Source organism: Streptomyces sp. NPDC040589 (assembly GCF_055594445.1).
In genome coordinates this window covers 1,237,356-1,292,414 of sequence record NZ_JBVIWP010000001.1, presented here as the reverse complement: position 1 = coordinate 1,292,414, position 55,059 = coordinate 1,237,356, and the positions used below count along the sequence as shown (strand labels likewise).

Annotated in this window: 52 protein-coding genes, 3 tRNA genes, 2 pseudogenes and 1 riboswitch (2 of these 58 running past the window's edge); of the genes and pseudogenes, 33 read left to right on the top strand and 24 right to left on the bottom strand. The window is 71.4% G+C overall.

Going from position 1 to position 55,059, the window contains the following annotated elements; translation table 11 throughout:
• The 3 genes from ACZ58V_RS05965 to ACZ58V_RS05955 form a co-directional block, all read right to left on the bottom strand.
• Positions 1-285, bottom strand: partial view of a polysaccharide deacetylase family protein gene (locus tag ACZ58V_RS05965; RefSeq protein ID WP_471288538.1) — the start only. It extends 471 nt beyond the left edge of the window; only the first 285 of its 756 coding nucleotides appear in the window; its start codon is at positions 283-285; the stop codon falls past the left edge of the window.
• Between the two features lie 83 nt (positions 286-368).
• Positions 369-1,694 (bottom strand): glycosyltransferase family 2 protein, encoded by a 1,326-nt coding sequence (locus ACZ58V_RS05960; RefSeq protein WP_468186736.1) that lies wholly within the window; start codon positions 1,692-1,694, stop codon positions 369-371.
• Positions 1,695-1,735: 41 nt separating this feature from the next.
• On the bottom strand, positions 1,736-2,821 hold the full coding sequence (locus ACZ58V_RS05955; RefSeq protein WP_471288536.1) for a GNAT family N-acetyltransferase: 1,086 nt from the start codon (positions 2,819-2,821) through the stop codon (positions 1,736-1,738).
• A 171-nt stretch (positions 2,822-2,992) separates the two neighbouring features.
• Here ACZ58V_RS05955 and ACZ58V_RS05950 point away from each other — a divergent pair, with 171 nt between their 5' ends.
• Positions 2,993-3,841, top strand: coding sequence for an HAD family hydrolase (locus ACZ58V_RS05950; protein WP_471288534.1), 849 nt, complete (start codon positions 2,993-2,995; stop codon positions 3,839-3,841).
• Here ACZ58V_RS05950 and ACZ58V_RS05945 read toward each other — a convergent pair.
• A complete protein-coding gene (locus tag ACZ58V_RS05945) occupies positions 3,805-4,569 on the bottom strand; it encodes a transglycosylase SLT domain-containing protein (RefSeq protein ID WP_468186745.1) in 765 nt (254 codons plus the stop codon). The genes ACZ58V_RS05950 and ACZ58V_RS05945 overlap by 37 nt on opposite strands.
• Positions 4,570-4,572: 3 nt before the next feature.
• A riboswitch (cyclic di-AMP (ydaO/yuaA leader) is annotated at positions 4,573-4,747 on the bottom strand.
• A 504-nt stretch (positions 4,748-5,251) separates the two neighbouring features.
• Here ACZ58V_RS05945 and ACZ58V_RS05940 point away from each other — a divergent pair.
• The 4 genes from ACZ58V_RS05940 to ACZ58V_RS05925 all read left to right on the top strand — a co-directional run bounded on the left by ACZ58V_RS05940 (position 5,252) and on the right by ACZ58V_RS05925 (position 9,650).
• Positions 5,252-6,262, top strand: a complete 1,011-nt coding sequence (locus tag ACZ58V_RS05940) for a polyprenyl synthetase family protein (RefSeq protein WP_468186748.1) — start codon at positions 5,252-5,254, stop codon at positions 6,260-6,262.
• Between the two features lie 220 nt (positions 6,263-6,482).
• Positions 6,483-7,706, top strand: coding sequence for a LolA family protein (locus ACZ58V_RS05935; RefSeq protein ID WP_471288533.1), 1,224 nt, complete (start codon positions 6,483-6,485; stop codon positions 7,704-7,706).
• Positions 7,707-7,786: 80 nt separating this feature from the next.
• Positions 7,787-8,785 (top strand): ABC transporter ATP-binding protein, encoded by a 999-nt coding sequence (locus tag ACZ58V_RS05930; protein WP_471288531.1) that lies wholly within the window; start codon positions 7,787-7,789, stop codon positions 8,783-8,785.
• A complete protein-coding gene (locus tag ACZ58V_RS05925; RefSeq protein WP_468186757.1) occupies positions 8,772-9,650 on the top strand; it encodes an ABC transporter permease in 879 nt (292 codons plus the stop codon). The genes ACZ58V_RS05930 and ACZ58V_RS05925 overlap by 14 nt, the downstream gene beginning before the upstream one ends.
• Before the next feature lie 27 nt (positions 9,651-9,677).
• Here the strand turns inward: ACZ58V_RS05925 and ACZ58V_RS05920 are convergent, their stop codons facing one another.
• The 3 genes from ACZ58V_RS05920 to ACZ58V_RS05910 form a co-directional block, all read right to left on the bottom strand.
• Entirely contained in the window at positions 9,678-10,259 is a 582-nt protein-coding gene (locus ACZ58V_RS05920; RefSeq protein WP_471288528.1) for a flavodoxin family protein, read from the bottom strand.
• A gap of 99 nt (positions 10,260-10,358) precedes the next feature.
• Complete coding sequence (locus ACZ58V_RS05915) at positions 10,359-11,648, bottom strand: amidase family protein (RefSeq protein ID WP_471288527.1); 1,290 nt, start codon at positions 11,646-11,648, stop codon at positions 10,359-10,361.
• A 62-nt stretch (positions 11,649-11,710) separates the two neighbouring features.
• Positions 11,711-12,214, bottom strand: coding sequence for a DUF6668 family protein (locus tag ACZ58V_RS05910; protein ID WP_471288525.1), 504 nt, complete (start codon positions 12,212-12,214; stop codon positions 11,711-11,713).
• Between the two features lie 161 nt (positions 12,215-12,375).
• On the opposite strand from ACZ58V_RS05910, the gene ACZ58V_RS05905 reads away from it, so the two are divergent.
• Positions 12,376-14,010 carry a tetratricopeptide repeat protein gene (locus tag ACZ58V_RS05905; RefSeq protein WP_468186769.1) on the top strand — a complete coding sequence of 545 codons (1,635 nt, stop codon included), beginning with the start codon at positions 12,376-12,378 and terminating at the stop codon, positions 14,008-14,010.
• 6 nt (positions 14,011-14,016) lie between these two features.
• Here the strand turns inward: ACZ58V_RS05905 and ACZ58V_RS05900 are convergent, their stop codons facing one another.
• The 3 genes from ACZ58V_RS05900 to ACZ58V_RS05890 all read right to left on the bottom strand — a co-directional run bounded on the left by ACZ58V_RS05900 (position 14,017) and on the right by ACZ58V_RS05890 (position 16,022).
• Complete coding sequence (locus tag ACZ58V_RS05900) at positions 14,017-14,964, bottom strand: M28 family metallopeptidase (protein ID WP_468186772.1); 948 nt, start codon at positions 14,962-14,964, stop codon at positions 14,017-14,019.
• A gap of 151 nt (positions 14,965-15,115) precedes the next feature.
• Entirely contained in the window at positions 15,116-15,589 is a 474-nt protein-coding gene (locus ACZ58V_RS05895; RefSeq protein ID WP_403881919.1) for a VOC family protein, read from the bottom strand.
• A gap of 7 nt (positions 15,590-15,596) precedes the next feature.
• Positions 15,597-16,022 carry a winged helix-turn-helix transcriptional regulator gene (locus tag ACZ58V_RS05890; RefSeq protein ID WP_403881916.1) on the bottom strand — a complete coding sequence of 142 codons (426 nt, stop codon included), beginning with the start codon at positions 16,020-16,022 and terminating at the stop codon, positions 15,597-15,599.
• 91 nt (positions 16,023-16,113) lie between these two features.
• On the opposite strand from ACZ58V_RS05890, the gene ACZ58V_RS05885 reads away from it, so the two are divergent.
• Positions 16,114-17,577, top strand: coding sequence for an MFS transporter (locus ACZ58V_RS05885; protein WP_471288520.1), 1,464 nt, complete (start codon positions 16,114-16,116; stop codon positions 17,575-17,577).
• Here the strand turns inward: ACZ58V_RS05885 and rarD are convergent.
• Positions 17,562-18,299 (bottom strand): annotated as a pseudogene (rarD, locus tag ACZ58V_RS05880) (EamA family transporter RarD); the annotation flags it as partial. The gene ACZ58V_RS05885 and the pseudogene rarD overlap by 16 nt on opposite strands.
• A gap of 196 nt (positions 18,300-18,495) precedes the next feature.
• Positions 18,496-19,350 carry an SDR family oxidoreductase gene (locus tag ACZ58V_RS05875; RefSeq protein WP_471288519.1) on the bottom strand — a complete coding sequence of 285 codons (855 nt, stop codon included), beginning with the start codon at positions 19,348-19,350 and terminating at the stop codon, positions 18,496-18,498.
• A 91-nt stretch (positions 19,351-19,441) separates the two neighbouring features.
• Here ACZ58V_RS05875 and ACZ58V_RS05870 point away from each other — a divergent pair, with 91 nt between their 5' ends.
• Positions 19,442-19,822, top strand: coding sequence for a winged helix-turn-helix transcriptional regulator (locus tag ACZ58V_RS05870; RefSeq protein ID WP_468186779.1), 381 nt, complete (start codon positions 19,442-19,444; stop codon positions 19,820-19,822).
• 31 nt (positions 19,823-19,853) lie between these two features.
• On the opposite strand, the gene ACZ58V_RS05865 is transcribed toward ACZ58V_RS05870, so the two are convergent.
• The 5 genes from ACZ58V_RS05865 to ACZ58V_RS05845 all read right to left on the bottom strand — a co-directional run bounded on the left by ACZ58V_RS05865 (position 19,854) and on the right by ACZ58V_RS05845 (position 26,709).
• Positions 19,854-20,933 carry a 2-oxoacid:ferredoxin oxidoreductase subunit beta gene (locus ACZ58V_RS05865; RefSeq protein ID WP_468186782.1) on the bottom strand — a complete coding sequence of 360 codons (1,080 nt, stop codon included), beginning with the start codon at positions 20,931-20,933 and terminating at the stop codon, positions 19,854-19,856.
• Positions 20,926-22,854, bottom strand: a complete 1,929-nt coding sequence (locus tag ACZ58V_RS05860) for a 2-oxoacid:acceptor oxidoreductase subunit alpha (RefSeq protein ID WP_471288518.1) — start codon at positions 22,852-22,854, stop codon at positions 20,926-20,928. The genes ACZ58V_RS05865 and ACZ58V_RS05860 overlap by 8 nt, the downstream gene beginning before the upstream one ends.
• 148 nt (positions 22,855-23,002) lie before the next feature.
• The gene (locus ACZ58V_RS05855; protein WP_468188249.1) at positions 23,003-23,662 is read right to left on the bottom strand and encodes a response regulator transcription factor; all 660 of its coding nucleotides are present in this window, start codon (positions 23,660-23,662) and stop codon (positions 23,003-23,005) included.
• Positions 23,663-23,974: 312 nt separating this feature from the next.
• Complete coding sequence (locus ACZ58V_RS05850; RefSeq protein WP_468186788.1) at positions 23,975-25,339, bottom strand: sensor histidine kinase; 1,365 nt, start codon at positions 25,337-25,339, stop codon at positions 23,975-23,977.
• A gap of 143 nt (positions 25,340-25,482) precedes the next feature.
• A complete protein-coding gene (locus tag ACZ58V_RS05845; protein WP_468186791.1) occupies positions 25,483-26,709 on the bottom strand; it encodes a sensor histidine kinase in 1,227 nt (408 codons plus the stop codon).
• Between the two features lie 223 nt (positions 26,710-26,932).
• Here ACZ58V_RS05845 and ACZ58V_RS05840 point away from each other — a divergent pair, with 223 nt between their 5' ends.
• From ACZ58V_RS05840 to ACZ58V_RS05785, 12 genes are all read left to right on the top strand, one after another.
• Positions 26,933-27,325: an NADH-quinone oxidoreductase subunit A gene (locus ACZ58V_RS05840; protein ID WP_471288516.1), complete on the top strand. Its 393-nt coding sequence runs from the start codon at positions 26,933-26,935 to the stop codon at positions 27,323-27,325.
• Positions 27,316-27,930, top strand: a complete 615-nt coding sequence (locus ACZ58V_RS05835; RefSeq protein ID WP_468186797.1) for an NADH-quinone oxidoreductase subunit B — start codon at positions 27,316-27,318, stop codon at positions 27,928-27,930. Before ACZ58V_RS05840 ends, ACZ58V_RS05835 begins: the two co-directional genes overlap by 10 nt.
• Positions 27,927-29,630: an NADH-quinone oxidoreductase subunit C gene (locus ACZ58V_RS05830; protein ID WP_471288515.1), complete on the top strand. Its 1,704-nt coding sequence runs from the start codon at positions 27,927-27,929 to the stop codon at positions 29,628-29,630. Before ACZ58V_RS05835 ends, ACZ58V_RS05830 begins: the two co-directional genes overlap by 4 nt.
• Positions 29,627-30,595 (top strand): complex I subunit 1/NuoH family protein, encoded by a 969-nt coding sequence (locus ACZ58V_RS05825; protein ID WP_471288514.1) that lies wholly within the window; start codon positions 29,627-29,629, stop codon positions 30,593-30,595. The genes ACZ58V_RS05830 and ACZ58V_RS05825 overlap by 4 nt, the downstream gene beginning before the upstream one ends.
• A 2-nt stretch (positions 30,596-30,597) precedes the next feature.
• Positions 30,598-31,260 (top strand): NuoI/complex I 23 kDa subunit family protein, encoded by a 663-nt coding sequence (locus tag ACZ58V_RS05820; RefSeq protein WP_399018715.1) that lies wholly within the window; start codon positions 30,598-30,600, stop codon positions 31,258-31,260.
• Positions 31,257-31,979 (top strand): NADH-quinone oxidoreductase subunit J family protein, encoded by a 723-nt coding sequence (locus ACZ58V_RS05815; RefSeq protein ID WP_471288511.1) that lies wholly within the window; start codon positions 31,257-31,259, stop codon positions 31,977-31,979. The genes ACZ58V_RS05820 and ACZ58V_RS05815 overlap by 4 nt, the downstream gene beginning before the upstream one ends.
• A complete protein-coding gene (gene nuoK / locus ACZ58V_RS05810) occupies positions 31,979-32,383 on the top strand; it encodes an NADH-quinone oxidoreductase subunit NuoK (RefSeq protein ID WP_468186810.1) in 405 nt (134 codons plus the stop codon). The genes ACZ58V_RS05815 and nuoK overlap by 1 nt, the downstream gene beginning before the upstream one ends.
• Entirely contained in the window at positions 32,380-34,374 is a 1,995-nt protein-coding gene (locus ACZ58V_RS05805) for an NADH-quinone oxidoreductase subunit 5 family protein (RefSeq protein WP_471288510.1), read from the top strand. The genes nuoK and ACZ58V_RS05805 overlap by 4 nt, the downstream gene beginning before the upstream one ends.
• A gap of 6 nt (positions 34,375-34,380) precedes the next feature.
• Entirely contained in the window at positions 34,381-35,955 is a 1,575-nt protein-coding gene (locus ACZ58V_RS05800) for a complex I subunit 4 family protein (protein WP_471288508.1), read from the top strand.
• Complete coding sequence (locus ACZ58V_RS05795) at positions 35,952-37,475, top strand: NADH-quinone oxidoreductase subunit N (protein ID WP_471288506.1); 1,524 nt, start codon at positions 35,952-35,954, stop codon at positions 37,473-37,475. The genes ACZ58V_RS05800 and ACZ58V_RS05795 overlap by 4 nt, the downstream gene beginning before the upstream one ends.
• A gap of 238 nt (positions 37,476-37,713) precedes the next feature.
• Positions 37,714-38,577 carry a zinc metalloprotease HtpX gene (gene htpX, locus ACZ58V_RS05790; RefSeq protein ID WP_468186822.1) on the top strand — a complete coding sequence of 288 codons (864 nt, stop codon included), beginning with the start codon at positions 37,714-37,716 and terminating at the stop codon, positions 38,575-38,577.
• On the top strand, positions 38,574-38,966 hold the full coding sequence (locus tag ACZ58V_RS05785; protein ID WP_471288505.1) for a YccF domain-containing protein: 393 nt from the start codon (positions 38,574-38,576) through the stop codon (positions 38,964-38,966). The genes htpX and ACZ58V_RS05785 overlap by 4 nt, the downstream gene beginning before the upstream one ends.
• A gap of 265 nt (positions 38,967-39,231) precedes the next feature.
• Here the strand turns inward: ACZ58V_RS05785 and ACZ58V_RS05780 are convergent, their stop codons facing one another.
• Positions 39,232-40,503: an APC family permease gene (locus tag ACZ58V_RS05780; protein WP_471288501.1), complete on the bottom strand. Its 1,272-nt coding sequence runs from the start codon at positions 40,501-40,503 to the stop codon at positions 39,232-39,234.
• A 193-nt stretch (positions 40,504-40,696) separates the two neighbouring features.
• Between ACZ58V_RS05780 and ACZ58V_RS05775 the strand changes: the two genes are divergently transcribed.
• Entirely contained in the window at positions 40,697-40,963 is a 267-nt protein-coding gene (locus tag ACZ58V_RS05775; RefSeq protein ID WP_471288499.1) for a GlsB/YeaQ/YmgE family stress response membrane protein, read from the top strand.
• Positions 40,964-41,068: 105 nt separating this feature from the next.
• Here the strand turns inward: ACZ58V_RS05775 and ACZ58V_RS05770 are convergent, their stop codons facing one another.
• Positions 41,069-41,557 (bottom strand): YajQ family cyclic di-GMP-binding protein, encoded by a 489-nt coding sequence (locus ACZ58V_RS05770; RefSeq protein WP_215119503.1) that lies wholly within the window; start codon positions 41,555-41,557, stop codon positions 41,069-41,071.
• A 221-nt stretch (positions 41,558-41,778) separates the two neighbouring features.
• Between ACZ58V_RS05770 and ACZ58V_RS05765 the strand changes: the two genes are divergently transcribed.
• Together ACZ58V_RS05765 and ACZ58V_RS05760 are read left to right on the top strand one after the other, a co-directional pair.
• Positions 41,779-41,860: transfer RNA gene (locus ACZ58V_RS05765), tRNA-Tyr, on the top strand.
• Between the two features lie 63 nt (positions 41,861-41,923).
• Positions 41,924-42,151: pseudogene (locus tag ACZ58V_RS05760) on the top strand (aromatic-ring hydroxylase C-terminal domain-containing protein); the annotation flags it as partial.
• A gap of 276 nt (positions 42,152-42,427) precedes the next feature.
• On the opposite strand, the gene ACZ58V_RS05755 reads toward ACZ58V_RS05760, so the two are convergent.
• Positions 42,428-44,779, bottom strand: coding sequence for an MFS transporter (locus ACZ58V_RS05755; protein ID WP_471288497.1), 2,352 nt, complete (start codon positions 44,777-44,779; stop codon positions 42,428-42,430).
• 165 nt (positions 44,780-44,944) lie between these two features.
• Between ACZ58V_RS05755 and ACZ58V_RS05750 the strand changes: the two genes are divergently transcribed.
• Positions 44,945-45,157, top strand: a complete 213-nt coding sequence (locus ACZ58V_RS05750) for a hypothetical protein (protein WP_189728683.1) — start codon at positions 44,945-44,947, stop codon at positions 45,155-45,157.
• Between the two features lie 22 nt (positions 45,158-45,179).
• On the opposite strand, the gene ACZ58V_RS05745 is transcribed toward ACZ58V_RS05750, so the two are convergent.
• Together ACZ58V_RS05745 and ACZ58V_RS05740 are read right to left on the bottom strand one after the other, a co-directional pair.
• On the bottom strand, positions 45,180-45,836 hold the full coding sequence (locus ACZ58V_RS05745) for an NAD(P)H-binding protein (RefSeq protein ID WP_471288495.1): 657 nt from the start codon (positions 45,834-45,836) through the stop codon (positions 45,180-45,182).
• A 167-nt stretch (positions 45,837-46,003) separates the two neighbouring features.
• Entirely contained in the window at positions 46,004-47,260 is a 1,257-nt protein-coding gene (locus tag ACZ58V_RS05740) for an amidohydrolase family protein (protein ID WP_468186842.1), read from the bottom strand.
• 239 nt (positions 47,261-47,499) lie between these two features.
• Between ACZ58V_RS05740 and ACZ58V_RS05735 the strand changes: the two genes are divergently transcribed.
• The 9 genes from ACZ58V_RS05735 (at position 47,500) to ACZ58V_RS05695 (ending at position 52,715) form a co-directional block, all read left to right on the top strand.
• Positions 47,500-47,572, top strand: a tRNA-Thr gene (locus ACZ58V_RS05735).
• A 46-nt stretch (positions 47,573-47,618) separates the two neighbouring features.
• Positions 47,619-47,691: transfer RNA gene (locus tag ACZ58V_RS05730), tRNA-Met, on the top strand.
• Between the two features lie 89 nt (positions 47,692-47,780).
• A complete protein-coding gene (rpmG, locus tag ACZ58V_RS05725; RefSeq protein WP_003948671.1) occupies positions 47,781-47,945 on the top strand; it encodes a 50S ribosomal protein L33 in 165 nt (54 codons plus the stop codon).
• Positions 47,946-48,046: 101 nt separating this feature from the next.
• A complete protein-coding gene (locus ACZ58V_RS05720; protein ID WP_215119497.1) occupies positions 48,047-48,499 on the top strand; it encodes a MaoC family dehydratase N-terminal domain-containing protein in 453 nt (150 codons plus the stop codon).
• 8 nt (positions 48,500-48,507) lie between these two features.
• A complete protein-coding gene (locus ACZ58V_RS05715; RefSeq protein ID WP_468188251.1) occupies positions 48,508-48,936 on the top strand; it encodes a MaoC family dehydratase in 429 nt (142 codons plus the stop codon).
• A gap of 115 nt (positions 48,937-49,051) precedes the next feature.
• A complete protein-coding gene (locus tag ACZ58V_RS05710; protein WP_468186846.1) occupies positions 49,052-49,606 on the top strand; it encodes a TetR/AcrR family transcriptional regulator in 555 nt (184 codons plus the stop codon).
• A 91-nt stretch (positions 49,607-49,697) separates the two neighbouring features.
• The gene (locus ACZ58V_RS05705) at positions 49,698-51,134 is read left to right on the top strand and encodes an MFS transporter (RefSeq protein ID WP_471288492.1); all 1,437 of its coding nucleotides are present in this window, start codon (positions 49,698-49,700) and stop codon (positions 51,132-51,134) included.
• 49 nt (positions 51,135-51,183) lie between these two features.
• On the top strand, positions 51,184-51,564 hold the full coding sequence (locus ACZ58V_RS05700; protein ID WP_468186852.1) for a DUF3291 domain-containing protein: 381 nt from the start codon (positions 51,184-51,186) through the stop codon (positions 51,562-51,564).
• 92 nt (positions 51,565-51,656) lie between these two features.
• Positions 51,657-52,715: a UDP-N-acetylmuramate dehydrogenase gene (locus tag ACZ58V_RS05695; RefSeq protein ID WP_468186854.1), complete on the top strand. Its 1,059-nt coding sequence runs from the start codon at positions 51,657-51,659 to the stop codon at positions 52,713-52,715.
• Between the two features lie 13 nt (positions 52,716-52,728).
• Here the strand turns inward: ACZ58V_RS05695 and ACZ58V_RS05690 are convergent, their stop codons facing one another.
• Together ACZ58V_RS05690 and ACZ58V_RS05685 are read right to left on the bottom strand one after the other, a co-directional pair.
• Positions 52,729-53,760 (bottom strand): adenosine deaminase, encoded by a 1,032-nt coding sequence (locus ACZ58V_RS05690; protein WP_468186857.1) that lies wholly within the window; start codon positions 53,758-53,760, stop codon positions 52,729-52,731.
• 144 nt (positions 53,761-53,904) lie between these two features.
• Positions 53,905-55,059 carry the 3' portion of a pyridoxal phosphate-dependent aminotransferase gene (locus ACZ58V_RS05685; RefSeq protein ID WP_468186860.1) on the bottom strand. It continues 72 nt past the right edge of the window, so only the last 1,155 of its 1,227 coding nucleotides appear in the window; its start codon lies beyond the right edge, outside the window; the stop codon is at positions 53,905-53,907.

The following is a 55,059-nucleotide window of genomic DNA, read 5'->3' as shown; positions in this document are numbered from 1 at the left end:
CAGACTGCGGCCGCCCGGGGCGATGGCGCCGGTGGTGAGATAGGCGGTGGCGGGCAGCCCGCGGCCGGCCAGCGTCTCGGCGGTCGGGCCGGGCAGATCGGCGAAGCCGTCGTCGAAGGTGAGCAGCACGGGCCGGGGCGGCAGCGGCGCCCGCCCGGCCAGATGGTCGGCGACCGTACTGATCGTGACCGGCGTACGGCCGCTGTCGGCCAGGGCGTCGAGGTGGGCCGCGAACTGCTTCGGCGTGACCGTGAACTCGGCGATCCAGTCGGGCGGGTCGTCCATCACGGCGTGGTACAGGAAGACGGGGATGGCCGGGGTCCCCGAGGGCGATATCGGTCCCTCACCACGCGTACGCGCCGACGTCCTCATCTCGCCCCCCGAACCGTCGCGCCGACCGTCGCGCGCAGCGCCCGCCGCGCCCGCACATAGCCGACAGGCCCGTACAGCATCCCCCTGCGCTGCAACCGCGACAGCCGCCGTGGCCAGGGATGCGTCCGCACGTCGTGGTCACCCGGCGCCCCGCCCCCGTCCGTCTCGCGTACGGCCGTCAGCGTCCGGGCGTGGGCGAGGCCGCGGGGCAGCCGCGCGAGGAACGCCGGCAGCAGCGCGGGCCGGTTCACCAGCACCGCGGTCAGATAGGCGGTGAGCCCGGCGCCGTAGCCGTACGCCTGGGTCTCCAGGTCCCGCCAGGTCTCCCGGTGGTGGTGCCACACCAGTGCGTGCGGCGTGTAGCGCAGCCGGTGGCCCTGGGCCAGGACACGGACGAAGCCGTAGAGGTCGTCACCGCCCCGGGCGGCCGTACCGGCACCGGTGGCCGGGTCGAAACCGCCGACGGAGCGCAGCACCGCCGTACGGAACGCCATGTTGGCACCGGAGCCGAACCGCCCCGCCGTGAACGGGAACAGCGGTTCGTCGCCCGGCGGACGCGCCGGGTCGTACGTCCTTGGAGTGAAGCCTTTCGCGAAGCCGCCGTGGCTCTCCAGCAGCACCTGGGCCGGGGTCGTCAGCCGCGCGGGCAGGATCAGCCCGGTGGCACAGCCGAGTCCGGCGTCGGCGGCGAAGGGCGCGGTCAGCTCGGCCAGCCAGCGCGGGTCGGCGACCACGTCGTCGTCGGTGAAGGCGACCACCTCGCCCCGGACGGCCGCGAGGCCCGCGTTGTGCGCGACCGCGAGGCCGGGCACCCGCTCGCACACGTACCGCACGCGCTCGGCGTACTTCCGCTCGACCAACTCCCGCGTCTCGTCCGTCACGGGCGCGTTGTCGACGACGACGATCTCGAACCGAGGATGGTCCTGCGCCAGCAGCGAGTCCAGCGCGCGGGCCAGCTGCCCGGCCCGCTCCCGGGTCGCGACGACGACACTGGCGTACGGAGGCTCCCCGGCCAACCCGGCAACTCCGGCGTCCCCGGGCTCACCGGCGTCCCGGACATCCCCGGCCGCACACTCCGCCCGCGCCCGCTCCGCCAGCACACCTCGCGCGTCCGCCCCCTCCGGCACCCGCCCGAGCAGCGTGCCCACGGGCCGCCCACCCCTGCGGACCAGCACGAACACCTCGCCGTGCGTCACCGGCGGGCTCCCCGGACCGGGTCTGAGCACCGCCTCGTCACCGTCGAGGTCCAGCTCGGCGACCTGCACCGCCCCGATGTCCAGGAACCGCCGTATCTCCTCCCGCGCACGCGACGAACGAGCCATGCGCCCCTCACCCCCCACTCGTGTCAGGTACGAACTCGTGCTCATGTACGGCGCAGCCGAGCCGCGCCCTTCAGGGTCCGCGCGGCCAGCGCCGCGAGCCGCGGCCTGCCCCGGACGAAACTGTGCGCGCGGCGCGCCGGCTCGCGGCTCAGCCAGTGCAGCGCAGCGCCCGCCCCCGGCCGCGTCACCGCACCCTCGTACACGGGCAGTTCGCCCGTCTTCAGCGCGTCCTTGTACTCCGCCGCGCCCCGCCCCAGGTCGAGCACGCCGATGCCCTCGGCGGCCGCCGCCTCGGCCATGCGCAGGTGCAGCACCAGACCCGGCGAGTACTTCGCGAACTCCGGGTCGTAGGCCGGGAACCAGCAGGCCAGGACGGACGCCGAGCGCAGTCCGAAGTGCGCGGCGACGGGCCGCTCCCCGGCGTACAGCACGGACAGCGTGCCGGCGCACTCCGGTGCCCGGGTCCGGGCCAGCCGTCCCACGAGCCGGGTGATCCACTCCCGTGCGAAGCGGTCCTGCCGGCCCGTCCTGCGGTACTGCGCCGACTTCCACTCCATGAGGGTGCGCAGCGCGGCCGGGTCGCGTTCGTCGAACACGAACCGCGGCTCGCCGACCTGCCGGCCCAGCTTGCGCTCCTTGGCCAGGGTGGTTTTCAGGAACTTCGGCGACTGGGCGCGCAGCACCGACTCGTACGTCTCGTAGCCCTTCTCCACGTCGACGACGTAGGTGGCGTGCTCCTCGGCCGCGTACCGGACGAACAGCCGCTGCTCGGCCTCCAGGTTGTCGAAGGCGAAGCTCGACACCGAGCAGGCCTTGAGGAGCCGGCCCGTGTCCAGGTCCAGGCCCGGCCGCAGGATCGCCCCCTGCGCGTCCGAGACGCCGAGCCCGATCGCCCGGCCCTGGCCCAACGGGCCCCGTTCATAGGGCAGGAAGCCGACCGGCTCCAGCCCCTCGTACACCACCGCGACCCGGGCCTGCGGCCTCACCAGGCCGACGGCTTCGGTGAACTCCGGTTCCATGAAAGGGTTGCGCGGTGCCTCGGAGGCAGCGCGCAGTGCGCGCCAGCGCTCCTTTTCCCCTTCGCCGAGCTCCCCGGGCCCAGCCACGCGAATGCGCCCACTGCTCAACCCGACCCCCCGATCAAGTCCCCCCTGGACACATGGAAGGTACCGCTCGAGACGGCCCCGACGGTAGGTAGCGGACCATGTTGTTGCCAACTGGTACAGAGGCCTTCAACCGGGCAATCGGTGTGCGCCGGGGGATGAAACGAACGGGCGCGCTGTCCGTATTCTCTGATCATGGCCGCACCCATCGCATATTCACTCATCGCCACCGACCTGGACGGAACGCTGCTGCGCGGCGACGACACCCTCTCCGACCGGTCGCTCGCCGCGCTCGCGCGGGTGGCGGACACCGGTGCCCAGCACCTCGTGGTGACGGGCCGGCCGGCGCCGCGTGTGCGACCGCTCCTCGACGACCTCCGCTGCACGGGGCTCGCGGTGTGCGGGCAGGGCGCGCAGGTGTACGACGCGGGCGCGGACCGGCTGCTGTGGTCCATCACCCTGGACCGGGAACTGGCGGAGACCGCGCTCGGCAAGATCGAGGCCGAGGTGGGGCAGGTGTACGCCGCGGTCGACCAGGACGGGGTCGACGGGCTCACGCTCATCGAGCCGGGCTATCTGATGCCGCACCCGACCCTGCCGGCCGTACGGGTCGAGCGGCGCGACGACCTGTGGGGCGAGCCGATCAGCAAGGTGCTGCTGCGCCACCCCTACCTGACGGACGACGAGTTGGCGGCGACGGCCCGTTCGGTGGTCGGCTCACTGGCGACGGTGACGATGTCGGGGCCCGGCACGGTCGAGCTCCAGCCGTGCGGCGTCACCAAGGCGACGGGCCTGGCGCTGGCGGCCGAGCATCTGGGGCTGCGGCCGGCGGACACCATCGCCTTCGGTGACATGCCCAACGACATCCCGATGTTCGACTGGGCCGCCCACGGCGTCGCGATGGCGAACGCCCATCCCGAACTCAAGGCCGTGGCCGACGAGATCACCCTGTCGAACGAGGACGACGGCATCGCCGTCGTCCTCGAGCGACTGCTGGGCGGGACGGCTCAGTACGGGCCGTTGACGTTGTCGATCGAGCCGTAGCGGTCGGCCGCGTAGTTGCAGGCCGCCGTGATGTTGGCGACCGGGTCGTACGGGTCCCACGACGTGCCGTCCACGTGGTAGGCCTGGAAGGTCGGGTCGATGGTCTGGAGCAGGCCCTTGGAGGGGGTGCCCTTGACGGCGTTGGAGTCCCAGTTGTTGATCGCCTGGGGGTTGCCGGACGACTCGCGCATGACGTTGCGGTAGATGCCGTCGTACGACCCCGGAATGCCCTTCTGCGCCATGACGTCCAGCGCCTCGCGGATCCACCCGTCGAGGTTGTTGGCGTAGGTCTTCGCGGAGGCCTGGGTGGCCTTGGCGGCGCCACCGGCGGGCTTGGCGGGGGCGGACGACTTGGTCGCCTTCTTCGCGGCGGGCGCCTTGGTCGTCGACACCTTCAGCTTCAGACCCGGGTGGATCAGCTTCGGGCTGTCGCCGACGGCGGAGCGGTTGTCCTTGTAGAGCTTCTTCCAGCCGCCCGCGACGTCGTACTTGTCCGCGATGCGGTAGAGCGTGTCGCCCTTGACCACGGTGTACGTGAGCGACTTGGGCTGGGCCGCCTGCGGCACGGACTGTGCGACGGCGGGTGCGCTCTGCGGCGCCTCGGCCGCGCTCGCGTAGGTGGCTCCGAGGAGCGGGAGGGTCAGTGCCGCTCCGCCGGTGCCGGCGATCGCGACACCTCGGGAGAGCGGGTTGGTTCTGGGGCGACGGTGCTTGCCTCGTCCGGCCATGGCGAAATTCCTCTCCGGCGCCTGCGAGGTGAGCTGTCGGGTTCGGGCCGGGAGGTGCCCGGCCGCGTATGGCGGTGTACTGCCGTACGCGGCTTCACCCCGAGCCGTGCCGCTGTGCGGACCGGCGACTTACCTGGGTCCCCCGCTCCTGCCCTGCGTGAGTGGTCGGTTCGTGTGGGGGTCCGGGCGGTGGCAGGATTCGGCGTCCGCCGGACAGGCCGGGAACGTATGCGAGAGCACATGTCGGGAACAAGCACCGGAGTCACATATCGCGTGGTTGACCTTGGTCGGGGGTGTTTGGTCCGCTTGATCCTTTGCGAGAGCCAAGGCTCAACTGGCGTTCGGCTGAAGGGGGTACGGGTCGATGCCGAGGTGGGGCGACAAAGGGGTTAACGTGATTCAACTCACTGATCACGAGCCTGTGGGGCAATTCCCGCCAATGGGAATTTGCTCAATCATCATGGCAAATCGTGTATATCTCACTACCTCCTGGTAAGTCGATAAATGTCTGTTCTTATGAGCTGATCGAAAACATAACGGTCGTGATCAGATACCACCCGGCCTGTAACCATGGGCGCTGGCGGTGATCGAAACGTGACCGGATACGCTGAGTCGAGTGATGGCAGCGACCTATCGACAATCCGCGTAATCACCGGCAGACACAGCAGACAGGAGACCCCTCGTGACCGACGTCGGGCCGTTCGGGCTGAGCGTGCGGGACCAGGCTCTGGAAGCCGATGTCCAGGCCGGGTTGGCGGCTGTCGAGGAAGGCTTGTTCGAGGCCACCAAGAGCGAGGTGCCCTTCATCACGGAGGCCGCCCAGCACCTGGTGCGGGCCGGCGGCAAGCGGTTCCGTCCGCTGCTCGTGATGCTCTCCGCCCAGTTCGGTGACCCGTACGCGCCCGGGATCGTGCCGTCGGCCGTCGTCGTGGAGCTGACCCACCTCGCCACGCTGTACCACGACGACGTGATGGACGAGGCGACGGTGCGCCGCGGGGTGGCGAGTGCGAACACCCGCTGGGGCAACTCCGTCGCGGTCCTCACCGGCGACTTCCTCTTCGCCCGTGCCTCGCACACCCTGGCCGACCTCGGTCCGGAGGCGGTGCGGGTGCAGGCCGAGGCGTTCGAACGGCTGGTGACCGGGCAGATCCTGGAGACGGCCGGACCGCAGGACGGCCGCGACCCCGTCGAGCACTACCTGGACGTGCTGGGCGGCAAGACGGGTTCGCTGGTGGCGGTGTCGTGCCGGTTCGGCGCCATGATGTCCGGCGCCGACGAGACGACCGTGGACGTGCTGACCCAGTACGGCGAGCGGCTCGGCGTCGCCTTCCAGCTCGCCGACGACGTCCTGGACATCGCCTCCGACTCCCACGAGTCCGGCAAGACGCCCGGCACCGATCTGCGCGAGGGCATCCCCACCATGCCGGTGCTGCGGCTGCGCGAGCGGGCGGCCCGGCTCGGGCTCACGGACGACATCGCCCTGTGCGAGCTGCTGGACTCCGACCTCACCGACGACGAACGGCACGCCGAGGCCCTGCGCCTGCTGCGCGCCCACCCGGCGCTGGAGCAGGCCCGGAAGGACACCGTGCGCTACGCCCAGGACGCCCGCTCGGCGCTGGCTCCCCTGCCCGAGTGCGCCGCGAAGACGGCACTCGTGGAGCTGTGCGACGCGGTGGTGCACCGGGCTGGCTGACCGGCAACCCCTACGGGTCGGGGGAGAAGCCGCCCTTCCGTGTCATACCCCAGCAGTACGTGGAGTTGAGTCCGGGGTCTGACGTATTTCCCTGGCCGATTTGGTCAGATGGACACCACGGAAAACACCACTCCTCACCTGTTCGGGTGAGAATGGCGGCTCAGGGACGAGTGCGTGGACGACACGGACAGCCGCCGCCGACCACGGAGGTAGGGCACACATGGCACCGTACGCATCCGACGACAGCACGACCGCCGGGGAGGTCGACGAGCAGCGTTCCGGACGGCGCAAGGCCGCGCGGTACGTCGTACCGGTCACGGTGATGGGGGTGGCGGCCGCGACGATCGGGCTGGTCCCCGCGCTCGCCGACTCCGGTGACCCCGACCTCCCGAAGATCACCGCACAGCAGCTCATCGAGAAGATCGCCAAGTCGGACGTCCAGCAGCTGTCCGGCACCGTGAAGATCAGCACGGACCTCGGGCTGCCGGACCTCGGCGGGCTGGAGAGCAGCCTGATGTCCGGTGCCGCGAGCCAGGGCGAGGGCGGCTCCTCCGCCGACCCGACCGCCAAGCTCACCGAACTGGCCTCCGGCACGCACACCCTGCGCGTCGCGGCCGACGGCCCGGACAAGCAGAAGCTGTCGCTGCTGGAGAACGCCGCCGAGTACAGCATCGTCCACAACGGCAAGGACGTCTGGGCCTACGACAGCAAGTCGAACGAGGTCCACCACGGCACGGCCTCCGAGAGCGGCAAGGACCGGCAGCCGCCGGCCACGCCGAAGGACTTCGCCGAGGAGGCCCTCAAGGCCGCCGACGACACGACCTCCGTGACCGTCGACGGCACCGCCCAGGTCGCCGGCCGGGACGCCTACAAGCTGCTCATCAAGCCGAAGCAGTCCGGCTCGACGGTCGGTGCGATCACCGTGGCCGTGGACGCGAAGACGGGCACGCCGCTGAAGTTCACGCTGACCCCGGCGAGCGGCGGCTCCGCCGTCGTCGACGCGGGCTTCACCCAGGTCGACTTCGCCAAGCCGGCCGCGTCGACCTTCGACTTCACCCCGCCGAAGGGTGCGAAGGTCACCGAGGAGAAGGCCGCGGAGCCGAAGGCGTCCGGCAAGGCCGAAGCGCGCGAGCACGCCCCGAAGTCCCTCCCGAAGTCCGAGAAGGACCTCGGCAAGGGCCTCGACGGCATGAAGACCATCGGCGAGGGCTGGAACGCCATAGCCACCTTCGACACCGGCGGCGAGGGAGTGCCCTCCGGCGAGGCCGGCGACGACCTCGGCGGCTTCGTGAACTCGCTCGGCGACAAGGTCACCGGCAAGTTCGGCTCGGGCACGGTCTTCTCGACCCGCCTGGTCAACGCCCTGATCACGGACGACGGCAAGGTCTATGTCGGCCTGGTCACCAAGGACGCGCTCGTGAAGGCGGCCGACGCCGGCAAGTAAGTCCCGTACGGCTACAGGACGTCGAGAGAACCACAGGGCGTCGAGAGAACCACAGGGGCGTCGAGAGAACGAGGAAGCCGATGGGCGAACCGTCCGCCACGGAGCCCGAGCGTGTGCCGGAGCCGAGCGGCGCGGATGCCGCTGCCGGGGAACCGGTCATCGCCACCCGCGCGCTCACCAAGCGCTACCGCGGCGGACAGCTCGCCGTCGACGGTCTCGACCTGACCGTCCCGGCGGGCAGCGTCTTCGGCTTCCTCGGCCCCAACGGCTCCGGCAAGACCACCACCATCCGCATGCTGATGGGCCTCATCGAGGCCACCTCCGGCACGGCGCGGGTCCTCGGGCAGCCCATGCCCCGGGCCACCCGCGCCGTGCTGCCGCACGTCGGCGCCCTCATCGAGGGCCCGGCCCTCTACGGCTTCCTCTCCGGCCGCGACAACCTCATCCGGTACGACTCGGCCGACCCGGCCGCCGATCCGCGCACCCGGCGGGCCCGGGTCGCCGCCGCCCTGGACCGGGTGGGCCTGACGGCCGCAGGGGGCAAGAAGGCCAAGGCGTACTCACTGGGCATGAAACAGCGCCTGGGCCTCGCGGCCGCCCTGCTCCAGCCGCGTCGGCTGCTGGTGCTCGACGAGCCGACCAACGGCCTCGACCCGCAGGGCATGCGCGAAATCCGCACCCTGATCCGGGAGCTGGCCTCGGACGGCACGACCGTCTTCCTCTCCTCCCATCTGCTCGACGAGATCGAGCAGGTCTGCACACACGCGGCCGTGATGGCCCAGGGTCGGCTGATCACGCAGGGCCCGGTGGCGGAGCTGTCCGCCGGTGCGCGCGGCCGGCTGGTCGTGACCACGCCGGACCCGGCGGAGGCGGCCCGGGTGCTGAAGGAGCAGGGCGTCGGCGACGTCGTCGTCACCGACGACCGGGTGACCGGCGAACCGCCGGACCGCGACCTCGCCGACGTGAACGCCGCGCTGGTGACGGCCGGGGTGCGCGTGCGGGGCTTCACCGTCGAGCGGGCCTCGCTGGAGGACGCGTTCGTGGCGCTGACGGGGGAGGGGTTCGATGTCGCAGGCTGAGACCGCGGCGGCCGTACGCCCGGTGAGCCCGCTGTGGACCTTCGGGCTGCTGCGCAGCGAACTCACCACGACCTTCCGGCGCTGGCGCACCCTCGCGCTGCTGGCCGTCCTGGCGGGCGTGCCCGTCCTGGTCGGCATCGCCGTCAAGATAGAGACGGGTGACGGTTCGTCGCCCGGCGGTGGCGGGGGCGGAGGGCCGGCCTTCATCTCGCAGATCACCAACAACGGCCTGTTCCTCGTCTTCACCGCCCTGGCCGCCACTCTCCCGTTCTTCCTGCCGATGGCGATCGGGGTCGTCGCGGGCGACGCGATCGCCGGCGAGTCGAACGCCGGCACACTCCGCTATCTGCTGGTCGCCCCGGCAGGCCGCAGCCGCCTGCTGCTCACCAAATACGCGACCGTCGTCGTCTTCTGCCTGGTGGCCACCCTGGTGGTCGCCGTCTCGGCGCTGACGGTCGGCGCGCTGCTGTTCCCGCTGGGCGACCTGACGACCATCTCCGGTACGCGGATCAGCTTCGCCGAGGGCCTGGGCAGAGCCCTGCTGATCGCCCTCGCCGTCGCCGCGTCACTGATCGGCGTCGCGGCGCTGGGCCTGTTCGTCTCGACGCTCACGGGCAGTGGCATCGCGGCGATGGCGACCACCGTCGGCCTGCTGATCACGGTCCAGATCCTCGACCAGATCCCGCAGCTGCACGCCCTCCAGCCGTACTTCTTCTCGCACTACTGGCTGTCCTTCGCCGACCTCATGCGCGAGCCGGTCTACTGGGACGACCTGACGAAGAACCTCGGCCTCCAGGCCCTGTACGCGGCGGTGTTCGGCTCGGCGGCCTGGGCCCGCTTCACGACGAAGGACATCACGGCCTAGAGGTCCCTCTCCGGGAGGGGCCGGGGCTCACTTCTCGTAGAGGAACCGGGCGGTCGGTGCCTCCTGGGAGAAGAACGCCTTCGCCCGGGTCAGCGCCTCGGTGTCGTTCAGCACGTCACCGGGCTTGCTGCCGTTGCCGAGCAGCACCCCGCCGAAGCGCATCCCCATGTACGCGGCCGAGTTGTGGAGCGTCCCGATCAGCGGGTCGGCGACCACCTCCTCCCGGTGCGCGAGGGCGGTGACGCCCCACAGGGTGCGTCCGGCCAGGGTCGCCTTGAAGTCGAGGCCGGGCGTGCGCAGCCAGCCCGACCAGTAGTCCAGGTAGCGCTTGGTCTGTGCGGAGACCGAGTACCAGTACAGGGGCGTGACGATCACGATGTCCGTCGCCGCGAGCGTGGCGTCGAGCAGCAGGGCCAGGTTGCCCTCGGTCGGGCGGACATGGTCGCTGTCGTGCCGCAGGTCCTCGAAGTCGGGTACCGGGTGCTCGCTGAGGTCGAGCCACTGCTGTTCGGCGTCCGGGGGCAGTTGCTCGGCGGCCCGGCGGGCCAGCAGCTCGGAGTTGCCCTCGGCGCGGGCGCTGCCCAGGACGAAAAGGAAGCGGCGGGTCATAGTGTCCCCCAGAAGAAAGGCGTACGGCGATTATGCGCGCTTGCATCATATGCGCACGCATTCAAATCCGCCAGGGGTGGCCGCCCGACCGGGGTGCCGTCAGCTCCCGATACGCGCCTCCGTCTCCCGCGCCACGGCCAGCAGCAGCGCCTCCCGTCCGTGCGGCGCCACCAGGTGCAGCCCGGCCGGGCAGCCGTCCTCGCCGAAGCCCGCCGGGAGGCTCAGCGCCGGATGCCCGCTGAGGTTGAACGCCCAGGTGAGCGAGGTGGAGTAGCGATCCCCCGGCCCTTCGTGGCCGTGCGGCGCGGTGGGTGCCGTGGGCGTCAGCAGCAGCTCCGCGTCGTCGAACAGCCCGGCCAGCCGCCGGTCGTTCTCCGCCCGGACACGGTGGGCCTCGGCCAGGTCGGCACCGGGCGTGCGCAGGGCGAGCCACGCGGGCCCGGGGTCCATGAGCCGCAGCGGCACCCGCGGTCGTACGAGCCGTACGACACCCGCCGCCACGAGCCGTTCCACCGCGGCCCGGGCGAGGGCGACGGGCTCCGGATCGGGCCCGGCGAAACCGAGGTCGGGGGACCAGACGGCGGTGACGGGCAGGGGCGGGGGGACGGGCTCCGGCTCGCCCGTCACCACCTGCCACCAGCCCGCCGCGTCCGACGCCGAGCGGGCGAGCACGCCCGGGACGGCAAGCCCCGTGCGGTCGGCGGAGGGCAGCCGCCCGGCCGTGGTCTTCAGACCGACGACCCCGCACCACGCCGCCGGGATCCGCACCGACCCGGCCCCGTCACTGCCCGTCGCCAGCGGCACCAGCCCGGCCGCCACCGCCACCGCCGACCCGGCCGAGGAACCGCCCGGCGTACGGTCGGCCCGCCACGGGTTGACGGTCCGGCCGCGCGCACCGAGCCCCCAGGTCTGCCAGGGCGTCCCCGGCCCGGGCACGGAGGTCGCCCCCACGACGACCCCTCCGGCCGCGACCAGCGGCCCCGCCGCCCGCATCCCGTGCCGCCCCTTCACCGCGACCGGCACACCGGCGAGCGGCAGCGACCCGCCCTCCACGAACCTGTCGGCGACACCCCCTGACCCTTCGGCACCACTCGTGCGAGGGGCATCCCCGGATGTCTCGGCATCACTCGTGCGAGGGACGCCCCCGAGCCTGGCGGCTGCGCTCCCGCGGGGGACGTCCCCCGACCCGTCGGGGGTTTCGCTCGTGTGCCGGAGGTGCTCGGAGTCGTCAGCTCCACTCGTACGGGGGACATTCCCGGAACGCCCGTCGAGCAGCGCGTCCACCTCGCCCGCCCGCCGCAGCGCCTTCTCGTGCCACACCTCGACGAACGCGCACAGCTCCGGATCGGCCCGATCGATCCGCTCCAGCGCCGCCGCGACCACGTCCACCGCGCGCAGCTCCCGGGCCCGTACGCCCGCCGCGATCTCCCCCGCCGACAGGGGCGCGGCCGTCAGCGTGCCGCTCCCGTCAGCCTGGCCAGGGGCGCCGTCTCGCGCGGCGGGTGGCCCAGCTCACCGAGCCGCCAGGACGGCACCCACGGCACGCGGTACACGTCGATGACCGCCTCCAGGGACTTGACCCGCTGGGCGAGCGGGCGCGGCAGCCGGCCCGGGGCGTCCGCCACGAGGACGACGCCGTCGAGGTCGAGCCCCGGCGGAGCCTGACCGCGCCGGAAGATCTCCACCGCACCGGCGACCGTGTCCAGCCCGGCCGCGTGGGTCCGGGCGACCAGCAGCACCGACGGCGGGTCGCCCGGCCCGGGCCAGGCGCGGCCGCTGTCATGACCGCCGTAGACCGCGGCGAGCGTGGAGACGCCCGCGCCGCCGTGCGTGCCGACCCAGGAGAACCGCCGGGCCCCGGCATGGGCGTGGGCCGGCTCCGGCGGTCCCGGCTCCGGGATGGTCACCGGGCCGCGGATCCAGATCTCCGGGCCTTGTCGCATGCCTGTCTGCATGCACCTCTCCTCCCTCGTACTCCCGATCTTCATGCCGACCGGAACAACGCGCGCCGGGGCCTACAGTCCTTGGGACGAGCCTGTGACACCGCGGTGACGTGAGAAACGGGAGCGAGCGGACACACTCGACAAGTAGGTGTACGACGCCGAGTGAGGGGACGATGTCGCGACTCAGCCGCGAGAAGAAGCGGGAACAGAAGCAGGCCGCACACGCGGCGACCCCGGCGGCGCCGATCGACGTCCATGTCCCCGGGGCGGGACACGGTGCCGGGCCGGGTGCCGGTGCCGGAGCAGCGGGCATGTCCGACGGCGCGTCCGTCGGTGGCGTCCCGGTCTTCGCGGCCCCCGGCGAGGAGATCCACAAGGCCGTCCTGAACCGCCTCCACCACATCGCCCTCGCCACCGGCCATGCCGTCCTCGCCACGATCCACGACGAGCGCATCGGCTATGTCGTCCCCCTCCAGGTCGACCCGGACGGCTCCAGCCGCTTCACGGCCGAGCCGGTCCGTACGACACCGCCGGACGACGCCGTCGCGGTACGCCCGCCGGGACCGCCCACGGCCGCCCCGGCCACGGAACGGCCCATGACCGGCGCGGCGACGGAGCCGCCGATGACTGGCGCGGCGACGCAGTGGCCCCCGGCCGGCGCGGCTGCGGAACCGCCTGTGGCCGGCACGGCCACGGCTCCGCCCGCGGCCGGTGCGACGGCGGAGTGGCCCGAGGCGGGCGCCACCGCTGAGCCGCCCGCGGTCGGCACGGCGAGGGAGTTCCCCGCGTCGGGCCCGACGGCGGAGTGGCCCGAGGCGGGCGCCACCGCTGAGCCGCCCGCGGTCGGCACGGCGGCGGAGTTCCCCGTGTCGGGCCCGGCGACGGAGTGGCCCGAGGCGGGCGCGGCCGCTGAGCCGCCCCTTCCGGAGCCCGGACCGATGCCATCCGCGGCGGAGCAGGAGCCCCCGCACAGCGACAGCGCCACACACGTCCTGCGCCCCGTACCGGAGCCCGGCGATCTCGGCGCGGCCCCGACGTTCCGGCTGCGCGCCGTACAGGAGCCGCCCGCACCCGAAGACGCGCCCCCGGGCCCGGCCACAGCGCCCGGCACCGTCGCGCCCCCGACGGGTGAGTTCGGGCCGCCTCCGCCCATGGACGTGAGGCCGCTCCCCATCCCCGAAGCGGGTCCCGCCGCCGAGCCCCGGCGCACCAGGAAGCCCGACCCGGTGCTCGAAGCGGAGCTGCTCGCCGACCTCGACGCCAAGCCCACCCCCGCCCGCGGCTTCGACGCCGTCGCGGAGGCCATGTTCGGGGACGAGACTCCCGGTACGCCGGGCGACTCCGGAGCCCCCGCCCTCGTCGCGGAGCCGATCACGCGGATCAACGAGGCCGTGAAGGAGGGCAGGATCGAGGCGGCGGCCGGGCTGGCGGAGCAGACCGTCGCGCAGGTGTCGGCGACGCTGGGGCCGGAGCACCCCGAGGTGCTCCGGCTGGGTGAACTCAGCGCGTACATCGCCTACTTGGCGGGCGACCCGCTCCGTGCCTTCCGGCTGTCGCTCGACCTGGCCGGTGCCCGCCGCCGTACGGGCGACGCGGAGGCCGCCTACGGCAACGTGCAGAGCGCGGCCACTGCCTGGCGGGCGGTGCGCGACCCGGCGCTGGGGCTGGAGCTGGGGCGCGACCTGATCGGCCTGTGGACCGAGCTCGCCGCCGAGGACGGCCCGGCCGCCGAGGAGGTCGAGCAACTGGAGTCGGCCCGGGCCCGCATGGGCCGCCTCACGGAACGCGCCCGCGACCAGGAGGGGTGACCCGGACTACTCCGACAGCTCCCACACCGCGTACGCGACCGCGTCGCTGTTGCGGTCGAGGGCCGTGTCGTTGATGTTGGCGGTGGTGTCGCAGGAGGAGTGGTAGCAGCGGTCGAAGGCCTGCCCGGCCGTACCGCCCCACTTGGCCGCCTGCGCCGCCGTCTTCGCGCGGCTGGCCCCGGTGAACAGGCCGCCCACCGGCACGCCCGCGCTCTTGAACGGCGCGTGGTCGGAGCGGCCGTCGCCCTCGGTCTCGATCTCGGTCGGTACGCCGAGGCCGCTGAAGTGGTCCTTGAAGGTCTTCTCGATCGCCGGGTCGTCGTCGTAGACGAAGTAGCCGGGGTTCGGGGAGCCGATCATGTCGAAGTTGAGGTAGGCGCTGATCCTCGAACGGTCGCCGGTCGCCAGCCGGTTGACGTAGTAGCGGGAGCCGACCAGACCGAGTTCCTCCGCGCCCCACCAGGCGAACCGCAGATGTTTGGTGGGCTTGTACTGCGCCCGGGACACGGCGAGGGCGGTCTCCAGGACGGCTGCCGAGCCGGACCCGTTGTCGTTGATGCCGGGCCCGGAGGAGACGCTGTCGAGGTGCGAGCCGGCCATCACGACCTGGCTCGTGTCACCGCCGGGCCAGTCGGCGATCAGGTTGTAGCCGGTGCGTCCCGAGGCGGTGAACTGCTGGAGCGTGGTGGTGAATCCGGCGGCGTCCAGCTTGGCCTTCACGTAGTCGATCGAGGCCTTGTAGCCGGTCCGGCCGTGCGCGCGGTTGCCGCCGTTGGCGGTGGCTATGGACTGCAGCTGGGTCAGATGGGCCTTGACGCCCGCCAGGGGCAGGTCGGGCGCCGCCGCCGGTCTCGGGGGAGCGGACGCGGCATCGGCCACGGCGCCACCGGTCAGGAGCATGACAGTCGCTATGCCGCCTGCTGCCACGGCACGCGCGGAAACGGAGAGCTTCATGTGGGGACTCCGAGTTCCTTCGGGCAGCCCGTGGGGTGTCCGAAGGCCGCCCAGGGTGAATGGGGTGCCTGGATGGTGAAGCTGGTACTGACTCTCCGTCAAGACCTCTAACAGGCCAGGGCGTTGTGAGGACGGCCGGTGTTCGCCGGTGTCACTGCACGCAGAACTCGTTCCCCTCCGGGTCCGCCATCAGAGCCCACTCGCCGCCCTGCTCGGCCACCCGCCGCAGCACCCTCGCCCCGAGCCCTTCCAGCCGCGCGACCTCTTCCTCGCGCCGCCCCTCGCCCGGGTGCAGATCGAGATGGAGCCGGTTCTTGACCGTCTTGGTCTCCGGCACCCGCTGGAACAGCAGCCGCCGCCCCAGCCCGGTCCCGCTCTCCTCCTCGAACGGGTCCTCGGGGTGCCGTACGGCGACCAGGTCCCGGAAGGCGTGACGGCCGTGGAACTCGACGACGAGTTCCTCCGGCACGACACCGGCGCCGAGCAGCTTCCCGATGAGGACGCTGTTGTCCTCGACCTCGTAGTGGAGTGCGGCGGCCCAGAAGTCGGCCTGCGCGTGCGGGTCGTTCGCGTCGATGACGACCTTCCAGTGCACGGGGGCGGGACGTGCCGGTGTCTGTGTCATGTACCAGTTATACGGCGCGGGTGTCGTACGCGGTCCGGGCCGCGGCGATCTCGTCCTGGTGTTCCTCCGTCCAGGTCACCAGGGACTGGATCGTGGCGTGCAGCGTCCTGCCGAGGGAGGTCAGTTCGTACTCGACCCGCGGCGGCACCACCGGGTGCACGGTCCGCTTCACCAGCCCGTCCCGCTCCAGCGACCGCAGGGTCACCGTCAGCATCCGCTGGCTGACCCCGTCGATCTCCCGGCGCAGCTCGGTGAAGCGCAGCCGCCGGTTCTCCAGCAGCGCGATGACCAGCAGCGACCACTTGTCGGCGATCCGGTCGAGGATCTGCCGGACCTGGCAGTCCTCCCGGGTGTCCCACTGGAAGGGGTCGGCGTCGCCGTAGTCCACGGTGCTCTCGCAGTTACTCGGTGACTTCGAAGTGCCTTCTTCCATGTCTGTCGATGCTGCCGCAGGCTGGTCGTGGTTACAAGAGGGAACCGACCCTCAGTTGCGTAACCGACTGATGGCGGAGGAGTGTGGACTGATGGGCACCCGTGCCTGGGCGCTGCTGCTCGTTCTGTGCGGAACGATCTTCCTCGAAGGCATCGACGTCGCGATGATGGCGGTGGCGATCCCGGCCATCCGCTCCGACCTGGGGCTGGGCACCGACACCGCGGCGTGGGTGATGAGTGCCTACGTGCTCGGATACGCCGGCTTCACCCTCCTGGGCGGCCGGGCCGCCGACCTGCTCGGCAGGCGCCGGATGTTCCTGCTCTGGCTGGCCGTCTTCCTCGCCTTCTCGGGGCTCGGCGGGTTCGCGACCGACGGCTGGATGCTGGTCGTCGCCCGGTTCGTCACCGGCGTCGCCGCCGCCTTCATGACCCCCGCCGCCCTCTCCCTGATCACCACGTCGTACGCGCAGGGCCCGGAGCGCAACAAGGCGCTGCTGATCTTCGCCGGGACGGGTGCGGCCGGCTTCTCCCTGGGCCTGGTGATCGGGGGGCTGCTCACCGAGTTCGGCTGGCGCTGGGTGTTCTTCGCGCCCGTGCTGCTGGCCGCGGCCCTGCTCGTCGCCGCCGTACGGCTGATCCCCCGGAGCGATGTTCCGCCGGCCCGCCGGGGCACCTTCGACCTGCCCGGCGCGATCACCGCCGCCGGCGCGATGCTGCTGGCTGCCTACACCGTCGTACGCCTGGAACACGGCCTGCGCGACTGGCCGCTCACCGCGGCCTCGGGGCTCGCGGCGCTGCTCCTGGCCGGTGCCTTCGTCGCGGCCGAACGCCGCTGCCCGGACCCGCTCGTCCGCCTCGGCATCCTGCGTCAGGGCACGGTGGTGCGCGCCGACCTGGGGGCGTTGCTCTTCCTCGGCGCCTTCTTCGGCTTCCAGTTCATCGTCACGCTCTATCTGCAGGAACTGCGCGGCTGGTCGTCCCTCCAGACGGCGCTGGCCCTGATCGTCATGGGCATCGACGCCGTCCTCGCCCCGACGCTCACGCCGTGGCTGGTGGCCCGCTGGGGCAACGCCCGGGTGATCGTCGGCGGTTTCGTCCTGGCCGTGGCCGCGTACGCGCTGTTCCTGCCGGTCGGCATGGACTGGTCCTACGCCGCGATGTTCCCGACGCTGTTCCTGGCGGGCCTCGCCTTCGCCCTGGCCTACGGGCCGCTGACGATCGCGGCCACGGACGGGGTCGCCGAGTCGGAGCAGGGGCTGGCGGGCGGGCTGCTGACCACCGCCACGCAGTTCGGCTCCGCGATCGGCATCTCGGCGGTCACCGCGGTCTACGGCTTGGCGTCCACCGGGTCCGGCCCCGAGGCCACGCTCTCGGCGTTCCGTGCGGCGCTGGTCGTGCCGGTCGTCCTGGTGGTGCTGGGCACGCTGATCTCGTCGGTGAGCGCGCGGGCGGCGCGGCGGGCGGTGCGCAGCGCGTCCCAGGTGAGCAGCGTCAAGGCCAGCCACACCAGCGCGAACCCGGCCCAGCGCTCCGGCGGCATCTCCTCGTGGAAGTAGAGGATGCCGAGCAGGAACTGGATGACCGGCGTCGAGTACTGCAGCAGGCCGATGGTGGACAGGGGGACGCGGATGGCGGCCGCGCCGAAGCAGACCAGGGGCAGCGCGGTGACGATGCCGGCCGAGGCGAGCAGGGCCGCGTGCCCCGCGCCCTCGCTGGTGAAGGTGGAGTCGCCCTGCGCGGTCAGCCACACCAGGAAGCCGAGCGCGGGCAGGAACTGGATCGCGGTCTCGGCGGCCAGCGACTCGATGCCGCCGAGGCCCACCTTCTTCTTCACCAGCCCGTACGTGGCGAAGGAGAAGGCGAGGCAGAGGGAGATCCACGGGGGCCGGCCGTAGCCGATGGTCAGGACGACGACCGCCGCGCAGCCGGTCCCGACCGCCGCCCACTGCACCGGCCGCAGTCGCTCCTTCAGCAGCAGCACCCCGATCCCGATGGTGACCAGCGGGTTGATGAAGTACCCGAGCGAGGCCTCGACCACGTGCCCGGAGTTCACGGACCAGATGTACAGGCCCCAGTTGACGGTGATCACCGCCGCGGCGACCGTGATCAGCGCCAGCTTGCGCGGCTGCCGCAGCAGCTCTCCGGCCCAGGCCCAGCGGCGCAGCACGAGCAGGGCGGCGCCCACGAAGACCAGCGACCACACCATCCGGTGGGCCAGGATCTCCACCGCCCCCGCCGGCTTCAGCAGGGGCCAGAACAGGGGGACGAGCCCCCACATCCCGTAGGCCGCGAACCCGTTCAGCAGTCCTATCCGCGCCTCGCCCCTCGGCTTGCCGGTCACGGGCCCCCTCCTTCGCACATGGTGTTACGCGACCACGAAGGTAACGCCGAGCGCCCCCGGCTGTCATGCCCGTATCGGCATACGGTCATGACAGTCCGGGGGTGGGCGGCTCAAGGGCCCGCCGGGTGGGACTTCAGCCCTTGAGCGCGGCGGCGATGGCCTCGGAGAACGGGGTGGTCGGACGGCCGGCCAGGCGGGACAGGTCGCCGGTCGAGACGACCAGCTCACCCTTCTCGATGGAGGCGTCGACCCCGGCCAGGATCTGGGCGAACGGCTCGGGCAGGCCGGCGCCGGCCAGGATGCCGGTGAGCACCTCGGGCGTGACCGCGCTGTAGGTGATCTCCTTGCCGGTCTGCCGGCTGAGCTCGGCCGCGTACTCGGCGAAGCTCCACGGGGTGTCGCCGCCCAGCTCGTACGTCTTGTTCTCGTGCCCGTCGCCGGTCAGCACGGCGACGGCGGCGGCGGCGTAGTCGGCGCGGGAGGCGGAGGAGACCCTGCCCTCGCCGGCGGCGGCGACGACCGCGTTGTGCTCCAGCACCGGGGCGAGGTTCTCGGTGTAGTTCTCGTGGTACCAGCCGTTGCGCAGCAGCGCGTAGGGCACGCCCGAGTCCAGCAGGGCCTCCTCGGTGCCGCGGTGGTCGTCGGCGAGCGCGGCGGTCAGGCTGCCCGGGGCGCTGGTGTAGGCGAGCAGGGCGACCCCGGCCGCCCTGGCGGCGTCGATGACGACCTTGTGCTGCTGCACACGGCCCTTGTCGAACTCGTTGCCCGAGATCAGCAGGACCTTGTCACCGGCGGAGAAGAGGCCGTCGAAGGACGCGGGGGCGTTGTAGTCGGCCAGTGCGATCCTCACCCCGCGAGCCGCGAAGTCGGCGCCCTTGTCTGCGTTGCGGACGACCGCGGTGATCTGCTCGGCGGGAACCTTCTCCAGCAGCTGCTCCACGACGTGACGGCCGAGCTGTCCGGTGGCTCCGGTGACGACGATGCTCATGGTGATGACTCTCCTTGTGGGGTGCGGTGGCACTAACCATAGGAGAAGCGCTAACTCTTCGAAAGTACCCACTTTGAAGTAAGGTACTGGCATGGCAGTAAGTGATGGTGAGGCCCTGTGCCCGTACCGGCTCGTCCTGGAACACGTCACCAGCCGCTGGGGCGTGCTCGTCCTGATCGAGCTGCTGGACCGCCCGTACCGGTTCAGCGAGCTGCGCCGGGCGATCAGCCGGTACAACGGCCGGGGCGTCAGCGAGAAGATGCTCACGCAGACGCTCCAGACCCTGGAGCGTGACGGCCTCGTCGACCGGGATGCCAAGCCGGTGATCCCGCCCCGCGTCGACTACTCCCTCACCGACCTGGGCCGCGAGGCCGCCGAGCAGGTCAAGTCCCTCGCCCAGTGGACCCATGACCGCATGGACGACGTGGAGAAGGCCCGCCTGACCTACGACGAGACCCGGGCCGCCTCCTAGCGCTCCCGGGCCTCGGTGTTCTCGAAGCGGCTCAGCCGGCGACCGTCCAGGTGTCCCCGCCCGCCAGCAGCGCGCCCAGGTCGCCCTTGCCGTGCTGCTCGATCGCCTGGTCGAGCTGGTCGGTCATCTGGGTGTCGTAGACGGGCCGGTCGACGGCACGGAAGACGCCGATCGGGGTGTGGTGCAGGGTGTCCGGGTCGGCCAGGCGGGACAGTGCGAACGCCGTGGTCGGGGACGAGGAGTGCGCGTCGTGGACGAGCACCTGGTCCTCGTTGTCCGGCGTCACCGCGACCACCTTCAGGTCCCCGGTCAGCCGGTCCCGTACGACACCCTTGGCAAGGTCGCCGCCGAAGCGGATCGGCTTGCCGTGCTCCAGCCGGATCACGGCTTCCTCGGCCTGTTGCTTGTCCTTGAGGGCCTCGAAGGCGTTGTCGTTGAAGATGTTGCAGTTCTGGTAGATCTCGATCAGGGCCGTGCCCTGGTGGGCGGAGGCCTGGCGCAGCACCTCCGTCAGGTGCTTGCGGTCGGAGTCGACCGTCCGCGCCACGAACGAGGCCTCCGCGCCGATCGCCAGCGACACCGGGTTGAAGGGCGCGTCCAGCGAGCCCATCGGCGTCGACTTGGTGATCTTCCCGACCTCGGAGGTCGGCGAGTACTGGCCCTTGGTCAGACCGTAGATCCGGTTGTTGAACAGCAGGATCTTGAGGTTGACGTTGCGGCGCAGCGCGTGGATCAGGTGGTTGCCGCCGATGGACAGCGCGTCGCCGTCACCGGTGACGACCCACACCGACAGATCGCGGCGCGAGCTGGCCAGACCCGTGGCGATGGCGGGGGCGCGGCCGTGGATGGAGTGCATCCCGTACGTGTTCATGTAGTACGGGAACCGGGAGGAGCAGCCGATGCCCGAGACGAAGACGATGTTCTCCTTCGCCAGACCCAGCTCGGGCATGAAGCCCTGCACCGCCGCGAGGATGGCGTAGTCGCCGCAGCCGGGGCACCAGCGCACTTCCTGATCGGACTTGAAGTCCTTCATCGACTGCCTCCCCTCGGCCTTGGGGACGAGGGAGAGCGCTTCGACGGTGCCCGTGCCGTGCGTGGACGTCTCAGCCATCGATGGCCTCCTTCAGAGCCGCGGCGAGCTGCTCCGCCTTGAACGGCATGCCGTTGACCTGGTTGTACGACTGCGCGTCGACCAGGTACTTCGCCCGGATGAGCGTGGCGAGCTGCCCGAGGTTCATCTCGGGGATCACCACCTTGTCGTAACGCCCGAGGACCGCACCGAGGTTCTTCGGGAAGGGGTTCAGATGGCGCAGATGCGCCTGCGCGACGGACTCCCCCGCTCGGCGCAGCCGCCGCACCGCCGCCGTGATCGGCCCGTACGTCGAACCCCAGCCCAGGACGAGGGTCCTGGCCTCGTGCGGGTCGTCCACCTCGAGGTCCGGGACGTCGATGCCGTCGATCTTGGCCTGCCGGGTGCGGACCATGAAGTCGTGGTTGGCCGGCGAGTAGGAGATGTTGCCGGTGCCGTCCTCCTTCTCGATGCCGCCGATCCGGTGCTCCAGACCCGGTGTGCCCGGGATCGCCCACGGCCGGGCCAGCGTCCGCGGGTCGCGCTTGTAGGGCCAGAACACCTCGGAGCCGTCCTCCAGGGTGTGGTTCGGGCCCTGCGCGAACTGCACCCGCAGGTCCGGAAGCTCGTCCAGGTCCGGGATCCGCCAGGGCTCGGAGCCGTTGGCCAGGTAACCGTCGGAGAGGAGGAAGACCGGCGTGCGGTACGTCAGCGCGATCCGCGCCGCCTCCAGGGCCGCGTCGAAGCAGTCCCCCGGGGTACGCGGTGCGACGATCGGCACCGGGGCCTCGCCGTTGCGCCCGTACATCGCCTGGAGCAGATCCGCCTGCTCGGTCTTGGTGGGCAGACCCGTCGACGGCCCGCCGCGCTGGATGTCCACGACCAGCAGCGGCAGCTCCAGGGAGACCGCCAGGCCGATGGTCTCCGACTTCAGCGCCACCCCGGGACCGCTCGTCGTGGTCACGGCCAGCGAACCACCGAAGGCCGCGCCCAGCGCGGCCCCGATACCGGCGATCTCGTCCTCGGCCTGGAACGTCCGCACGCCGAAGTTCTTGTGTTTGGACAGCTCGTGCAGGATGTCCGACGCCGGAGTGATCGGGTACGACCCCAGGTACAGCGGCAGATCCGCCTGCCGGCTCGCGGCGACCAGGCCGTACGACAGGGCGAGGTTGCCGGAGATGTTGCGGTAGACACCCGGCGGGAACGCCGTGGCCGCCGGGGCCACCTCGTAGGAGACGGCGAAGTCCTCGGTGGTCTCGCCGAAGTTCCAGCCCGCCCGGAACGCGGCGATGTTGGCCGCCGCGATGTCCGGTTTCTTCGCGAACTTGGACTTGAGGAACTTCTCCGTGCCCTCGGTGGGCCGGTGGTACATCCAGCTCAGCAGGCCCAGCGCGAACATGTTCTTGCTGCGTTCGGCCTCCTTGCGGCTGAGGTCGAACTCCTTCAGTGCCTCCACGGTGAGCGTGGTCAGCGGCACCGGGTGCAGGTGGTAGCCGTCCAGCGACCCGTCCTCCAGGGGACTGGTCTCGTAGCCGACCTTCTGCATCGCCCGTCTGGTGAACTCGTCCGTGTTGACGATCACCTCGGCGCCGCGCGGCAGGTCGCCGATGTTCGCCTTCAGCGCGGCCGGGTTCATCGCCACCAGCACGTTCGGCGCGTCACCGGGCGTGAGGATGTCGTGGTCGGCGAAGTGCAGCTGGAAGGACGACACACCCGGCAGGGTCCCGGCGGGCGCCCGGATCTCGGCCGGGAAGTTCGGCAGCGTCGACAGGTCGTTGCCGAACGACGCGGTCTCCGAGGTGAAGCGGTCACCGGTGAGCTGCATACCGTCACCCGAGTCCCCCGCGAACCTGATGATCACCCGGTCGAGACGGCGGACGCCCTTGGCGCCCCCCGCTTTGCGCTGCTCTCCTACGACTGGTCCGTCGGCCTGCTCCGCTGGGCTACTGACCTGGCTGGTCACTGAACTGGACCTCCCTCGAGGCGGCTGTCCCGACAGGCCTTCCCGCAGGCCTCCCAGGATCAACCCTACGACCGTAAGGGTCGCCTTCTTTGTGTCATTCGCATCTTGGACGCGACTTTGGGGTGATCACGCACCCGTGCCGCCCATGTCAGGAATTGAGGTACGTCAGCACGGCCAGGACCCTGCGGTGGTCCCCGTCGCTCTGCGACAGCCCCAGCTTCAGGAAGATGTTGCTGACGTGCTTCTCGACCGCGCCGTGGCTGACCACCAGCTGCCGGGCGACCGCCGAGTTCGTCCGCCCCTCGGCCATCAGCCCCAGCACCTCCCGCTCCCGCGGCGTGAGCCCCGCGAGCACGTCCTGCTTACGGCTGCGGCCCAGCAGCTGCGCGACCACCTCCGGGTCGAGGGCCGTACCGCCGCCGGCCACCCGCACCACCGCGTCCACGAACTCACGGACCTCGGCCACCCGGTCCTTCAGCAGATAGCCGACGCCCCGGCTCGACCCCGCCAGCAGCTCCGTGGCGTAGCGCTCCTCCACGTACTGCGACAGCACCAGCACACCGAGCCCCGGGTGCGCCTTGCGCAACCGCACCGCCGCCCGCACCCCCTCGTCGGTGTGCGTCGGCGGCATCCGCACATCGGCCACCACGACATCCGGCAGCTCGCCCTGCGCGTCCAGCTCGGTGATGGTCTTGATCAGCGCCTCGCCGTCACCCACCCCGGCGACGACCTCGTGCCCGCGGTCGGTCAGCAACCGGGTCAGGCCCTCCCTGAGCAGCACTGAATCCTCGGCGATGACCACCCGCACCCTGTCCTCCACGATGTTTCGGCCCCCCACAGCCCGATGCCGCCCGTCCGCGGCCCACAACGGCTCCGCGCCCACCCGTGCGACGGGTCCAGCATTTCAGGATCGGGGGGTGGATGGGGGTGGGACGGGCTTGTTGTCTGCACTGATCGGGGGACACGGCCTGCTGCCGTCCAGATGATTCGGCGAGGGGGGCTTGCTTCCTGTCCGAGTGATTCGGGTGGTGGGTGTGCACAGGCCGGGGGCCCAGGGGGCGGAGAGCCCCCTGGACCCGGCGGGGACGGACCAGGACCCCCACCCGTCCCCCACCGGAGGTCACCGCACGTACGCGCCCCGCCACGGCAACTCCGCGGTCACCCGGGTCGGCCCGCCCGCCGGCGAGTCCACCACCAGGATCCCGTCCACCGCGTCGAGCCGCTCCGCCAGCCCCGCCAGCCCCGAGCCCTGGGACACGTCGGCCCCGCCCGCGCCGTTGTCCACGACCTGGAGCATCAGCCGGTTCTCCGCACGCCACACCTCCACGCCCGCCCAGGTCGCCCGCGCGTGCTTGCTGACGTTCTGCAGCAGCTCCGAGACGGTGAAGTACGCGATCCCCTCGATCGCCGGCGCCGGCCTCTCCCTCAGATCGACCTCGACCTGAACCGGAACCGTGCACCGCGAGGCCACCGCCGACAGCGCCGCGTCAAGACCCCGGTCCGTCAGCACCGCGGGGTGGATCCCCCGGGCCAGGTCCCGCAGCTCCTGCAGCGCCGTCTTCACCTCACCGTGCGCCTCGTCCACCATCCGCGCGGCCGCCTCCGGATCCTCCTGGAGCTTCTCCTTCGCCAGCCCCAGATCCATGGCCAGTGCCACCAGCCGGGCCTGCGCCCCGTCGTGCAGATCCCGCTCGATGCGCCGCAGGTCGGCCGCGGCCGTGTCGACCACGACCCCCCGGTCCGACTCCAGCTCCACCACCCGCGAGGCCAGCCGCGACGGCCCGAGCAGCCCGTGCACCAGCAGCCGGTCCACCATCGTCAGCGCCCGCAGGATCCACGGCATGGCGATCGTGAAGAGCAGACCGACCAGCGCGGTCATCGTGATCTCGAAGGGGTTGTCGAGGTAGATCCGGTGCGTCTCGTCGCCGTACAGCTGGATCCCGTCCTGGCCGGCGTACATCGGGAACACCCAGAACCACAGCGGGTACGTCAACAGCCCCCAGCCCAGCACCCACACGTTCACGGCGACGGCGAACGAGAACACCGCCCAGGGCAGCTGCAGCAGCGCGTACAGCAGGGCCCGCCACGAGGCGCCGCTCTTGAGGACGGCACCCATCCACGCCATGGCGCCCGGCTTCCGCATCCGCAGCGGCTCCGGCTCGGCCACCTCCAGGTCCAGCAGCGCCCGCGCCCGGAACCGCTCCACCGCCCCGAAGCCACGGCACCCGGCGAGCGCCGCCGCCAGCACCGGCACGCCGAGGAACGTCACCAGCAGCCCCGCGCCCAGCGACACCATCGTCACCGCGTAGACGAACAGCACGATGCTGATCGGCAGGCTGAGCAGCACATGGCAGAGCTCCCGCCAGGTGCGGCCCTCGACCGGCGCCCGCAGCGCGACGGGCAGCCGGTGCCGCCGTCGTTCGGTGCTCCCGGGAAACCCGGGCCCGCCGTCGAACCCGTATCCCTGTCCGTACTCCGTGGCCATCGGCGTCGTCCTTCTCCTCGTCCCGCGGCTGTGCTCTCGATACCTCCACCCTGCTCCGCCGCTGGTCGGCGGACCATGGAGTCCGTCGGCGTCTTGGACGGGGGGTTTTCCCCACCTCCGGCCCAGCGGATTCCCGGTGCGGCTCAGCGGCTGCCGGTGCCCGCGGCGGAGCCGTCCGTGCGGTCGCGCCACGGCAGTTCCGCCGTGACCGTCGTCGGGCCGCCCTCGGGCGAGTCCAGGACGAACAGGCCGTCCACGGCGCCCAGCCGGTCGGCCAGGCCCTTCATCCCCGTACCGCCGTCGAGACTCGCACCCCCGCGGCCGTCGTCCCACACCTGGATGAGCAGCCGGTCGGCCGTGCACCACACATCCACCGACGCCGACCTCGCCCGGCTGTGCTTGCTGACGTTCTGCAGCAGCTCCGAGACCGTGAAGTAGGCGATGCCCTCGATGGCCGCGGCCGGCCGCGCGGGCAGGTCGGCCGTCACCTTCACCGGGACCGTGCAGCGCGAGGCGACCGAGGACAGGGCCGCGTCAAGGCCGCGGTCGGTCAGCACCGCCGGATGGATACCGCGGGCCAGATCCCGCAGCTCCTGGAGCGCCAGCTTCACCTCGCCGTGCGCCTCCTCGACCATCGCCGCCGCCGCGTCCGGGTCCTCCAGCACCTTCTCCTTGGCCAGGCCGAGACCCATGGCCAGGGCCACCAGCCGGGCCTGCGCCCCGTCGTGGAGATCCCGCTCGATGCGCCGCAGGTCGGCCGCGGCCGTGTCGACCACGACCCCCCGGTCCGACTCCAGCTCGGCGATGCGCCGCTCCAGCTCGTCCGAGGGCGACAGCAGCCCGCGCACCATGGCCCGGTCGGCGTTGGCCAGCCCCCGCGCGATGAACGGCAGCACCGGCCACAGCACGAACAGCGAGGCCAGCGTGATGGTGAAGGTGAGGACGCCCCACGGCAGCCGTATGAACTCGTACAGCACCGCACGCCAGCCCACCGGGTCCTTCAGCGACATCCACACCTGGGCGAGGAAGCCGCCCGCGCCGCGCAGCGGCAGCCGGCTCGGCTCGTCCACCCGCACCCCGAGCAGCGCCCTGGCCCGCGCCCGCTCCAGCTTGCCCAGCTGTCGCGCGCCCATGAGTCCGGCGGCGAGCAGCGGGAACCCGATCACCGTGACGGTCAGCCAGAAGCTGGTGAACAGCACCGTCATGACATAGGTGAATCCGAGCAGGGAGAGAGGAAGGTTCGCCAGGAGGTGCGCGATCTCCTTCCAGGTGTGCCGGTCGTAGGCGAACCGGGGCGGTGGCGGGCGGTCGTCCTGCCCGGCCGTCGTCGCGGCCGCCTTCGAGCCGGTGGACGGGAAGCGTTCGGTCATACGCGTCAGCGTGCCCGGCCTCGGGCGGCCGCGCCATGAGGCGGACCGCCAGGATCGACTGAGGAAAACCCCACCCCCGCATGCCAGGGCGTGACGGGCTGCTTACCCTGCCTTTATCAGGGCCTAGACTCCCGTGCGTACAGATCGTCGAACAGCGGCGTCCGGGTGAGCCGGGGGATCGTCGCGGGACCAGGTCCGAGTTTCAAGGGAGCGAGGGACGGACGTGCCGGAACCGACCGTCGTCGCGGCGGACTACTTCCAGTCCTATTCGGTCGTCGGACTGCTCGCCGTGGTCGGCGTGCTGTTCGTCGCCGTCGCCTTCGGGGCCGGCCGCCTGCTGCGGCCCGTGGTCCCCACGCCAGAGAAGCTCCTGACCTACGAGTGCGGCGTCGACCCCGTCGGCGAGGGCTGGGCCCACACCCAGGTCCGCTACTACGTCTACGCCTTCCTCTACGTGATCTTCGCCGTCGACTCGATCTTCCTTTTCCCCTGGGCGACCGTCTTCGCCGCCCCCGGCTACGGCGCGGCGACCCTGGTGGAGATGTTCATCTTCCTCGGCTTCCTGGCCGTGGGCCTGCTCTACGCATACAAGAAGGGCGTCCTGACATGGACGTGACCCCCGACGTGACCCCCGCCGGCCCTGAACCCGTGCTGCTTCCGGAACCGAAGCGGCTCGGCGCCCTCGCGCGCCTCGCACCCGAGCCGATGAAGGTGATCCTCAACTGGGGCCGCCGCTACTCGCTCTGGGTCTTCAACTTCGGCCTCGCCTGCTGCGCGATCGAGTTCATCGCCGCGTCGATGGCCCGCCACGACTTCATCCGGCTCGGCGTCATCCCGTTCGCACCGGGCCCGCGCCAGGCCGACCTGATGGTGGTGTCCGGCACGGTCACGGACAAGATGGCGCCGGCGGTGAAGCGCCTCTACGAGCAGATGCCGGAGCCCAAGTACGTCATCTCCTTCGGCGCGTGCAGCAACTGCGGCGGCCCGTACTGGGACTCGTACTCCGTCACCAAGGGCGTCGACCAGATCATCCCCGTCGACGTCTACGTCCCCGGCTGCCCGCCCCGCCCCGAGGCGCTGCTCCAGGGCATCCTCAAGCTCCAGGAGAAGATCGCCCGCGAGTCGCTGGGGGAGCGGTACGGCACGCAACGCCCCTCCGCGGCGGCGCTGCAGAGCGGCTTGGTGCGACCGCCGTCCGAGAACTCCGGGGAGGGACGATGACCGCGGTCGGCTGGCTGCCCGCCGCCACCGAGGAACTCTTCGGCCCGGACGCCACGGCCGAGGAGTCGTACGAGGTCCTGACGGTCGACGTCCCCCCGGCGACCTGGATCTCCGCCCTGGAGACCGCCCGAGACCGGCTCGGCTGCACCTACTTCGACTGGCTGAGCGCGGTCGACGAACCCGGCACGGGCTTCCGCGTCACGGCGCACGTGGCGGCTCTCTCCCCCCTACGACGCCTCCTCGTCCGTACGACCATCCCGCACGAGTCCCCCGCCCTGCCCTCGGCGGTCGGTGTCTACGCGGGCGCCGCCTGGCACGAACGCGAGACGCACGAGATGTTCGGCATCGCCTTCGAAGGCCACCCGGCACTCGACCACCTGCTCCTGCCCGACAGCTTCGAAGGCCACCCCCTGCGCAAGGACTTCGTCCTGGCCGCACGCGTCGTCAAGGCCTGGCCAGGCGCGAAGGAACCCGGCGAGTCGGAACACGGCGGCCCCAAGCGCCGCCAGATGCTCCCACCCGGCGTCCCCGACCCCAACGAATGGGGCCCCCTCAAGGGCCAACTCCCCCCGGCCCCGTCCCGCCCGACCCGCGGCACCCCCCGAGCCTCGGGCGACCGCCCGACCCGGGCCGCCGGCGAACGTCCCGTGCGCCGTGCGCGTACGGCGGGGGAGGGTTCGGCGAGTCAGGCGGCTGCCGGTGCCTCGGACGCTCCGGCCTCGGCTGCTGCGCGGCGTGCGCGTACGGCGGCGGAGGGCTCGGCGAGTCAGGCGGCTGCGGGCGAGGCGGCTACTTCGGCTCCCGCTGCTGCGCGCCGTGGGCGTTCGGCGGGGGAGGGGCCGGTGGGTGAGTCTTCGCCCGGGGAGTCGCCTGCTTCGGCTCCGGCGGGGCCGCGTCGTAACCGCACGGCAGCGGAAGGCTCGGCAAGCCAGGCGGCTGCGGGCGAGGCGGCCACTCCGGCTCCGGCTGCCCAGCGCCGCGCGCGTTCGGCCGCGGAAGGGTCGGCCGGCCAGACCGCGCCCGGCGATACGTCCCCCTCGTCCCCGACCGCCCCGCGCCGTACCCGAACCGCAGCGGACGGCTCGGCGAGCCAGACGCCCAGCGGATCGGAATCCGCGGCGACCGGCCCGGAGTCCCCGGCGCCGGGATCCGACTCCCCGGCGACCGGTTCCGAAGCAGCGGCGCCCGGCACCGAGGCGCAGGCCACCGGGCAGCCGGAGTCTCCCGCCGCCGAGGCCGAGTCCCCGACCCCGTCGGCCGGACCGCGCCGCGCGCGCAGCGCATCGGAGGGCAGCTCGAGCCAACGCGCCGCGTCCGACCGAGGCGACAGCCGGCCGGGCAGGTCTGCCCGCACTCCGCGCAGCTCGGACGCCCCCTGGCACCACGCCCGCCCGGCCTTCGAAGAACCGCAACCGGAACCCGAACCGTCGCCCGAGACCGCGAAGTCGCCGGCCCTCGAGCCCTCAGGCGGCTCGGAGACCCCCGAGCCTTCGCAGACCCGCGAGCCTTCGCAGACCCCCGAGCCTTCGCAGAACCCCGAGCCTTCGCAGACCCCCGAGCCTTCGCAGACCACAGAGCCCACAGAGGCCACAGAGGCCACCGAGGCCACCGAGGCCACAGAGCCCACCGAGGCCACAGAGGCCACAGAGCCCGCAGAGCCCGCAGACAACCCCGAAGACCCCGCAGGAGGCACGCGGTGAACGACGCGCTCGACGTCACCCTGCGACTCCTGATCGTCTTCGTCGTCTTCCTCACCTTCCCCCTGATCATCGGCCAGACCGAACACAAGGTCATGGCCCACATGCAGGGCCGCCTCGGCCCCATGTACGCCGGCGGCTTCCACGGCTGGGCCCAGTTGGTCGCCGACGGCGTGAAGTTCGCGCAGAAGGAGGACATCGTCCCCGCGGGCGCGGACCGCCGTATCTTCCAACTGGCCCCCGCCGTCGCCCTGCTGCCGTACCTCCTCGTCCTGCTCGCCATCCCCATCGGCCCGGGCGAGGGAGCCGTCGGCCAGGTCATCGACGCGGGCGTCTTCTTCGTCCTGGCCGTCATGGGCGTCGGCGTCCTCGGATCGCTCATGGCCGGCTGGGCGTCCGCGAACAAGTTCTCCCTCCTCGGCGGCCTCCGCACCGCCGCCCAGCTCCTCGCCTACGAACTGCCGATGCTCCTGACCGCCGCCTCGGTCGCGATGGCCGCCGGCACGGTCTCGCTCCCCGGCATCCTCGACGCCTTCGAGTGGTGGTGGCTGCCCTGGCAGATCGTCGGCGCGATCGTCTTCTTCGTGGCCGGCCTCGCCGAACTCCAGCGTCCTCCCTTCGACATGCCCGTCGCCGACTCGGAGATCATCTTCGGTGCGTACACCGAGTACACCGGCCTCCGCTTCGCCCTCTTCCTCCTCGCCGAGTACGCCGGAATCGTCGTCCTGTGCGGTCTGACCACCGTCCTCTTCCTGGGCGGCTGGCACGGTCCCTGGGGCGCCGACGGCCTCGGCTGGGTCTGGACCCTGCTGAAGACCGCAGTCCTCGCCTTCCTCGTGATCTGGCTGCGCGTCACCTACCCGCGCCTGCGCGAGGACCAGCTCCAGAAGCTCGCCTGGACCCTCCTCGTCCCCCTGTCCCTCGCCCAGATCGCCCTCACCGGCGTCGTCAAGGTGGTGATCAACTAACCATGGCCCCCATCCCCGGCTCCGGCCTGGCCAAGGGCCTGGCCGTCACCCTCCGCACGATGACGAAGAAGTCCGTCACCGCGCAGTACCCGGACGCCCAGCCCGACCTCCCGCCCCGCACCCGCGGTGTGATCGGCCTGTTCGAGGAGAACTGCACGGTCTGCATGCTCTGCGCCCGCGAGTGCCCGGACTGGTGCATCTACATCGACTCCCACAAGGAGACGGTCCCGGCGGCGACCCCCGGCGGCCGCGAACGCAGCCGCAACGTCCTCGACCGCTTCGCCATCGACTTCGCCCTGTGCATGTACTGCGGTATCTGCATCGAGGTCTGTCCTTTCGACGCCCTGTTCTGGTCCCCGGAGTTCGAGTACGCCGAGACCGACATCCACGACCTCACCCACGAGCGCGACAAGCTCCGTGAGTGGATGTGGACCGTCCCGGCCCCGCCGGCCCTCGACCCCGCAGCGGAGGAGCCGAAGGAAGTCGCCACCGCCCGCAAGACCGCCGAGAAACTCGCGGCCCAGCAGCAGCCCGCGCCCACCGAGTCCGCCGCCGACGAGCAGGCCCGCGCGGCGGAAGCCCCCACCCGCCCGGCAGGCGACTCCCGGCAGCAGACCGACCAGCCGAGGCAGAGGCCCGCGGACGGGCAGGAGGGACAGGAATGACCCTGGCCGCAGCAGCAGTCACGACAGCGGCACACGCCACCACCACGGCAGCACACGCCACCACCACGGCCGCCGAGAGCCACGGCTTCCTCTCCCCGACCGGTGTCGAGATCGCCTTCCTCCTCGTCGGCCTGGTCACCTTCGGCGCCGCGATCGTCACCGTCACCACCCGGCAGCTGGTGCACGCCGCCCTGTGGCTGGTGGCGACCCTCGGCGGCCTGGCCGTCGAGTACCTGCTGCTCACCGCCGAGTTCATCGCCTGGGTGCAGGTCCTCATCTACGTCGGTTCCGTCGTCGTCCTCCTCCTGTTCGGACTGATGCTCACCAGGGCCCCGATCGGCCGCTCCCCGGACGCCGACTCCGGCAACCGCTGGGCCGCTCTCACCGTGGCCCTCGCCGCGGCCGCCGCCCTGGTCTGGGTCGTCGTCGACGCCTTCCGCACGACCTGGATCGACCTGGACGGCCCCGCCGCCGGTTCCACCGAGGCCACCGGCGCGAGCCTCTTCCAGAACTGGGTCCTCCCCTTCGAGGCCCTCTCCGTCCTCCTCCTCGCCGCCCTGGTCGGCGCGATCGTCCTGTCCCGCAAGGCGAAGGCCGACGAGGCGCCCGCGCCCGAGAACGCCCCAGTTGATCGCACCCCAGCCGATCGCACCCCGGCCGGCCGCAGCGAGAAGGACCCGAGCGAGAAGGACCGGAGCCAGAAGGAAGGCACCCGCTGATGCATCTCGCCTATCCCGCCGTCCTCTCCGCCCTTCTCTTCTGCACGGGCCTGTACGGCGTCCTCGCCCGCCGCAACGCGATCCTGGTCCTGATGTCGGTCGAGCTGATGCTCAACGCCGTCAACCTCAACCTGGTCGCCTTCGACGTCTGGCTCAGCAAGACCGCCGAGGAGACCCTGCACTCCGGTCAGGCCCTGACCCTGTTCACCATCGCCATCGCCGCCGCCGAGATCGGCATCGGCCTGGCGATCGTCCTCGCCGTCCACCGCAACCGCGGCACCGCGGACATCGACAAGCTCCGCGACACCGCCGAACGGCACGGCCCCGACGGAGACGGCACCGACCACGACGCCCTCACGGCCGAGCAGTCCGACGAGGCCCAGAAGGCTGAGGCCACCGCGTGACCACGACCACCCTCGCCGTCCTCGTCCCCCTCCTTCCGTTCCTCGGCGCCGCCGCCGGCCTGCTCCTGGGCCGCACGGCACCCGGCTTCGTCCGCCCGCTCGCCGTCCTGCCGACCCTCGCCTCCCTGGTGCTCGCCGCGCTGGTCGCCGTACGCCAGGGCGGTGACACGGCAGTCAACGCGGCCACGGAACTCACCCCGACCGGCTCGGTCCCGATCGAACTCGCCCTGCACATCGACGGCTTCGCCGCCCTCGTCGCCGTCGTGGTCGGCCTCGTCGCCTCCTGTGTGCAGATCTACTCGACGGGCTATCTGCGCGACGACCCGCGCTACTCCTCGTACGCCGCCCTCGTCTCCCTGTTCACCTCCGCGATGTTCCTGGTCGTCTACTCCGGCGACCTGATCGTGCTGCTGGTCGGCTGGGAAGTCATGGGCATCTGCTCCTACTTCCTGGTCGGCCACTACTGGGAGACCCCGGAGGCCCGCGCCGCCTCCCTCAAGGCCTTCCTGGTCACCAAGCTCGGCGACGTCCCCTTCCTCATCGGCCTGTTCGCCCTCGCCACCGACGCCGGCTCCTTCCGCATCACGAAGGTCCTCGGCGCCGTCGCGAGCGGTGCGCTCGACCACCCGACACTGATCGCCCTGCTGCTCCTCGCGGGCGTGGCGGGTAAGTCGGCGCAGTTCCCGCTGCACACCTGGCTCCCCGACGCGATGGCGGGCCCCACCCCTGTCTCCGCGCTGATCCACGCCGCGACGATGGTCGCCGCCGGTGTCTACTTCATCGCCCGTCTCCTCCCGGTCTTCGAGGCCTCCCAGGCCGCGATGGTCGTCCTCGCCGTCATGGCCGCCGTCACGATGGCCGGCTCGGGGCTCGCCGCCCTCGCCCAGGACGACATCAAGCGCGTCCTCGCCTACTCGACGATCGGCCAGCTCGGCTACATGACCGGCGCCCTCGCTGTCGGCGACCGCGGAGCCGCCGTCTTCCACCTCCTGTCCCACGGCGCCTTCAAGGCGCTGCTGTTCCTCGCGGCCGGCGTGATCATCCACGCCGCCGGCACCAACTCGCTCGCCGCCATGTCCCGCATGCGGAACCTGCGCGACCGCGTCCCCGACGCCTACTGGACGATGACCGTGGCGCTGCTCGCGCTCGCCGCGATCCCGCCCTTCAGCGGCTTCTTCTCCAAGGAGGCCGTCCTCGGCGTCGCCGAGCACGTCGTCACCGGTCACACCGAGCACGCCCCCGCCGCCGCGGGCTGGATCGTCCTCGTCGCCGGCCTGCTCACGGCCGTGCTCACCGCCGCCTACGCGATGCGCCTGTGGCTGCTCGCCTTCCGGGGCCGGGGCACCGAAGCCCCCGACCACGGCAAGGAGCCGCTGACGATGACCGTCGTGCTGTGGGTGCTGGCCGTCCCGTCCCTGGCCCTCGGCGGATTCGCGTTCCGCGTGCTGCCCGACTGGTTCGACGGCCGTGACCTCGGCCCGACGCTCACCACCTCCGTGCTCGGCACCGGCGTGGCCCTGGTCGGCGGCATCGTCACCTACGGCGCCTGGCGGCACACCACCGCGCTCGCGGGCCGCGTCCCGCTCGGCGCGGTCGCCGCCCACCCCGAGGGCGACGCCGCCCAGGTCGAGGCGGAAGCCATCGCCACCCACGAGCCGGCCTACGGGGACATCGCCTACGCGCCCGACCCCGCCGACCCGGGACGGCTCCTGCTCGGCCCCCTGCACCGGCACGCGGCCGCCGGATTCCACCTGGACGCCGTGTACACGGCGCTCTTCGTCCGCCCGGTCCAGGCCGGAGCGAGCCTCGTCCGGTTCCTCGACCGCGAGGTCGTCGAGACCTATGTACGCGGTGCGGGTGCGCTGCCCCGCTGGCTCGGCGCCGCCGTACGGCGCGCCCAGACCGGCAACGTCCAGACCTATGTGAGCGCGCTGCTCGCCGGCACCGTCGTCCTCGCGGTCGCCGCCGTCCTCGTCGCCACGGGAGCGTGAGCAGGCGTGATCGATATCAACGAGTCCGTGATGCAGGTCCTTCTGGCGTTCATCGTCGTCGGCCCGCTCCTCGGTGCCGCCGCGGCTCTCCTGCCGGCTCCGCCCGGGCTGAAGGGGAAGTCACCCGAGCAGGCGGTGCTCCGGCACGGCGTCACCGTCACCGGCGCGGTCCTCATCGCGGCGATCGTCCTCGCGCTCGGCTTCGACCACGACCAGCCGTCGAAGATGCAGGCCAGCACGGACATCAGCTGGATCCCCGCACTCGACGTACGCGTCCACCTCGGCATCGACGGCATCTCCCTCCCCCTTCTGGTCCTGACCGCGCTGCTGACCTTCCTCTGCGCGCTCTACTCGTACTTCAAGATGCCCGAAGGCCCGACCCCGAAGGCCTTCGTCGCCCTGCTGCTCGTCCTCGAGTCCGGCACCCTCGCGACCTTCGCCGTCCTCGACCTGCTGCTGTTCTTCCTCGCCTTCGAGATGGTCCTCATCCCGATGTACTTCCTCATCGCCCGCTGGGGCGGTGAGGGCCGGAGCCAGGCCGCCTGGCGGTTCATCCTCTACACGCTGCTCGGCTCCGTGGTCATGCTGCTCGGCCTGCTCCTGATCGGGCTCAAGGCGGGCACGTTCGACATGATGGCACTCGCCACTGACAACGGCCGGTCGCTGACCGCATCCGTGCAGGTCATCGCCGTTTTGTCGATCGGGATCGGGCTCGCGGTCAAGACGCCGATGTGGCCGCTGCACAGCTGGCTGCCCGATGCCCACACCGCCGCGCCGACCGTCGGCTCGGTCCTGCTGGCCGGTGTCCTGCTGAAGATGGGTACGTACGGATTCGTCCGGATCCTGCTGCCCATCGCGCCCGACGGCTTCCGCACCTTCGCGCCCTACCTCGCGGCGCTCGCCGTCGTCGGCATCATCTACGGATCCCTGGCCTGTCTGGCCCTCGCCAAGCAGGGCGCGAAGGGCGATCTCAAGCGCCTCATCGCCTACTCGTCCGTCGGTCACATGGGTTTCGTCCTGCTCGGCATCGCCACCATGACCCCGACCGGCGTGAACGGCGCCCTCTTCGCCAGCATCGCCCACGGCCTCATCACCGGCCTGCTCTTCTTCCTGGTCGGCGCGCTGAAGGACCGCACCGGCACCACCGACCTCGACACCCTCGCCGAGGAGACCGGAGCCGCGCTCTACGGCAAGGCCCCGCGCCTCGGCGGCCTGCTGGCCTTCGCCGCGGTCGCCTCGCTCGGCCTGCCGGGCCTGGCCGGCTTCTGGGGCGAGATGCTGGCACTGTTCGGAGCCTTCCAGCCCGCCGCGGGCCTCAGCCGACCCGCCTTCCTCACCTTCATGGCGATCGGCGCGTTCGGCACCCTGCTGACGGCCGCGTACCTGCTGATCGTGGTCCGCCGCGTCTGCATGGGCGCCCTGCCTCAGGATGCCCCGAAGCTCACCGACGTGCGCTCGTACGAGTTCGCGGCCTGGACCCCGCTCGTCGCCCTCACCGTCGTCGCGGGCCTCTGGCCCAAGGTCCTCCTCGGCCTGAGCGACCCGGCCGTCCAGCAGCTCCTCGCAGGAGGCACCCGATGAGCTCCCCGGTCCAGCCCCTGGCCGCGTCGCTGGTCCAGTCCGTCGACTGGCTCGCGATCGCGCCGCCCACCATCGCGGCGGTGGTCGGACTCGTCGTCCTGGTCGCCGACCTGTTCGTCGCCGAGCACCGGAAGACGCTGCTCGGCTGGTCGTCGGTTGCGGGCCTGGCCGCCGCCACACTGATGCTGCTGCCCCTCCTGGACGGCGACCGCAGCACCTTCTGCCTGACCGGCGACGCCACCGTCTGCAGCTACACGGCCGACCGTTTCACCCTGGTCATCCAGTTCCTGGTCCTCGGCGGGGCCCTCCTCACCGCCCTTCTGTCGGTCACCGCCCTGAAGGACGCCCGCAAGGACCTCCCCGAAGGGGAGTACTGGTTCCTGCTGCTGTCCTCCGCGGCCGGCGCCGCCCTCCTGCCCGCCTCCCGCGACCTCGCGACCCTGATCGTCGCCCTGGAGGTCGCCTCCCTGCCAGCCTTCGCGCTGGTCGGCCTGAAGTACGGCGACCGGAAGTCCTCCGAAGCGGCCCTGAAGTTCTTCCTGTCCTCGGTCACCGCGACCGCGGTCAGCCTCATGGGCATCAGCTTCGTGTACGCCTCCACGGGCACCCTCTACCTCAACCAGGTCGCCGACCGCATCCAGAACGTCGACGGGCAGCTCCACACGCTCGCCCAGACCGGCGTCGTCCTCACCCTCGTCGGCTTCGCCTTCAAGACGGCCGCCGTGCCCTTCCACTTCTGGGTGCCCGACACCTACGTGGGGGCGCCCCTGCCCATCGCCGCCTACCTGTCGGTCATCGGCAAGGCGGTCGGCTTCAGCGGCCTGATCCTCGTCACGGTCGTGGCCCTCCCGTCGTACGCCGACCTCTGGGGCCCGGCCCTGGCGGTCCTGGCCGCGCTCACCATGACCGTGGGCAACGTCGGAGCCCTGCGCCAGCAGGCCACGCGCGCGTACAGCGCGGTCCGCCTGCTCGCCTGGTCGTCCGTCGGCCAGGCCGGCTACCTGCTCGTTCCGATCGCCGCCGCCGCGTACTCCGGGGACGCCGAGAAGTCGATCGGCTCCACCGTCGCCTACGCCCTGATGTACGGCGCCGTGAACCTCGGCGCCTTCGCCGTGGCCGCGCTCGTCGGCCGTGCGAAGTCCCTCAACCGCGTCGCCGACTACCGAGGCCTGTACGCGTCGAACCCCCTGTCCGCCCTGCTCCTGGCGTTCTTCCTGCTCTGCCTCGCCGGACTGCCCCCGGGCATCATCGGCCTCTTCGCCAAGGTCACCGTCTTCGCGGCGGCCGTCGACGCGGGCCTCGGCTGGCTGGCCGTGATCATGGCCGTCAACGTCGTCATCGCGCTGTTCTACTACCTCCAGTGGACGACCCTGCTCTTCCGCGCCCCCGAGGGCGAGCCCGTGAAGCACCGCGTCCCCGCCCCTCTCACCGCCGCGATCGCCCTGACCGGCGTCCTCGGCATCGCCCTGTCCGGGGCACCCCAGCTCGTCCTGCGCTTCACCGACACCGCGCTCTTCTGAACGACAGCCGCTTTCGCCACGCGCGCGTGGGGCACCCGCCTCCCCACGCGCGCGTGCCGCTTCCCGGCGCCGTTCACCCGGACGGCCCATACCCGCCGCCGCACGCACAAGGGAACTAGTGCCCCCCGCCTGGCGTTGACCAGTACGGGAGGGTCCACTGGACGTGACATCACGGCACCAGTGGCACCGCAGATCACCGAGCAAGGGTCCCCCTGCCGCACCACTTGGAGGGCGTACCGTGCACCGCCGGCACAACGGGCTCAGGACCGCAGTCCTCCTCGGGGGACTGTCCGCCCTCATCATCGTCATCGGCAGCTTTTTCGGCCGTATGGGGCTCGTCATCGCCGTCCTGGTAGCGCTGGCCACCAACGCGTACGCCTACTGGAACAGCGACAAGCTGGCACTGCGCGCGATGCGGGCCCGCCCGGTCAGCGAGTTCGAGGCCCCGGGGCTCTACCGCATGGTCCGCGAGCTCTCCACCCAGGCCCGCCAGCCCATGCCGCGTCTGTACATCTCCCCGACGGAGGCCCCCAACGCCTTCGCCACGGGCCGCAACCCGCGCAACGCCGCCGTGTGCTGCACCGAAGGAATCCTGCGCCTCTTGGACGAGCGTGAGCTGCGCGGCGTCATCGGCCACGAGCTCAGCCACGTCTACAACCGCGACATCCTCATCTCGTCGGTCGCCGGTGCCCTCGCCTCCGTGATCATGTTCCTGGTCAACTTCGCCTGGCTGATCCCGATCGGGCGCTCGGACGACGATGACGGCCCCGGCCTGCTCGGGATGCTGTTGATCATGATCCTCGGTCCGCTCGCGGCCTCGCTCATCCAACTGGCCATCAGCCGCTCCCGGGAGTACCAGGCGGACGCCTCCGGCGCCCAGCTCACCGGCGACCCACTCGCCCTGGCCAGCGCCTTGCGCAAGCTCGAACTCGGCACGAAGCAGCTCCCGCTGCCTCCCGAGCCGCGTATCGAGACCGCCAGTCACATGATGATCGCGAACCCGTTTCGCCCCGGCCAGGGCCTCTCGAAGATGTTCTCCACGCACCCGCCGATGGCGGAACGCATCGCCCGGCTAGAGAAGATGGCAGGTGGGAACCAATGAGGACCATTCTCAACGTCGTATGGCTCGTCCTGAGCGGCTTCTGGCTGTTCCTCGCCTACATGCTCGCGGGCCTGCTCCTCTGTATCACCATCATCGGGATCCCGTTCGGCATCGCGGCCTTCCGCATCGGTGTCTACGCCCTGTGGCCCTTCGGGTACACGACGGTCGAGCGCCGTGACGCGGGCGCGCCGTCCTGCGTGGGCAACGTGCTGTGGCTGGTGCTCGCGGGCTGGTGGCTGACTCTCGGCCACATCGTCACCGGCATCGCCCTGTGCGTCACGATCATCGGTATCCCGCTCGGCATCGCCAACTTCAAGCTCATCCCGGTCTCGCTGCTCCCGCTCGGCCGCGACATCGTCCGGACGGACGAGCCTTTCACGGCACGCTGACGGCGGAGCGACGCAGCCCGGTTTCCACAGGCCAGGGGTTATCCACAGGCCCGCCCGGCTGTCAGCGGCGGCCTGCATGATGAACCCATGACCGCGATCGAGCAGCTGCCGACCCGAGTGACAACCAGTACCCACAAGCCCTTCCCAAGGGACCGGACTTCGCATCCCGCGCCCGCAGACAAGGTGAGAGGCCCCTGACCGGCGGCAGCCACAAGGGCCTGACCAGCAACAGCTGTTCAGCTCTGCCCCCAACCGCCTGCAAGCCCTACGTCCTCCCCGCCCCAGCCCCCGCCCACCGTCGCACGCCGTACACAACCGCCCCCACCACCAACACACCAGCTCCCACGACCACCGAAACCGCCGGCAGTGAGAACGCCAGCACCACGCACCCGGCCAGCCCGACTCCCGCCACCACCCGAGCCACCGGCACCGCCGATGCCGATGCCGAATCCAGCGTCCACGCCGACGCGTTGGCCACGGCGTAGTACGCCAGCACACCGAAGGAGGAGAACCCGATCGCGCCCCGGACGTCCACCGTGGCGGTCAGGACCGCGACCACCGCACCTACCGCCAGCTCCGCCCGGTGCGGCACCTGGAAGCGCGGATGCACGGCCGCCAGCGCCCCCGGCAGATGCCGGTCCCGGGCCATGGCCAGCGTCGTCCGCGAAACCCCGAGGATCAGAGCCAGCAGTGAGCCCAGCGCGGCCACGGCCGCACCGACCCGCACCACCGGCACGAGCCAGGAGACCCCGGCCTCCCGCACCGCGTCCGCCAGTGGCGCCGTCGCGTCCACGAGGCCGTCCGACCCGAGCACCGAGAGGACAGCCACCGCGACACACGCGTACACCACCAGCGTGATGCCCAACGCCAGCGGAATCGCGCGCGGAATGGTGCGCGCCGGGTCGCGTACCTCCTCACCGAGGGTCGCGATACGGGCGTACCCGGCGAACGCGAAGAACAGCAGACCGGCCGCCTGAAGCACTCCGCCCGCACCGCCCGAGGCCCCGACGTCCAGCCGTCCGGCGTCCGCCGCACCGGACACCAGACACCCGACCACCACGGAAGCGAGGACAGCCAGGACCACCGCCACGATCACCCGCGTCAGCCACGCGGACTTCTGGATCCCGCCGTAGTTCACCGCGGTCAGCGCCACCACGGCCGCGACCGCCACCGCATGCGCCTGCCCCGGCCAGACGTACATGCCCACGGTGAGCGCCATCGCCGCACAGGAGGCCGTCTTCCCGACCACGAACGACCAGCCCGCGAGATACCCCCAGAACTCCCCGAGCCGCTCACGCCCGTAGACATAGGTGCCGCCCGAGGCGGGATACAGGGCTGCGAGGCGAGCCGACGACGTGGCGTTGCAGTAGGCGACCACGGCGGCGACGGCGAGCCCGAGGAGCAGCCCGGACCCGGCCGCGTGCGCCGCCGGCGCGAGGGCGGCGAAGATCCCGGCTCCGATCATCGAGCCGAGTCCGATGACGACGGCGTCTCCCAGGCCGAGGGTGCGGCGCAGTCCGGAACCGGAGGCGTTCATGCGTCGCACCCTACTGATCAGTGCAACCGGCGGTCGCCGCCAGGACGTCCTCCTGATGAAGACGGCGTGACAGCACGCGGCAAGGACGACGCGCGCGGTACGCCCGACGTACGACGCACCAGCACGGCCTGCCGGGAGCAAGATCACATGGCCGGGACAGTGCGGGCACAGCGTGAAAGGGCAGGTTCACGGCATGACCATTATCAGCTGGATCATCCTGGGACTGTTGGCCGGAGCCATCGCGAAGTTCCTGTTGCCGGGGCGCGACCCGGGCGGCCTCATCGGCACGACCCTGATCGGGATCGCGGGCGCGTTCATCGGCGGCTGGATATCGGCCCGCTGGATGGACCACCCGATCACCAAGGACTTCTACGACGGCACGACCTGGGCCGCGGCGATCGGCGGATCGCTCGCCCTCCTGGTCGCCTACCGCCTCCTGTTCGGCAACTCGCGCAACTGAACGCGCACACCGACCGCGGCCGGCAGACGAGAAGGGTGGACACCGGCAGGTGCCCACCCTTCCTCGTATCTGTGCAGACCGTGAGCCCCGAGGACCCGACCGGACCTACCGGTAGTTCACGAACTGCAGGGCGAAGTCGTAGTCCTTCTCCTTCAGCAGGGCGATGACGGCCTGCAGATCGTCACGGCTCTTGGAGCTGACCCGCAGCTCCTCGCCCTGCACCTGCGCCTTTACGCCCTTCGGGCCCTCGTCGCGGATGGCCTTCGCCACCTTCTTCGCGTTGTCCTGGGAGATGCCCTCCTTGATCGAAGCGAAGATCTTGTACTCCTTGCCGGAGAGCTGGGGCTCGCCCGCGTCCAGAGCCTTCAGCGAGATGCCACGCTTGATCAGCTTGGACTGGAAGACGTCGAGGATCGCCTTCACCCGGTCCTCGGAGTTCGCCTCCATGAGGATCTGCTCACCGGACCACGAGATCGAGGCGCCCACGCCCTTGAAGTCGTAGCGCTGCGAGATCTCCTTGGCGGCCTGGTTGAGTGCGTTGTCGACCTCCTGCCGCTCGACCTTCGAGACGATGTCGAAACTGGAGTCGGCCATGTCCTGTGGCTCCTTGTATCGGGGTGCGTATCGTGCGTACCGGCGTACGTGGGCGGCCGCCGGTCCCGTTCAGGTCCCGGGCCGCATCCGGACAAGCCTAGCTACCCCCCGCCCTCCGGGTGCCGATCAATCGGGTGGCGAAGCACCCCTCCACATCAGGTATTGTTTACGTCGTTGCCACGGAGCGCCGCCGTAAAGCGGCTCGACGGGCAGCGAACCCCGGCGGTGTGCCCGAGCGGCCAAAGGGAGCAGACTGTAAATCTGCCGGCTCAGCCTTCCCAGGTTCGAATCCTGGCGCCGCCACACTGGGGAGAACCCCCTTCCTCTGCGGAGACGCAGAGGAAGGGGGTTTTTCGTATTCACTGTCGCCTCTACGAGCTGATGCGCGGCGGCCGCGGCCTGCTGCTCGACCGGACGGGCCGGCTGTCGGTGGCGGGCTGGGCGGATCGGGTCGACCACGTCGTCGACGTCAGCGAGGAACTGGACGCGCCCGCGGTCCTGTTGCGACCGGACGGCCATGTGGCCTGGGTCGGCGAGGACGAGCGGGAGCTGCTCGGCCGGCTGCCGCGGTGGTTCGGCGCGGCGACGGGCTGAGCGCGTCCTGGTTCCCCGGACGGAACATGGTCGGCGGCTCGCGTGCAGGAACTGCTCGCCCTGACATGGGCGGCAACTCACTCACATGAACAGCTCGCCTGGACATGAGCGGCGGCCCACCTCGCGCGAACTGCCCGCCCGGACGCCGAGCTGGTCCGGCGCGGCAACCGGGCGAGCACGCGCGTCCCTAGTGACCTGACACGGGCGGCGGCCCACCCAGTAGCACGTACGCACGACAATCGGCCGACCGCGCCCCACGCACCCTCACCCCACCGCCTACTCGCTCCCATGGGCGAGTTCGATGTCATGGTCGTCCACGCCCGTGCCCGCGACCGACACCGACGCTGCCTGCGGCGGATACCCGGTCGCGATGACCGTGTACGCACCTGTGTCCAGGTCGGAGAACGCGTACGCCCCGTCGACGCCGGTCCGGGTCGTGGCGACCACGTTGCCCGCCACGTCCACCAACGTCACCCGCGCGTCGCTCAACGGCGCGCCCCCTCCGCGCACCGTGCCCCGCACCTGCGCGCCGGGCCGCAGCTCGAGCTCGACCCGCGTGGTCCCGGCTCCGCCGATCTCGACGATCTGAGCCAGCGGCCGGTGCTTGGGGGAGTTGACCGCGAGGGTCACCGGGCCCGGCACCAGGTCGTTGACGGTGAACTCGCCCAGCACATCGGTCCGTCCGGTGGCCAGTACGTCCCCGCGCACGTCCGTCACGATGACCACGGCCTCGGCGACCGGAGTCCCGCTGTCCGCCGACCGCACCACACCGGCGAGTCCGCTGGTGCCGCTCAGCAGGACGTCGTACGCCACCGGCTCACCGGCCACGACGATCGTGGAGGCCTGCGGCTGGTAGCCCTCCGACGAGGCGATCAGGACGTAGGAACCGGCGTCGGGAGCCTCCACGCCGTACGACCCGTCGCCCCGCGAGACCGACCGCCCGAGCTGCTTGCCGCCGAGCGAGATCAACGTCACCGCGGCCCCACCGACCGGCACCCGTTCGGCACCCAGGACCCGCCCCTGCACGGGAATCCCAGCCGTGCCACCGAAGGACCCGACCGCCCCGACCGCCCCGACCTCCGCGACAGCCGGCTCACCCACAACCGGCTCACCCACAACCGGTCCATCGACAACCGGCTCCTCGCCAACCGCCGCCTCAACCACCGCATTAACTGCCGCATCAACCGGCGCCCCCGCTGCCGCCCCCGCCTCCACCCGCTGCCGCGGAATGAACGACGCGACCACGAAGGCGAGCAGCGCGGCCCCGGCCCCGATGGCCAGGACGACCTTGAACCCGTTCTGGGACGGCAGGGCGGTGTGCCCGAAGGGCGTCGTCATCTGGGCCAGGATCACCCCGGCCACCGCGCTGGCCGTCGACGTACCGATGGACCGCATCAGCGTGTTGAGACTGTTCGCCGCGCCCGTCTCCGAGGCCGGTACCGCGCTCATGATGAGCGCGGGCATGGAACCGTACGTGAAGCCGATACCGGCACCGATGACGCAGGTGACGAGCACGAAGTGCCACAGCTGCGACATCAGCACGATGTTCAGCCCGTACCCGGCGGCCACGATCAGCGCGCCGACCATGAGGGTGATCTTCGGGCCCTTGGCCTTGGACAGGGCGGCCGAGACCGGGGCCGTGGCCATCATGACCAGGCCGGACGGGGCCATCGTCAGGCCGGCGACGAGCAGCGACTCGCCCAGCCCATAGCCGGTCGCCTTAGGCAACTGCAGGAGCTGCGGAATGACGAGGGACATCGCGAACATCGCGAACCCGACGGCGATCGAGGCGAGGTTGGTGACCAGCACCTGACGGCGTGCGGTGGTCCGCAGGTCGACCAGCGGCTGCCCGACGCGCAGCTCCCACCAGCCCCACACCAGCAGCACGACCACGGCCGCCGCGAACAGGCCGAGAGTGGTGCCGCTGTTCCAGCCCCAGTCGGCGCCCTTGGAGATCGCCAGCAGCAGGGACACCAGCCCCACGGCCATGCCGATGCCGCCGACCAGGTCGAAGCGCCCGCCGGTGCGCACCTCCGACTCCGGCACGATGGCCGGCACCAGCACGAGGGCGACGGCGCCCAGTCCGGCCGAGGCCCAGAACAGCACGTGCCAGTCGAAGTTGTCCGCGATCAGCGCGGCGGCCGGCAGCCCGAGGGCACCGCCGACGCCGAGGGAGGCGCTCATCAACGCAGTGGCGGAGCCGAGCCGTTCGGCGGGCAGCTCGTCCCGCATGATGCTGATGCCGAGCGGGATCACGCCGGACGCGAGGCCCTGCAGCGCCCGTCCGACGATCATCGGGGTGAGGGCGTCGCTGAGCGCGGCGGTCACCGAGCCGGCCACCAGCATGACGAGGCTGATCAGGAGCATCCGGCGCTTGCCGTACATGTCGCCGAGCCGGCCCGTCATCGGGGTGGCGACGGCCGCGGCGAGCAGCGTGGCGGTGACGGCCCAGGCGGCGTCCGACGCCGAGGCGTTCAGCAGCCGGGGGAGCTCCGGGACGATCGGGATGACCAGGGTCTGCATCAGCGAGACCACGATCCCGCCGAAGGCCAGGACCGCGACGACGGCGTTGGCCCGTGGCGCTGCGGGCTTCCCGACGTCGGCGGGTCGGGGAAGGGCATGGGGCATGGCCGAGCCTCCGTAGGGGGCGTCAGGGACAGCGCGACCCGCCAAAACTAGGTCAATTGATTGACTTAAGCAACCGGAATGAGAGTGAGGACCCAGTGGACGAAGGAAGCAGGCACGGCGCAGGGGACAGGCATACTCACACCGCACACGCGGCACACTGGCCCCATGTCCTCCCGCCGCAGAATCTGCCCCGAGTGCCGCCGCGAGATCGCCGTCGTCGCGGGGCGGTACGCGCGCCACGATCCGCCGGGCGCCCGGGAACACGGCGAACTCACCTCGTGCCCGGGCTCCCGCCGGCAGGCCCGGCCCGGCGCGGAGCAGCCGTCCCTGGACGGCTACGCGGTGCCGGACTTCCCGGGCCAGCTGCCCCTGTTCTAGGGAAACTCCGCCCCGGAAGGCGTCAGTTCCCGGCCACCGACTTCACCGCCACGGACACCGGCGCCGGTCCACTGATCAGCTCCAGGGTGAGCCCGGCCGTCGCGGCGGTGTCCACCAACTCCGCCAGTACGGCGGCCACGTCGTCACGCGGAATCGTCCCGCGCCCCGTGCGCGCCTCCAGGCGGACGAGGCCGGTGCCGGCGTCGTCGGTGAGCTGACCGGGCCGCAGGATCGTCCAGTCCAGGGCGTTCAGGCCACGCACGTACGCGTCAGCCTCGCCCTTGGCGCGCAGATACACGTCGAAGATCTCATCGCCCTCGTGCCGCGGGTCGGCACCCATGGACGACACGACCACGAGACGCCGTACGCCCGCCTTCACCGCCGCGTCCGCGAAGAGGACCGCCGCGGCCTTGTCCACCGTGTCCTTGCGGGCCGATCCGCTGCCCGGACCCGCGCCGGCCGCGAAGACCGCCGCGTCGGCACCCCGCAGCCGGTCCGCGACCTCGTCCACGGACGCCGACTCCAGGTCGAGCACGACCGGTTCGGCACCGGCCTCCCGCAGATCGTCGGACTGTTCGGCCTTGCGGATGATCCCCGCTACCTCGTCCCCGCGCGCGGCGAGCAACCGCTCCAGCCGCAACGCGATCTGACCATGACCACCAGCGATAACAATGCGCATGCCTTCGACCGTACGCCCGGACACCCCCGTCCGCCGCACGACTTCGCCCACGCCCCAACCGACCACCGTCCCCACCGAACCGTCCCCACCAAACCGGCCCCACCGAACCCGCCCCACCGACCCCCGCCCCACGACAGGGCCCCGACCCCACGACAGGCACCCGGGCCCTACGACACCTCCCCCCGCCCCTGCCGCGGCAGTCCCAGCTCCACCGAAGCCGCCGAATCGCAGTACTCCCGGACCGCGCTGGTCCGCGCCACCACACGCCCCCGGTGCACGACCACCCGGCTGTAAGCCAGCGAGAGCGCCCCCGCCAGCCGGTCCCCGCGCACCGCGAGCAGTTCGGCCGGGAAGCCCGCCTCCACCCGCACCTCGGGCAGCCCCAGCACCGCCCGCGCCGACCCGCTCACCGCGTCGTACGCCTCCTCGGGCGCCAACCCGTAGCGCGAGGCCAGCAGGAACGCCGCCTCCAGCGGGTCGCCGCGCCCCACGGGGTTCGACACGTCCCGCAGCGCCCCGCTCCCGGCGGCCACCCGCACCCCGGCCGCGCGCAGCAGCCGTACCGGAGCCGCGCCCCGCCGGTCCACGCCGCCGCAGCCGCCCTGCGGCAGGCACACCACCGCCACCCCGGCCGCCGCGAGCTGGTCGGCGGTCCGCGAGGCCACCTCGGTGGGCAGCCGTCCGAGGTCGGCGCACGGGCTCAGGGTCACGCCGGGACGCAGCCCGCCCGCCATCGCCGCCAGCCGGGCCAGCCGCGCCGGATCCCCGGCGTCCGTGTGCAGGTCGACGGGACAGCCGTGCTCGGAGGCCACCTCCAGGACCGCCTCCACGTAGCCCGTCGGATCCGGGTCGAGATCGGGCCGGCCGCCCACCACCGAGGCACCCATCTTCACCGCGTCCCGCAGCACCGCCAGCCCGTCCGCCCCGGCCACTCCGGTCAGCACCCGGGGCATTGCCACCGTCGTCAGCTCGGCCAGCCCCCGCAGGGCCCGCCGCGCCTGCAACACGGCCTCCAGCGCGCCCAGTCCCTGGACGTCCCCCACACGCACATGGGCCCGCAGCGCCGTCGTCCCGTGCCCGAGCTGGAGCAGCGCGGCCTCGGTCGCCCGGCGCTGTACGTCCTGCCCCTCGTCCGAGACAGGACCCTCGGCGTCGGCCGACAAGGCCGTGTCGGCGTGGGCGTGCGGTTCGGCCGGGGCCGGCAGAAGCAGATAGCCGCCGAGGTCCACCCGCGCCCCGCACGCGCGCGTGCCGCCCGCCGCCAGGCTGCCGGCCGTCCCGACCGCCTCGATGTACCCGCCGCCCAGCCGTACGTCCACGGTCCGGCCGTCGGTGAGCCGCGCCCCGCACAGCAGCAGCGACGACGGGTCGGCCGGACCCGGCGAGGACGACGGGGGCGGCGGCTGCGGCCGGCTGTCGGGCATCGCACTCCAGGGGCTCGGGCTTGCGCACGGGAGGACGCATGATCACGCAGAGTGAGTCGAGCCTAGGACGGCCTCCCGCCCATGACGGGGAGGAGCGCAATAGTCGTACCGGTGTGGCCCGCTGTGCGGAAGGGAATGCGCGCGCGAGGCCGCCGGCAGGACGGTCGAAGCGCCCGCGGCGGGTACCCCGAAACGGATTTGGGTGAACGGCTGCCGACCGTGTAATGTCTTCATCGCTCGCCCCAATAGCTCAGTCGGCAGAGCGTCTCCATGGTAAGGAGAAGGTCAACGGTTCGATTCCGTTTTGGGGCTCTGGTGTGTGAGGTTCCCGTCGCGAGGCGGGATCCGATCGCATCGCAGCGGTGTAGCTCAGTCGGTAGAGCAAGCGGCTCATAATCGCTGTGTCACCGGTTCAAGTCCGGTCACCGCTACTGACAGTAGCCGATTGCGGGGTCGGTCCTTCGATCGGCTACTCTTTTATGCGTTAAACCGTCCCATCCGTTCGTCAAGGAGCACTCACGTGGCTGCCACCGACGTCCGCCCGAAGATCACGCTGGCCTGCGTGGAGTGCAAGGAGCGGAACTACATCACCAAGAAGAACCGGCGTAACAACCCGGACCGTCTTGAGATGAAGAAGCACTGCCCGCGTTGCAACGCGCACACCGCGCACCGCGAAACGCGATAAAACAGGCTCGTACACGAGGCCGCTCCCGAGTGATCGGGGGCGGCCTCGCGTCGTTGAATGACCCCGTACCGGTCAGTAGAGCAACCAGGAGGTGCCGAGCCATGGCGCTCGACCAGTCCTTCGTGGGGCGGACGTACCCGCCCACCGCGCCCTACGAGGTGGGCCGGGAGAAGATCCGTGAGTTCGCCGAGGCGGTCGGGGACGCCAACCCGGCGTACACGGACGCGGAGGCGGCCAAGGAACTCGGCCACCCCGACGTGATCGCGCCGCCGACCTTCGTCTTCTCGATCACTTTCAAGGCCGCCGGCCAGGTCGTCCAGGACCCCCAGCTCGGCCTGGACTACAGCCGGGTGGTGCACGGCGACCAGAAGTTCGCCTACCGCCGCCCGGTCCGCGCCGGCGACCGGCTCACGGTCACCTCGACCATCGAGGCCGTCAAGTCCCTCGCGGGCAACGACATCCTGGACATCCGCGGCGAGGTCCACGACGAGGCCGGCGAGCACGTCGTGACCGCCTGGACCAAGCTCGTGGCCCGCGCGGCCGAGGAGGCGTGAGCGATCCCATGACGGCGAAGATCTCCTACTCCGACGTCGAGGTCGGCACCGAACTGCCCGCGCAGACCTTTCCCGTGACCCGCGCGAACCTCGTCCAGTACGCGGGCGCCTCCGGCGACTTCAATCCGATCCACTGGAACGAGAAGTTCGCCAAGGAGGTCGGCCTGCCGGACGTCATCGCGCACGGCATGTTCACCATGGCCGAGGCGATCCGCGTGGTCACCGACTGGGCAGGCGACCCGGGCGCGGTCGTCGAGTACGGCGTCCGCTTCACCAAGCCGGTCGTCGTCCCGAACGACGACGAGGGGGCCGTGATCGAGGTCGCCGCCAAGGTCGCGGCCAAGCTCGACGACAACACCGTCCGCGTGGACCTGACGGCGACCAGCGCGGGACAGAAGGTGCTGGGCATGTCGCGTGCGGTCGTGCGGCTGGCCTGAGCCGGCGAGACGAATGACGGGTAAGGGGCGCTCTCCATTGCGGGGCGCCCCTTACGCGTACGGAGGCATACGTACCGCCTTGACGTAGTTAGTGATTGAGTACTAACTTATTTCCATGGCCAGGATGAGTGCGGAGGAGAGGCGCGAGAGCGTCATTCGTGCGGCGATGACCGAGTTCGCCCGCGGCGGCTACCACGGCACCTCGACCGAGGCGATCGCCCGGCGGGTCGGCGTCTCGCAGCCGTATCTCTTCCGGCTCTTCCCGGGCAAGAAGGCGATCTTCCTGGCGGCGGCCGAGCGGTGTGTCGAGGACACCATCCGGATGTTCGCGGAGGCTGCCGAGGGGCTGGAGGGCGAAGAGGCCCGCCATGCCATGGGCGGCGCGTACATCGAGGCCATCTCCGAACAGCCCGAGCGGCTGATGATGCAGATGCAGATGTACCTCGCCGTGGCAGCCGCCGAGGAAGAGGGGGACCACGCGTTCGGCGAGGCCGTGCGCACGGGCTGGATGCGGCTGTGGGACACCATCCACCTGCCCCTGGGTGCCGACGCTCACGAGACGACGACTTTCCTGTCTCAGGGCATGCTCATCAACTGCCTGGTAGCCATGGGTTTCCCGGCCGACCACCGGGTCTGGGCGGGGTTGACCTCGCCGGAGCCCGGCAGCTGACAAGGAAGGGCGAGGATGCTGGCCCTTTTCATGACCTCGAAAGTTAGTAATCAATAACTAATCGATCAAGCGAATCACCCTTGGGGGAGCGATGTCACAGCAGACCGCACGTCGCGGGGGAGCCGCCTGGGCCCTCGTCATCACCAGCGTCGCCGGATTCATGGCGGCCCTCGACAACCTCGTCGTCACCACCGCCCTGCCCTCCATCCGCGAGGACCTCGGCGGCGCCCTGCACGACCTGGAATGGACCGTGAGCGCCTACACGCTCACCTTCGCCGTCCTGCTGATGTTCGGCGCGGCCCTCGGCGACCGCTTCGGCCGCCGCCGGCTCTTCATAGCGGGACTCGCCGTCTTCACCGGGGCCTCCGCCGCGGCGGCCATGGCGCCCGGCATCGACTCCCTCATCGCCGCCCGCGCGGTCCAGGGCGCCGGCGCGGCCGTCATGATGCCGCTGACACTCACCCTGCTGACCGCCGCCGTACCCGCGGCCAAGCGGGGCATGGCGTACGGCATCTGGGGCGCCGTCAACGGACTGGCCGTCGCCTCCGGGCCGCTGGTCGGCGGCACCCTCACCGAACACATTTCCTGGCAGTGGATCTTCTGGCTGAACGTCCCGCTGGGACTGGCCCTGCTGCCGCTCGCCCGACTGCGCCTCGCCGAGTCCCGCGGCACCGGAGCCCCGCTGGACATCCCCGGCACGCTGCTCGCCAGCGGCGGTCTCTTCGGGATCGTCTACGGCCTGGTCCGCGGCCCTGTCGACGGCTGGACCGGCTCGCTGGTCCTGACGGGCCTGTTCGCGGGTACCGCACTGCTCGCGGGCTTCGTCCTCTACAGCATCCGCGCCAAGAACCCCATGCTCCCGATGCGGCTCTTCCGCTCCCGGGCGTTCTCCGGCATCAATGCGGCGAGCCTGCTGATGTTCCTCGGCATGTTCGGCTCGATCTTCCTGCTCAGCCAGTACATGCAGGGCGTCCTCGGCTACTCGCCCACCGAGGCGGGCCTCAGGATGCTGCCCTGGACCGGCATGCCGATGCTGGTCGCCCCGATCGCCGGCATCCTCGCCGACCGCATCGGCGGCCGCCCGGTCGTCGCCGCCGGCCTGTTCCTGCAGGCCCTGGGCCTCGGCTACATGTCGGTCGTGGCCACGGCGGACGCCGCCTACACCGCCCAGCTGCCCGCCCTGATCGTCAGCGGCATCGGCATGGCCCTGTACTTCGCCCCCGCCGCGCACCTGGTGATGTCCAGCGTCCGGCCCCAGGAGCAGGGCATCGCCTCCGGCGCGAACAACGCCCTGCGCGAGGTGGGCGGAGCGCTCGGCATCGCCGTCATGGCGTCGATCTTCGCGGCTCAGGGCGGCTACGAATCCGGCCAGGCCTTCGTCGACGGCATGCGGCCTGCCCTGGTGACGGGCTCGGCGGTGGTCGGCCTCGCGGGCATCGCGGCCCTGCTGATCCCGACCCGGCGGCGCACCGAGCGGCAGACGGCCCCGGCCGAACCGGCGCCCGTCCTGGAGACCGCTTCCCACTGACACCCATGGATCTGACGACCAGATCTGACGACCCGAAGGAGGAACGGCCATGCCCACCCTTCCCTGGACCGTCCCGAACACCCCGCCCGACGACACCGAGGTGCACGTCTTCGCCTCCCGCTTCGAGACCCGCACCCTGTGGGGAGCGCTCAAGTTCCTCGCCGGTACGCCCGCCGTCTGGCGGCAGGTGAGCCGGAGCCCGGGCGCCTACGGGGCCACCCTGAAGGCGCAGCCCCTCAAGCGGACCTTCTGGACGCTGTCCGCCTGGGAGTCGAAGGACGCGCTCCGCGACTTCGTCCGCTCGGGCGCCCACGGGCCGGCTGCCCGGGGCCTCGCCCCGCAGATGGCGGACGCGGCGTTCACCACCTGGCAGGCGAAGAGCGAGGAACTCCCGCTCTCCTGGTCCGAGGCGATGAGACGCCTGTCCTGACAGCCACGCGCGCGTGCGGCCCTCTTCCTCGCGAAGGCGGCCGCACGTACGCGTGCCCGAGGCTGTCAGTGCCGTCTCGTACTCTTGAGCCCGTGCAGGAACTCCACGACGCCCCCCTCGCCCCGCTGACCACCTTCCGGCTGGGCGGTCCCGCGACCCGGCTGATCACCGCGACGACGGACGACGAGGTGATCGCCGCCGTCCGCGAAGCCGACGAGGCGGGCACCCCCCTGCTGCTCATCGGCGGCGGCTCGAACCTGGTCATCGGCGACAAGGGCTTCGAGGGCACCGCCCTCGTCATCGCCACCCAGGGCTTCTCCCTCGACGGCACCCGGCTGGAGCTGGCCGCCGGCGAGGTGTGGACCGACGCCGTCGCCCGCACGGTGGAGGCGGGCCTCGCCGGCATCGAGTGCCTGGCCGGCATCCCCGGCTCGGCGGGCGCGACCCCCATCCAGAACGTCGGGGCGTACGGCCAGGAGGTCTCCTCGACGATCACCGAGGTCGTCGCGTACGACCGCCGGACCGGCGAGACGGTCACCCTGGCCAACGAGGACTGCGCCTTCTCCTACCGCCACAGCCGCTTCAAGTCCGACCCGGAGCGATTCGTGGTGCTGCGCGTCCGCTTCTCCCTGGAGGACGCGGGCGGTCTCTCCGCCCCTCTCAGGTACGCCGAGACGGCCCGCGCCCTCGGCGTCGAAGCGGGCGACCGCGTCCCGCTCTCATCGGCCCGGGACACGGTGCTCAAGCTGCGCGCCGGCAAGGGCATGGTCCTGGACGCCGAGGACCACGACACCTGGTCCGCCGGCTCCTTCTTCACCAACCCGATCCTCACGGACACCGACTTCGCGACGTTCCGCGCGCGCGTGAAGCAGCGCCTGGGCGAAGACGCCGAGCCGCCCGCCTACCCGGCGGGGGAGGGCCACACCAAGACCTCCGCCGCCTGGCTGATCGACAAGGCGGGCTTCACCAAGGGCTACGGCGACGGCCCCGCCCGCATCTCCACGAAGCACACCCTGGCCCTCACCAACCGGGGGAGTGCGACCACGGAGGACCTCCTCACCCTGGCCCGCGAAGTAGTGGCCGGTGTCCACGAGGCCTTCGGCATCACGCTGGTCAACGAGCCGGTGACGGTCGGGGTCAGCCTCCGGTAGGAGCGGCCGGCCGCTAGGACAGCAGCCAGCTGTCCACCCCGGCCAGCAGCTTCTCCTTCACATCCTCCGGTGCCGCAGACCCTCGTACCGACTGCCGGGCCACCTCCGCCAGCTCCGCGTCCGTGAACCCGTTATGCTGCCGCGCGATCTCGTACTGCGCCGCCAGCCGGGACCCGAACAGCAGCGGGTCGTCCGCGCCCAGAGCCATCGGGACACCCGCCTCGAACAGAGTCCGCAGGGGTACGTCCTCCGGCTTCTCGTAGACACCGAGCGCCACGTTCGACGCCGGGCACACCTCACAGGTCACCCCCCGGTCGGCCAACCGCTTCAGCAGCCGCGGATCCTCCGCCGCCCGCACCCCGTGCCCCAGCCGGTTCGCGCCCAGGTCGTCCAGACAGTCCCGTACCGACGACGGGCCCGTCAGCTCACCCCCGTGAGGCGCCGACAGCAGCCCGGCCTCCCGCGCGATCGCGAACGCCCGGTCGAAGTCCCGCGCCATCCCTCGTCGTTCGTCGTTCGAGAGCCCGAAACCGACCACGCCCCGGTCCGCGTACCGCACCGCCAGCCGGGCCAGGGTGCGGGCGTCCAGCGGGTGCTTCATCCGGTTCGCCGCGACCAGGACCCGCATACCGAGTCCCGTGTCACGCGACGTCGTCTCCACCGCGTCGAGGATGACCTCCAGCGCCGGGATCAGACCCCCCAGCAGCGGTGCGTACGACGTCGGGTCGACCTGGATCTCCAGCCACCCCGAGCCGTCCCGCAGATCCTCCTCCGCGGCCTCCCGCACCAGCCGCTGGATGTCCTCAGGCTCCCGCAGGCACGAGCGCGCCGCGTCGTACAGCCGCTGAAAGCGGAACCAGCCCCGCTCGTCCGTCGCCCGCAGTCTCGGCGGCTCCCCGCTGACCAGCGCCTCGCTCAGCGCGTCGGGCAGTCGCACCCCGTACTTGTCGGCCAGTTCCAGCACGGTCGAGGGCCGCATCGATCCGGTGAAGTGCAGGTGCAGATGGGCCTTCGGCAGTTCAGAGACATCACGTACACGCTCCATCCCAGGATCCTGCCGTATGCCTCAGCCGTCCCGACAGCGTTTTCCCCGAACGTGGTCTTGCTCGCACGCGCACACGAGAAAGCGGGCCGCTCCCCGACACAAGGGGAACGGCCCGCTACCAGCTACTCACGTGAGTGGCTGGTCTCAGTCCCTGGCCTCCGCCAGCAGCTTCTGGATCCGGCTCACGCCCTCGACGAGATCCTCGTCACCCAGCGCGTACGACAGCCGCAGATACCCGGGCGTACCGAACGCCTCGCCGGGCACCACCGCGACCTCGGACTCCTCCAGGATCAGCGCGGCCAGCTCGACCGTGTCCTTGGGCCGGCGCCCCCGGATCTCCTTGCCGACCAGACCCTTCACCGACGGATACGCGTAGAACGCGCCCTCCGGCTCCGGGCACACCACGCCGTCGATCTCGTTCAGCATCCGCACGATGGTCTTGCGGCGCCGGTCGAAGGCCTCACGCATCTTCGCGACCGCGTCCAGGTCGCCGGAGACGGCGGCCAGCGCCGCCACCTGCGCCACGTTGGACACGTTCGACGTGGCGTGGGACTGCAGGTTCGTCGCGGCCTTGACCACGTCCTTCGGGCCGATGATCCACCCCACCCGCCAGCCGGTCATCGCGTACGTCTTCGCGACACCGTTGACCACGACGCACTTGTCGCGCAGCTCGGGCACCACGGCCGGCAGCGACACGGCGGACGCGTCGCCGTAGACCAGGTGCTCGTAGATCTCGTCGGTCAGCACCCACAGGCCGTGCTCGGCGGCCCAGCGGCCGATCGCCTCGGTCTCGGTCTCGCTGTACACCGCGCCCGTCGGATTGGAGGGCGACACGAAGAGGACCACCTTGGTCTTCTCCGTACGGGCCGCCTCCAGCTGCTCCACGGACACCCGGTAGCCGGTCGTCTCGTCGGCGACGACCTCCACCGGGACACCCCCGGCCAGCCGGATCGACTCCGGGTACGTCGTCCAGTAGGGCGCGGGCACGATGACCTCGTCACCCGGGTCGAGGATCGCGGCGAAGGCCTCATAGATGGCCTGCTTGCCACCGTTGGTGACGAGGATCTGCGACGTGTCGACCTCGTAGCCCGAGTCGCGCAGCGTCTTCGCGGCGATCGCGGCCTTCAGCTCGGGCAGACCGCCGGCCGGCGTGTAGCGGTGGTACTTCGGGTTCTTGCAGGCCTCGATCGCGGCCTCGACGATGTAGTCCGGGGTCGGGAAGTCGGGCTCACCGGCGCCGAAGCCGATCACCGGCCGCCCGGCGGCCTTGAGGGCCTTGGCCTTGGCGTCCACGGCGAG

What these genes read in the sequence shown, in the direction of transcription:
- ACZ58V_RS05960 (WP_468186736.1), bottom strand. Translation starts at nt 1,694, where the DNA reads ATGGCTCGTTCGTCGCGTGCGCGGGAGGAGATACGGCGGTTCCTGGAC.
- ACZ58V_RS05950 (WP_471288534.1), top strand. Translation starts at nt 2,993, where the DNA reads ATGGCCGCACCCATCGCATATTCACTCATCGCCACCGACCTGGACGGA.
- ACZ58V_RS05945 (WP_468186745.1), bottom strand. Translation starts at nt 4,569, where the DNA reads ATGGCCGGACGAGGCAAGCACCGTCGCCCCAGAACCAACCCGCTCTCC.
- ACZ58V_RS05935 (WP_471288533.1), top strand. Translation starts at nt 6,483, where the DNA reads ATGGCACCGTACGCATCCGACGACAGCACGACCGCCGGGGAGGTCGAC.
- ACZ58V_RS05930 (WP_471288531.1), top strand. Translation starts at nt 7,787, where the DNA reads ATGGGCGAACCGTCCGCCACGGAGCCCGAGCGTGTGCCGGAGCCGAGC.
- ACZ58V_RS05925 (WP_468186757.1), top strand. Translation starts at nt 8,772, where the DNA reads ATGTCGCAGGCTGAGACCGCGGCGGCCGTACGCCCGGTGAGCCCGCTG.
- ACZ58V_RS05920 (WP_471288528.1), bottom strand. Translation starts at nt 10,259, where the DNA reads ATGACCCGCCGCTTCCTTTTCGTCCTGGGCAGCGCCCGCGCCGAGGGC.
- ACZ58V_RS05910 (WP_471288525.1), bottom strand. Translation starts at nt 12,214, where the DNA reads ATGCAGACAGGCATGCGACAAGGCCCGGAGATCTGGATCCGCGGCCCG.
- ACZ58V_RS05905 (WP_468186769.1), top strand. Translation starts at nt 12,376, where the DNA reads ATGTCGCGACTCAGCCGCGAGAAGAAGCGGGAACAGAAGCAGGCCGCA.
- ACZ58V_RS05900 (WP_468186772.1), bottom strand. Translation starts at nt 14,964, where the DNA reads ATGAAGCTCTCCGTTTCCGCGCGTGCCGTGGCAGCAGGCGGCATAGCG.
- ACZ58V_RS05895 (WP_403881919.1), bottom strand. Translation starts at nt 15,589, where the DNA reads ATGACACAGACACCGGCACGTCCCGCCCCCGTGCACTGGAAGGTCGTC.
- ACZ58V_RS05890 (WP_403881916.1), bottom strand. Translation starts at nt 16,022, where the DNA reads ATGGAAGAAGGCACTTCGAAGTCACCGAGTAACTGCGAGAGCACCGTG.
- ACZ58V_RS05885 (WP_471288520.1), top strand. Translation starts at nt 16,114, where the DNA reads ATGGGCACCCGTGCCTGGGCGCTGCTGCTCGTTCTGTGCGGAACGATC.
- ACZ58V_RS05875 (WP_471288519.1), bottom strand. Translation starts at nt 19,350, where the DNA reads ATGAGCATCGTCGTCACCGGAGCCACCGGACAGCTCGGCCGTCACGTC.
- ACZ58V_RS05870 (WP_468186779.1), top strand. Translation starts at nt 19,442, where the DNA reads ATGGCAGTAAGTGATGGTGAGGCCCTGTGCCCGTACCGGCTCGTCCTG.
- ACZ58V_RS05865 (WP_468186782.1), bottom strand. Translation starts at nt 20,933, where the DNA reads ATGGCTGAGACGTCCACGCACGGCACGGGCACCGTCGAAGCGCTCTCC.
- ACZ58V_RS05850 (WP_468186788.1), bottom strand. Translation starts at nt 25,339, where the DNA reads ATGGCCACGGAGTACGGACAGGGATACGGGTTCGACGGCGGGCCCGGG.
- ACZ58V_RS05845 (WP_468186791.1), bottom strand. Translation starts at nt 26,709, where the DNA reads ATGACCGAACGCTTCCCGTCCACCGGCTCGAAGGCGGCCGCGACGACG.
- ACZ58V_RS05835 (WP_468186797.1), top strand. Translation starts at nt 27,316, where the DNA reads ATGGACGTGACCCCCGACGTGACCCCCGCCGGCCCTGAACCCGTGCTG.
- ACZ58V_RS05830 (WP_471288515.1), top strand. Translation starts at nt 27,927, where the DNA reads ATGACCGCGGTCGGCTGGCTGCCCGCCGCCACCGAGGAACTCTTCGGC.
- ACZ58V_RS05820 (WP_399018715.1), top strand. Translation starts at nt 30,598, where the DNA reads ATGGCCCCCATCCCCGGCTCCGGCCTGGCCAAGGGCCTGGCCGTCACC.
- ACZ58V_RS05815 (WP_471288511.1), top strand. Translation starts at nt 31,257, where the DNA reads ATGACCCTGGCCGCAGCAGCAGTCACGACAGCGGCACACGCCACCACC.
- nuoK (WP_468186810.1), top strand. Translation starts at nt 31,979, where the DNA reads ATGCATCTCGCCTATCCCGCCGTCCTCTCCGCCCTTCTCTTCTGCACG.
- ACZ58V_RS05795 (WP_471288506.1), top strand. Translation starts at nt 35,952, where the DNA reads ATGAGCTCCCCGGTCCAGCCCCTGGCCGCGTCGCTGGTCCAGTCCGTC.
- ACZ58V_RS05785 (WP_471288505.1), top strand. Translation starts at nt 38,574, where the DNA reads ATGAGGACCATTCTCAACGTCGTATGGCTCGTCCTGAGCGGCTTCTGG.
- ACZ58V_RS05780 (WP_471288501.1), bottom strand. Translation starts at nt 40,503, where the DNA reads ATGAACGCCTCCGGTTCCGGACTGCGCCGCACCCTCGGCCTGGGAGAC.
- ACZ58V_RS05775 (WP_471288499.1), top strand. Translation starts at nt 40,697, where the DNA reads ATGACCATTATCAGCTGGATCATCCTGGGACTGTTGGCCGGAGCCATC.
- ACZ58V_RS05770 (WP_215119503.1), bottom strand. Translation starts at nt 41,557, where the DNA reads ATGGCCGACTCCAGTTTCGACATCGTCTCGAAGGTCGAGCGGCAGGAG.
- ACZ58V_RS05755 (WP_471288497.1), bottom strand. Translation starts at nt 44,779, where the DNA reads ATGCCCCATGCCCTTCCCCGACCCGCCGACGTCGGGAAGCCCGCAGCG.
- ACZ58V_RS05750 (WP_189728683.1), top strand. Translation starts at nt 44,945, where the DNA reads ATGTCCTCCCGCCGCAGAATCTGCCCCGAGTGCCGCCGCGAGATCGCC.
- ACZ58V_RS05745 (WP_471288495.1), bottom strand. Translation starts at nt 45,836, where the DNA reads ATGCGCATTGTTATCGCTGGTGGTCATGGTCAGATCGCGTTGCGGCTG.
- ACZ58V_RS05740 (WP_468186842.1), bottom strand. Translation starts at nt 47,260, where the DNA reads ATGCCCGACAGCCGGCCGCAGCCGCCGCCCCCGTCGTCCTCGCCGGGT.
- ACZ58V_RS05720 (WP_215119497.1), top strand. Translation starts at nt 48,047, where the DNA reads ATGGCGCTCGACCAGTCCTTCGTGGGGCGGACGTACCCGCCCACCGCG.
- ACZ58V_RS05715 (WP_468188251.1), top strand. Translation starts at nt 48,508, where the DNA reads ATGACGGCGAAGATCTCCTACTCCGACGTCGAGGTCGGCACCGAACTG.
- ACZ58V_RS05710 (WP_468186846.1), top strand. Translation starts at nt 49,052, where the DNA reads ATGGCCAGGATGAGTGCGGAGGAGAGGCGCGAGAGCGTCATTCGTGCG.
- ACZ58V_RS05705 (WP_471288492.1), top strand. Translation starts at nt 49,698, where the DNA reads ATGTCACAGCAGACCGCACGTCGCGGGGGAGCCGCCTGGGCCCTCGTC.
- ACZ58V_RS05700 (WP_468186852.1), top strand. Translation starts at nt 51,184, where the DNA reads ATGCCCACCCTTCCCTGGACCGTCCCGAACACCCCGCCCGACGACACC.
- ACZ58V_RS05690 (WP_468186857.1), bottom strand. Translation starts at nt 53,760, where the DNA reads ATGGAGCGTGTACGTGATGTCTCTGAACTGCCGAAGGCCCATCTGCAC.